Source organism: Corynebacterium sp. HMSC036E10 (genome assembly GCF_001836265.1).
Classification (GTDB): domain Bacteria; phylum Actinomycetota; class Actinomycetes; order Mycobacteriales; family Mycobacteriaceae; genus Corynebacterium; species Corynebacterium coyleae.
On the sequence record NZ_KV827938.1, the window covers coordinates 1 to 57,386 of the forward strand.

The following is a 57,386-nucleotide window of genomic DNA, read 5'->3' on the forward strand; positions in this document are numbered from 1 at the left end:
CTTCGCCGTTTTCAGGACGCATAAACGCTTTCGTGCCTACGTCGAATCTGCTGGCATCATCGATGACCTGATAGATCGTGACCTGGGTGTGGTCAACATCGAACAAGCGGTAGACCAAAGCGTCGATCTGCCACAACTCGCAGACAAAATCGCGGGCGAAACGCTTATACGAACTGCGCGGACGCTTACGCGCGTTGACATCGACCAAACCAGCGTTGTGCAGCCAGGTCGCAATCGTTGTGCGCGATGGAGTGCGCTCTGGACCAACCGTGTCGTACAAGCGGTAGTAGATCGACAACGGTCCGCAGTCCAATCCCTGCTCTTGCAGATCGAACCGTGCGTTAATGACAGCCTGGTAGTCAGCGTCTGTGAATTTGCGGGCAGGGTTTTTCGGAGCAGTGCTATCCGGCAGAATGCCGGACCGTCCACGTTCGGTGATGCGGTTTTTCACGTTGTGAAACGTCTGGCGTGAGATCTGTTCTTCTTTACAAAACTGCGTGATGGTCTTGCCGTCGCGGACCGGATCAAAATCCGCGATCTTTCTGCGCTTGTGCGATGAAATAGCCATCCGCCCATTCCACCCGCACGCTGTCTAAAAAGTCTGTGGACATCGTGTCCAAAAAGTGACTGGACTCCTTGTCCAATAAGTCACGAGACATGACAGCACTAGACGATCACGAGTCCCCGGATGCATTTCCCCAGGTGATATTGAAAACAGATATCAATAAAATGCGGATCGTCTAGCAGCTCCGAAATGCAACTAGACGATTCGCATTCCCGGTCGGCGAAAACCGGGTCACGACAGACAAGAAGCCCCGGCACGGGATTTTCGGGCCGGGGCGTTGGTGTCGTCGAAAAGTCAGCGCTTACGCGTGCTTCGCCTCGACGCGCTTGATGGCCTCCTCGGCCACCATCTCCTGGATGCCCATGTCGAGCTCCGAGGTGAAGCCGACGCAGGAGCAGTTGATCTCGCCGAGGACGTAGGTGTCCTCCCCGGTCTCGTCGTCATCGGCAAGCATGAAGTCCGCGGTCCAGATCAGCGGAATGTTGTCGCCACCGAGGTTCTCGGCGATGACCGGGCGGGCCTCGGCGAACATGTCGACGAGCTCCTGCCACTCCTCCGGCTTCTGGTAGGTGTACTTCGCGCCGGAGAACAAGGTTGCGGAGAACGCGTCGCCGCCCTCAGCCGGCTTCTTGTGCACAACGAACACCGGGTGCGGGCCGACCAGCAGAATGCGGATCTCACCCTCGACGATGCGCGGCATGAAGCGCATGTCCACGAGCATGCCGTTGTCGCCTTCGATGTACTGGTCACAGAAGTCCATGAACTCGCCGAGCTCGCGCTCCTCAGTGTGGTTGTCCACGGCCTCGGTGCACTTGAGCTTGGTGTCCAGCGGCAGGGCGGTGCCCGGTTCGACGGAGTCGGCCAGGGCTTCGTCGGCAAGGCGCACGCGCCAGATGCCGGAGCCGGTGGAGCCGCGGTTCTGCTTGAGCACGCGCTCGCCGTAGGACAGGGAGGTCGGGAAGGTGTTGTGGAAGTCCTCAACCTCGTAGTACGCGGCGGTATCTTCCGGCACAAGGTCGGTCTTGTTCAGCTTCACCAGGGCATCCTTCGCACCGTAGGAGATCATCTCCTGCGGGGTGGACATGCCGACCAGGCCGGCCTCGGACAGGCGGGTAAGCAGGTCAAAGTAGCCCTTTTCGCCGCCCGGGATGTTGCCCGGGTTCACACGCGAGATGTAGCCGTCGAAGTTCTCGGAGACGTACGTGAACAGGTCGTCGGCCCACTCCGGACGGAAGTAGACAACCTCTGCGTGCCAGCCCTTTTCCTTGATGGCGTTGACAATGGGCATGGTGTCCTTGCGGTGGCCGTCAATGTACTTGTCGGAGCCGCCCTCAACCTCGAAGACAACAATCGCCTTGTGCACGGTGATCCCTTTCATGATGTTGTCCCGCAGCGTGTGAATGCGGTCAGCGCATGCATCGGCGGGGTAGGTAAAAACTCGCGAAACATCTCAGCCGTAGCCGTCGTGTTCCGTCTCTGACTCTATCGGCTTAAAGCGACCCACACAGGGCGGCAGAATTGATAGTGTGCAAGTTCACACCTGTTGTGGCGAGGCGAGGTTTCTCGCCGATTCCGGCCGGGATTTGCTGGTACTACCTGTATCCTTGTCGGTGATTGTTCACTCGCCTATTCCGGCGGGGGCCGCAGAGACGAAAGGCAGCTGACGTGGGTATCGAACTCGACGACAATCCCCAGTTCAAGGACTACGCACATCCTGAGAAGTTTGTCACCGCCGCGTGGCTTTCGGCGCGGCTCGGCGTGGATGGTCTGAAGGTTGTCGAAAGTGATGAGGATGCGTTCCTCTACGACATCGGCCACATTCCGGGCGCGGTGCGCATTGACTGGAAGAGCGATCTTAACGACGAGCTCAACCGCGACTTCATCGACGGCGAAGCCTTTGCCAAACTCATGCGGTCCCGCGGCATCAGCCGCGACGACACGGTGGTGGTCTACGGCGACCACGCCAACTGGTGGGCTGCCTACACCGCCTGGGTGTTCGAGCTGTTCGGCCACCCCGACGTGCGCTTGCTCGATGGCGGACGCGACGCGTGGATGGGTGAGGAGCGCGACACGTCCTTCGTCGTTCCCTCCTACCCCGAGTCTGACTACCCCGTGGTGGAGCGCAAGGACACCGCAGTTCGCACCTTCGCCTCCGAGCTGCTGGATAATCCGCCGGAGCAGCTTATCGACGCCCGCCCAGCCCCCGCTTACCGCGGCGACGGCACCGCCCCTGTGCAACCCCAAGTACCGACGCTGCGCCAGGGCCACATTCCGGGCGCGTTTAGCGTCCCGTGGGGCCGTTCCGTGCACCCGAACGCGCGCTTCCGCCCGTTGGAGGACATCCGCGAGATCTACAAGGATTTCGATCCGAAGAAGCGCACAGTGGTGTACTGCCAGTTGGGCGAAAGCGCGTCGCACACCTGGTACGTCCTGAACAATATTCTCGGTTTCGAGGACGTTGCGCTGTACGACGGTTCCTGGGCCGAGTGGGGCAACATGGTCCGCGTCCCCGTGGCTAAAGGGGATTCCCGTGGTGGGGCTGTAACATAGAACGACATTTGTCCGATTTTCTGACGGTTCGTATTTCCGATTGAAGGACGGGATTGCTTCGTGTCCACCACCGCACCGAATACTGATCTGCCCCGCAGCCTGAGCAAGGTGCTCGTCGCTAATCGCGGCGAGATTGCCGTGCGCGTCATCCGCGCGTGCCAGGACGAAGGTGTTGCGTCGGTCGCGGTGTATGCAGACCCTGATGTCGATGCGCCGTTCGTCGCTCTTGCCGACGAAGCCTTCGCCCTCGGCGGCACCACCGCCGCCGAGTCTTACCTGGACATGGACAAGGTCATCGACGCCGCGCAGAAGTCCGGCGCCGACGCTATCCACCCGGGCTACGGCTTCCTCTCGGAGAACGCCGAGTTCGCGCAGAAGGTCATCGACGCTGGCCTGACCTGGATCGGCCCGTCGCCGGAGGCCATCGCGGCACTCGGTGACAAGGTCACCGCCCGCCACATCGCTGAAGCCGCCGACGCCCCCATGGCGCCCGGCACTAAGGACCCCGTGGCCAACGCTGACGAGGTCGTTGCGTTTGCCGACGAGCACGGCCTGCCCGTTGCCATCAAGGCAGCTTTCGGCGGTGGCGGTCGCGGCATGAAGGTCGCCTACACCCGCGAAGAGATTCCGGAACTGTTTGAGTCCGCCACCCGCGAAGCCACCGCAGCCTTCGGCCGTGGCGAATGCTTCGTGGAGCGCTACCTGGACAAGGCCCGCCACGTTGAGGCGCAGGTGCTGGCTGATCAGCACGGCAACGTTGTGGTCGTCGGTACGCGCGATTGCTCCTTGCAGCGTCGCTTCCAAAAACTTGTCGAAGAAGCCCCAGCGCCCTTCCTCACCGACGAGCAGCGCGAGCGCATCCATTCCTCTGCCAAGGCCATCTGCCGCGAAGCAGGTTACTACGGCGCCGGCACCGTGGAGTACCTCGTGGGCTCTGACGGGCTGATCTCGTTTTTGGAGGTCAACACCCGTCTACAGGTCGAACACCCCGTCACCGAGGTCACCACAGGCGTCGACCTTGTGCGCGAGCAGTTCCGCATCGCCCGCGGTGAAAAACTGCTGCTGACCGAAGACCCGACCCCGCGTGGCCACGCCATTGAGTTCCGCATCAACGGTGAAGACGCCGCAGCAAACTTCATGCCGGCACCAGGCACCGTCGTCGCCTACGCTGAGCCCACCGGCCCCGGAGTGCGTGTCGATTCCGGCGTGCGCGCAGGCTCCGTCATCGGCGGCCAGTTCGACTCCATGCTGGCGAAACTGATCGTCTACGGCGCCACCCGCCAAGAGGCCATCCAGCGTGCCCGCCGCGCACTCGGCGAATACGTGGTCACCGGCTTCCCCACCGTCATCCCCTTCCACCAGGCCATCCTGGATAACCCGGCATTCGTCGGCACCGAAGAGGGCTTCGACGTGTACACCCGCTGGATCGAGGAAGAGTGGGACGGCGAACTGCCCGCGTCCAGCGCCGATGCATCTGGTGACGACGCCGACACCGACCTGCCGACCCGTCGCACCTTTGCCGTTGAAATCGACGGCCGCCGCGTCGAAGTCGCCCTGCCCGAGGAACTCGTCGCCGCAGGCCCCGCCAAACGCAAGCCGAAGAAGCGCCGCGCAGGCAAGGCTGCTGTCTCCGGTGACGCCGTCGCCTCCCCCATGCAGGGTTCCGTGATCAAGGTCAACGTCTCCGAAGGCGACGAGGTTGCTGAAGGCGACGTCCTGCTGGTCCTCGAGGCCATGAAGATGGAGAACCCGGTCAAGGCACACAAGGCCGGCACCGTCACGGGCCTGGCTGCTGAGGAGGGCGGCCAGGTGTCCAAGGGCGCCGTGCTTATGGAGCTGAAGTAGCTGGTTCCTTCGAGCGCCCTCTCCCCTGACAGATTTTGCAGAATCTGTCAGGGCTTTTCTTTGCGACGCTACGACCAGGCGTTTTATATACCTCCAAAGGCCGCCTGACACATTCCGCCACAATCTGTCAGCGCAGACCTACGGAAACGGCAAACTGCTCCAACACAGGCCCAAAAAACGGCATGAGCAGGCCCACAACAACGGCGACAGCCACAACAATCGCAGCGATGGCTTCTGGGGAAGTGCTCGAACCTGTAGGAGCCACATCGGTCGCGGGTGCCTCGGGGATGCCGGTGCCGTGGACAACTGGGGCGCTGATCGGCTTGGTGGCGCTGATGAGCTCGATCTCCTGCGCCTCCGATACGCCAGGCCCGTTCACTGGTTTCGAAGCTCTGTTGAGCGAGGACGATTCGCCCTTCCCGTTCGACACCGTGCTCACGCCTGAGTAGACCGCCACCAGTCCCCTGCCGGGTGCCCACACGGGTGCGCCGGAGTCACCTTTCACGCCAAGTTCGCTGTCGAAGTAGACGTTGTTGCCCAGCCGGTCAACGAAGGTGCCGCACCGCTTCTCCCCTGCGTTGAGCAGGCAGACCTCGTCGTTGGGGTGCAGGTCCTCGAGGTCCACCACGGCGTCGGTGGTGATGGTGTTCGCACCCAGTTGGACACCGTCGTCCCAACGGATGATCCCCCAGTCGTTGCCGGTCGCAGACCTACCGAATGCAGTGGAGGGGTAGAACGTTCCGCTTGCCTGGCCCACAGCAGCGCGGCTGCCGTGTTCGCCACAGTGCCCGGCGGTGTAACTGATCCGTTGGTCGGGGTCGTTGAACCCGATGGTGCACATGCCCTTATCGACGACGACCACACGAGCTCCCTGCTCCACCACCGGAACCGCGGCGTTTGCGATTGGGGTGAGGGCAAGGGCGGTTGCGGTGGTCGTCGAGAGGCATATGCGGCGGAGCATGGAAAAAGATTAACGTGGTGGGCATGGATTACACACCTGAGTTCGAACTACGTGAAGCAACTGAATCCGACCGCACGTACCTGCGCCGCCTGAACTTTCTCACCGACGTGTTCGGGGATGAGCACGGCGAGATCGGACCAGATGAACGTGCGGGCTCCGACAATTACGTCGGCCAATGGGACCCAGAAACCGAAGGCGGCATCCTTGCATTCGACCAGTTCCGTGTGCCAGCGGGCGGTGTCTGGCTGCGCTACTGGCCCACGCCCGAACTGGGTTGGGCCAACCTCGGGAAGGATATTCCGGAGATCGCAATTGCGGTGGAGCGACGCTACGCCGGCCACCGACTCGCCGTCCGACTCCTTGCAGCTGCAGTTGAGTTGGCAGCAAAGCAAGGCGCGTCGAAGGTAGCGCTGTGGGTGGACCCGAACAACGACCGCGCACGCCACCGCTACGAGTCTTTCGGATTCAAAAACGTCGACGGCCACGACAATGTCATGGCCGTCGACGTCGATGACTTCACCGCTTAGGCCACGTTTCGCCTAGGCGGCGCGCCTGCTGGGGGACCACCTCCACCGATAGAGCTCAAAATTTGAGCCCCATTCCTAAGCCTCCAGCAGCCTTTCCCCACGATCAAGCCAGTTAAGCGCAAAGGACTTAATGGCGTCGTGCCACTCAACCTCGTACTGCCGCGACGGCAAGAACGTGCCCACCTCGCGGTATCCGCCAACGGTTTTCACCTCCACGCGGCTGCCAGGCCGGCCACAGTGGGCGGCGGTGTAGCCCGCCCAGAATCCCTTACGAGGCGTCCACGTAGCCCAGCGTGCACTCGGAGACCCCGCCAAAGCGCACCACGTCGCCTTGGGTGACCGTAATGGTTGGGCGGCGGCACTCAGGCGGCGCGGCGGCCAGACAGACGGCACCAGCGGCGGCTGTGGCGGCTCTGGCGCTGTGGGCGCATGCGGGAAAGGTTACCGTGCGTGACTTAAGTGCATGAGTACGGTGGCACCCATGGAGTTCACCTTCCACCGCGCCACAGAATCGGACCGCACCTACTTGCGCCGTCTGAACTTCCTCGCGGACATCTACGGTGACGAATCCAAGGAGGTGCGCCCGGAGCAGTTACCGGACGTGGAACGCTACGTCGACGAGTGGGACCCGCAACGCGACGGCGGGGTCATCGCCTTCGACCAATTCCGCATTCCCGCAGGCGGAGTGTGGTTGCGGTATTGGACGTCGCCTGACCAGGGCTATGCGAACCTCTCGCCCGGCACTCCAGAAATCGCCATCGCCATTGAGAACCGATATGCGGGCCACCGCTTGGGCGAAGCCTTGCTCCGTGAGGTCGTAGACCTCGCCCGGGAGCAGGGTGCTACACAAGTGGCGCTCTTTGTCGCAGAAGACAACCCCCGCGCCCGCCACCGCTATGAAGCGTTCGGCTTCAGCGATGTCGCGGTACCCGGGGGTGTGATGGTCTACCAGCTCTAATCTGCCCTCTCTGCGACGCGCCCTTCCCACCGCGGGATCATGAGGGGGCTGCCGGATTCCGGATCTTGGATGATACTGGCCTCGACGCCGAAAACGTCACGAACCAACTCCTCGGTGATCACGTCGGCGGGCGCGCCGGTGGCCACGACTTCCCCGTCTTTCATCGCGATGATGTTATCCGCGTAGCGCGCCGCTTGGTTGAGATCGTGCAGCACCGCCACCAGGGTGAGGTGGTCGCGCTTGTTCAGCTCGCGGCACAGTTCAAGAAGTTCGATCTGGTAGCGCACATCCAGAAACGTGGTCGGCTCGTCGAGGAGCAGGATCGGAGTCTCCTGCGCAAGAGCGACAGCCATCCAAACACGTTGGCGCTGCCCGCCGGAAAGCTCGTCGACGAAGCGACCGCTGAGCTCGCGCACGTTGGTCGCGTCCATTGCCCCTCCCACGGCACGCTCGTCTTCTGGCGACCAAGGTTTGAAAAGACCCTGGTGGGGATACCGTCCGCGTGAGACGAGATCGATGACACGGATGCCCTCCGGTGCGACCGGCCCCTGGGGAAGCAGGCCGACTTGCTTAGCAACGTGTTTGGTGGGCTGTTCGTGCAGAGACTTGCCGTCGAGAAGCGTCGCCCCTGAAACCGGCGTAATGAGCCGCGTAAGGGACTTCAGCAGCGTCGATTTGCCGCACCCGTTCGGCCCCACAATGACTGTGAACATGCGATCCGGAATCTCGACTGTGACATCGTCGCAGATGATCGCTTCGTCGGAGTACGCCAACTTCGCGTGTTCGGTGCGCAGACGTGCCATTTACTTCCGTCCTTCCTGAATCAGCAGCCAGAGGAAATAGATACCGCCGATGGAGACGGTGACAATGCCTACTGGCAGTGGCGAAGTGGGGTGAATGCGCTGTGCGACAGTGTCTGCGAGCACGAGCAGCAACGCGCCGGTCGCGGCAGTAGGCATCAGCGCCAGCCCGTCGGCGCGCACAAGTCGGCGCGCGATCTGCGGGGCGGCGAGCGCGATGAATGAGATCGGTCCAACGGTGGCGGTGGCTAGTGCGGTCAAGCCAATCCCGGTGATGATCGCGGCGACTTGCACTGCACGCACGTTTTGCCCAAGAGCGGTGGCGAACGGGATGCCGATCTGTGTAAGGCGCATCGGGCGAGCCAACAACGCCGTCACCGCAATGAACACCACCGTGCCCGATGCTGCGAACCCGAGGGTTTTCCAGCTGGTGCCAGCAAGGTTGCCCGCACCCCACAAGCTCGCCATGATCGCGTCCTCGACCGTCGCCGTGAGCAGCAGCCATGTGTTCACCGCGGCCAGCATCGCACTGACACCGATCCCGACGATGATGAGCCGCACTCCCCGAGCATGGCCGTCTTTCGACGCTAGGAAAAACACCGTTACAGCCGTGAGCAAGCCGCCCGCGAGCGCACCGAGCAGGGTGGCCGTGGAACCGCCGCGGAGCACCAGCATAGCGATGAGAGCCCCGGTATAGGAGCCGGTTTGAAAACCGATCACATCCGGCGAACCGAGCGGATTATTGGTGAGGTTTTGAAACAACGCGCCCGACAGAGCGAGCGCAGCACCGAGCACCAGCGCCATCAGCACGCGCGGAGCACGCCACTCCACCACGACCATGTGGGTGAAGTCGTCCCCGCGGCCCAGCACAGCATCGAATACTTGGCCCGCGGTCATCGATGCAGAACCGGTGAAAAGCGCGAAGACGCCGCAAGCAGCCGCCAGCGCGACGAGAACGGCGGTGACTACCACTGCACGCACATCGGTGACGAAGATCGGGCGCTCGCGCGGGCCGATCCCTACCATCGGTCGGCCGAAATCCAGGCGTTGCGTCGTCACAGTTCTGTCACCCGGAACTGGCGCACCATGTAGATAAGGAGGGGCGCGCCGATGAAGGGCGTGACCACCCCTACAGGCATCTCGCCCTGCACAATCACGCGGCCGACCACGTCAGCGAAACCCATGATGGCGGGTGCCAAAATGATCGAGTACGCCATGATCCATCCCTGGTGCGGGCCCACGATCATCCGGCTTAGGTGCGGGGCCAACAACCCGAGGAAAGAAATTGGTCCTGCCACCGCAGTGCCGCCGCCAGCGAGGAGCGCAATAGCGATCAGTGCGACGAGACGAACGCGGTTCGGGTTCGCTCCCATCGCCACGGCAGCGGCCTCGCCCAGCGCGAGCACATCAAGCGACTTCGATAGTGCGAGCGCGAGCACGAGCCCGATCAGAATGAAGGGCACGATCGCGAGCGTATTGTCCAGAGCCTGGTTGGCCGTGGTGCCAGCGGACCAGCCGCGCATCTTCTTCAGAACGTCGGAGTTGGTGAGCAGAACCGCTGAAGTGAACCCGCCGAGGACGGCACCGAGTGCGACGCCGGACAGTGTCATCCGGATCGGGTTGCCTCGCATCGGCCCAGCATTTCCGATGAGGAATACAGCGAACGATGTAACGGTCGCACCTGTGAATGCCAACCACATGTATTGGTTGATGTCGGTGAGACCGAAGTAGGCGATGCCTACCACCACCGCCAGAGAAGCGCCGGCATTGACGCCGAGGATTCCGGGGTCTGTCAGGGGGTTTCTGGTCACTGCCTGCATCAAGCCGCCCGCGACACCGAACGCGGCCCCTGCCACCAAAATCAGCACGGTGCGCGGCACCCGCGACTGCCACACCACCTGCGACACCGGGTCGGCCGGATCGGGCGAACGGAGGAAATGCCACAGCTCGCTGAGCGTAATCTCGCGCGCACCGACGGTAAGGCTGAGCACGAGCGAGACCGCGAGCAACGCGATGAGCACCCATGCGCCGACAACTCGGTACGCGAGCGGGTGGGGCTGTGGCGGTGCTAGCTGGGCTTCCGTTTCGGTGGGCGCAGGCGCTGTGGTGATCGTCATGGTTCGCGGTGGGCGGGTCGAGGGCTTAGGAGACCTTGTTGAAGCCCTGGACCTTTGTGGCGAGTCCGTCCAACCAGTCGGCGTAGTGGCGCGAGGTCAGCGCACCCTTTGAGTTCCAGGCGTAGAGCTGACCAGCCTGGACCGACGGCAGCGAGTCCCACATTTCGGCGGTGAAGGGGTCAGCTTCGTCGTAGTCCTCGACGAGCATGACATCGGTGGGGTATTTCGAGGCTTCCTCCCAGGCGATCCACGCCCACGGGCTGCCCTCGTGACCCTCGGTCGGGCCAGCGAGGGTCGCGCCGAGCGACTTCAGCAGATCCGCCTGGGGGCCGTTCGCGCTGGTGTAGAGCATCTCCTTGGTGGGGCTCGACAGCATGAAGCTCAAGTCTTCGCCAGCAATGGCATCGGAGAAGTTCTGCTTCGCAGCCGCGTAGTCTTGGTCTGCCTTAGTGATGTGCGAGGCGGTGACATCGGCGCCGAGGAACTCGGCGAGCTCGCGGACGTTGGCGATGCCCTCGTCCACGGTGTCGCCGCCGGGCAGCGGCACGAACTGGGCGACGCGAGTGAGTTGGGAGTTCACATCCTCTTTGAACCATTGCCAACCGTCTGCTGTGCCGAAGCCAATGATCGCGTCCGGTTTGAGCTGTGCGAGTTTCTCCAAGTCAATCTCGCCGTCGGTGCCGATCTGCTCAATCCCGGTGGTGTCCGCCCCACCCATCACGGTCGGGTCGTCGCACTGGTAACCGAAGATGGCGTTCGGCTTGATGCCGTACTCATCGAGGGTGGAGTAGGCGTAGCAGTCCATGACGATGTTCTTGGGCTGCTCGGCGAACTCGATTTTCAGGCCGTCAATGCTCGGGTGGTTAAACACCAGCGCACCGGATGCCTGGGCATTGCTCGAAGCGGACGCGGAGGAGGATGTCGCGGCGTCCGAGGCAGACACGGTGGAAGTTGCAGTGGAAGTTGAGGCGGAGTTGGAAGGAGATGAGCTGCAGCCTGTGAGAGCGAGGCCAACAGCAAAGGTGAGCACTGCACCGAGTTTCGCGCGCATGCGGGATCCCTTTCAGTCGAAATGTGGCCTGAGCAGAAAGCCAGGCGAGCACTTAGCAAAGGCAAACCTAACAGATGGTCTGGGTTAGGTAAAGCAGCCCTTACCATCTCGCGAGGAAGTTACCCCCGCGCCTGTCCTCGAATCCAGAACGCGCTGAATGTGACATTTTTGGGATCAATCCCCCACTCTTGCACGGCGAATCGTCGCACCCCCGCTGCGAGGTCTCGTTCGCCGCAACACCAGACACTCTCCGGGCGCTCGTGAGAGCGAAGCTCGGAGACAACTGCCTCCAGCAACCTGTCCTGCTGGGCGGTGACCAGGGCCAGTGACCTCACGCGGGATTGCCAGCGCTCAACCAGCCCAGGCTCGAATTCGTCGTTCGTGGTGGCGGCGAACACGACATCTGCCGCAGCCAGCTCAGCAGGGTGGAATTGCTCGAGGAATTCAAGAATTGCTGCGACTGAAGGCGCTGCAGTGGGGTCGGCGACCAGCAGCTGCGATGTGCCTGGCTTTGGCTCGCGCCGGAACCACAGCCCGTTCGCGGGGTAGATTCCGCAGGTGTCCCCAGGCGCGACGCGCAGCGCCCAACGCAACGCGGGCCCGATGTCGGTGTCCGAGGCATCCGAAACACCGTGTGTGACCAATAGGAAGCTCAGGGTGCCAGCAGCTCGGTCGAGACTTCGAACTGTGTACCACCGAAGGTCGGGTCGCACGGCATCCGGAAGCGCGGCAAGTTGGGCTCGTAGATTGCTTACCCGAGTTGTCGTTAATGGGACATAGTCCTTGCCAGGCCCCGGCATGAGGAGGCCGAAGAACTCGTCTGGGCCTACCAATTGGTGGTCGCGCAATTCAGGCGCAACCACGGAGATCTCAAGGAGGTCGGGGGCAACCCGTTCAACATTGGCGACGGTGACTGTGAGTGCATCGCTTTTCTCGCGCTGAGGCCAGTCCGTGAGCTGAATGTCCGAAAAGTTGTTAGAACCGAAAACCATGAAAGGTAGTTTAGGCTTACCTACATCATTGTGCCGAGACGCCCAGCCGCCAAAACGCCGAAAGCGCCGGCACTCCGGGTGGAGGTCGGCGCTTTGGACGTCGTCAGGCGAAAAGCTCTTAAGCGATAACCACCACGAGGTCGCCGCCTTCCACCTTGGTCGGCTTGGTCAGCGCAATGCGCTCGATCACGCCCGACTTCGGTGCGGAGATCGCGGCCTCCATCTTCATAGCCTCGATGGTTGCGACCGGGTCGCCTTCCTTGACCTCGTCGCCTTCCTTCACCGTGACGGTGACGGCACCAGCGAACGGTGCGGCAACGTGGCCCGGGTTGGACGCGTCGGCCTTCTCCACCTCGGCAACGGTGGACTCGACGTTCTCGTCGCGGACGGCAACCGGGCGGACCTGGCCATTGACGGTCAGGATGACCTGGCGCATGCCCTTCTCATCCGGCTCGCCGACAGCGTCGAGGCTGACCACCAGCGGCGGACGGTTTTCGTCGATCTCGCCGTAGTAGATCATGGTCTCCACGCCCTCCTCAAGGCCGTAGAAGAAGGTCTTGTCACCCAACTGGTCGGTGATGCCGTAGGTGCGCAGGTGCTCCTGGTACTCGGCGTACTGCTTCGGGAACAGCAGCTGATCCAGCGCCGCACGACGCACACTGTGGTCGTCGGACTGCAGATCCGGCTCGAGCTCCGCCGGCACCTGGACGGTGTGGTCGACCTCGGAGCGGTTCTCCAGTGCCTTGTCGCGCAGCAGCGGCCAGCCACCCGGAGGGGTACCCAGCTCGCCCTGCAGGAAGCCGATGACAGATTCCGGAATGTCGTACTTGCGCGGGTTCTCTGCGAACTCCTGCGGGCTGACACCCTGGCCGACGAGCTGCAGGGCCAGGTCGCCAACCACCTTGGAGGACGGGGTGACCTTCGTCGGGCGACCGAGGATCTCGTTCACGCCTGCGTAGTAGTCCTCGATGAGCTCGAAGCGATCCTCCAGACCAAGAGCCTTCGCCTGGGTGCGCAGGTTGGAGAGCTGACCGCCCGGGATTTCGTGCTTGTACACGCGGCCGGTCGGGCCCGGAATGCCGGACTCGAACGGTGCGTACACCTGGCGCACGGCCTCCCAGTACGGCTCCATGTCGAAGACGGCCTGCAGGTCGATGCCGGTATCGCGCTCGGTGTTCTCAAACGCCGCGACGAGGGCGGACATCGACGGCTGGGAGGTGGTGCCTGCCAGCGGAGCGGAAGCGACGTCGACAATGTCGGCACCCGCATTCGCTGCGGCGAGGTAGGTCGCCAGCTGGCCACCCGCAGTGTCATGGGTGTGGACGTGGACCGGCAGGTCGAAGCGCTCACGCAGCGCGGTGACCAGCTTGGCTGCTGCTGCCGGACGCATCAGGCCAGCCATGTCCTTGATCGCCAGGACGTGGGCGCCTGCCTCGACGATTTCCTCGGCGAGGTTGAGGTAGTAGTCCAGCGTGTACAGGTCCTCGTTCGGGTCCACCAGGTTGCCGGAGTACGCCATGGCCACCTCGGCGACGGTGGTGTTGGTCTCCAGCACGGCGTCGATAGCCGGGCGCATCTGGGACACGTCATTGAGCGCGTCGAAGATACGGAAGATATCGATGCCGGAGGAAGCGGCCTCGCGGACGAACGCCTTGGTCACCTTGTCCGGGTACGGGGTGTAACCGACGGTATTGCGGCCACGCAGCAGCATCTGGATGTTGACGTTCGGCATTGCCTCGCGCAGCTCGTCGAGACGCATCCACGGCGACTCGTGGAGGAAGCGCATGCCCACGTCGAAGGTGGCGCCGCCCCATGCCTCAACGGAGGCCAGCTCTGGGGTCAGGTGGCCCACATGCTTCGCTGCCGCGACCAGGGTGTTGGTGCGGATGCGGGTTGCCAGCAGGGACTGGTGGGCATCGCGGAACGTGGTCTCGGTGACGCCAAGTGCGGTCTGCTTGCGGATCTTCTCAGCCCACTTTGTCGGGCCGAGCTCAAGCAGGTCGTCGCGGGAACCACGCGGCAGATCGCCGTACTTGGATTCCGGCAGCTTCTTCGACGGCTGAATGTTCGTCGGGCGAGCACCGTTTGGCTGGTTCACCGTAACGGATGCCAGGTAATCGAGGATCTTGCCGGCATCGTCAGCCGCGGCCGGAGCCTCGAGCAGGTGCGGGTGGTCCGCGATGAAGCCGGTGTTGATGCGCTCGTTGCGGAACTCGTCCTCGCTGAGCAGGGCGCGCAGGAAGCCGATGTTCGTGGACAGGCCCGTAATGGAGAACTCGTTCAGGGCGCGCAGGGCACGGTCGACGGCGACCTGGAAGTTGCGGCCACGGCAGGTCATCTTGACCAGCAGGGAGTCGAAGTTCGGGGTGATGGTGGTACCGACGGCCACGGAGCCGTCGAGACGCACGCCTGCACCACCCGGGGAGCGGTAGCCGGTGACTACGCCGGAGTCCGGTCGGAAGCCGTTGGCCGGGTCCTCGGTGGTGATGCGGCACTGCAGGGCTGCGCCGTTGACCTCGATGAGGTCCTGGGTGAGGTGGATGTCCTCCAGCTTCGCGCCGGCGGCGATGTACATCTGGTTCTTTACGATGTCGATGCCGGTGACTTCCTCGGTCACCGTGTGCTCGACCTGCACGCGCGGGTTCATCTCGATGAAGACGTGGTTGCCGGACTCGTCGACAAGGAACTCGACCGTACCTGCGCCCTCGTAGTTGATTTCCTTACAGAACGCCACAGCGTCGGCACAGATCTTCTGGCGCTGCTCTTCCGTGATGTGCTGCGCCGGAGCGATCTCAACAACCTTCTGGTGGCGGCGCTGCACGGAGCAGTCACGCTCAAACAGGTGCACCACGTTGCCGTAAGAGTCAGCCATGATCTGCACCTCAATGTGCTGCGGGCGGATCACGGCGCGCTCGATGTAGACGTTCGGGTCACCGAAGGCTGCCTCAGCCTCGCGGGATGCCTCGGCTGCGAGACGCTCAACGTCCTCGATCTTCTCAATGAAACGCATGCCGCGTCCGCCGCCACCGGCGACAGCCTTCACAAACACCGGGAACTCGAAGTCCTTGGCAAACTCTGCCAGCTGCTTCGGGTCGGACGACGGCTCAGAGTCCTTCAGCACCGGCAGGCCGGCACGCTCAGCGGCCTGGACAGCGGCGGACTTGTCGCCCGTCAGGTCCAGCGTCTCCGGGGTCGGGCCGATGAACTTAATGCCGTTGTCGCGGCAGGCACGAGCCAGGTCAGCACGCTCGGAGAGGAAGCCGTAGCCCGGGTAGACGGCATCTGCGCCAGTTTGCTTCGCGGCACGGATGATTTCGTCGATGTTCAGGTACGCCTTGACCGGCTGGCCGGCCTCGCCGATCTGGACTGCCTCGTCCGCGAACGGACGGTGGAACGAGTTACGGTCCTCGCGGGGGTAGACCGCGACGGTCTTCGCGCCAGTTTCAAAGGCTGCACGGAAGGCACGAACGGCGATCTCACCGCGGTTAGCTACCAGGATTTTCTTGAATGCTGGCAGGTCATTAAGCGGGAGGTTATCCGGGTTCATTTGGTTCCTTTCCTCAAGGAAAGATCGAAGTCATACTGCAACGGGTAGTTTAGTACAGGTCACACTTTTCTTGGGTCGTTTTCGCCAACGAATGTGACACGTTTGCACCCTAACGCGGGGGTGCAAAAACGCGGGCGCCGCGTTGCGACGACCCGCGTTTCGGGGGTGATCCGCTTACGCCTTGACGTGGCGCTCCTCCGGGCCGTTGTAGGCCGAGAGTGGACGGATCAGGGAGTTGTTCTCAAACTGCTCGATGATGTGAGCGGTCCAGCCGGTAATGCGGGACATCACGAACAGCGGGGTGAAGAACTCGATGTCGAAGCCCAGGATGTAGTAGGCCGGGCCGGACGGGAAGTCCAGGTTCGGACGGATCTTGATCGAGGTGTTGTCGTGCATGGTTTTGGCCATGATGTCGTACATCTCGACCCACTTCTGAGCGTCCTTCTCCGGATGCTCCGCAGCGAGCTTCTTAAAGGCGGCTTCCATCGTCGGCACGCGCGAGTCGCCCTTCTTGTACACGCGGTGGCCGAAGCCCATGACGAGCTCCTTGTTCTTGAGCTTGTCCAGGCACCACTGCTCTGCCTTGGCCGGGTCGCCGATTTCGGTCATGTGGTGCATGACGAACTCGTTGGCGCCACCGTGCAGCGGGCCCTTCAGGGCACCGATTGCGCCGGTGATTGCGGACCAGCCGTCGGACATCGTCGAGGCAATCGTGCGGGCCGTGAAGGTGGAGGCGTTGAAGGAGTGCTCGGCGTAGAGGATCATCGTCTTCTCAAACGCCTCGATGTCGGACGGGATGTTGGCCGGGGACTTCTCATCGTCACCGAAAACCATCCAGAGGAAGTTTTCGGAGAAGCCCTTCTCCTTGCTCGGGGCGATGTACTCCTTGCCCTGGCGGCGACGGATGTCGGTTGCGACAATCGTCGGCAGCTTGGCCAGCAGCTTGCGGCCGATGCCACGCAGGTGATCGGAATCCGGGGTGAACTTCTCCGGATCCTCTGCACCCAGGTAGGACACTGCGGTACGCAGCACGTCCATCGGGTGGCAGTCCTTCGGCATGAAGTTGATGATCTGGATCAGTTCTTCATCGATGTCGCGGTTTTCCATGCAGCCACCGCGGAACTCTGCAAACTGCTCCTCGGTCGGCAGTTCACCGTTCCACAGCAGGTATGCCACTTCCTCGAAGGTGCAATGCTCTGCCAGTTCCTGGACCGGGTAGCCGCGGTACAGCAGCGAGTTGGTCTCCGGGTTGACCTTGGACACTGCGGTGTAGTCAGCGACAACGCCGTTGAGGCCCTTACGAATTTCCTGCTCAGTCATGATGATTCACTCCTTCTTGGTGGTGGTGTTGGTGGTGGCGGTCTACTGCTCAAAGGTGGAGCTGTAGGTGTCTTTCGAGTAGGTGAAGACGGATTGGTCGAACTGGTTGTATTCGTCGTAACGCACCAGTTCGTAGAGGCGCGCGCGGTGCTGCATCTTGTCCAGCCACGGCACCTGGGTGCCGGTTTCTGCGATGTCGCGCAGCATTGCTTCGGTCTGGCCCATGGCGATGCGGAAGGTGGTCACCGGCCAGATCACGGCGTTGTAGCCGAGGTTTTCCAGCTGCTGGGCGCTGAGCAGGTCGGTCTTGCCAAACTCGGTCATGTTGGCCAGAAGCGGCGTGTCCACGGCGGCGCGGAACTTGGCAAAGTCTTCCTCCGAGTACAGCGCTTCGGTGAAGATGAGGTCCGCACCCGCGTCGGCGTATGCCTTCGCACGCTCGATGGCCTCGTCGATGCCTTCGATGCCGGCGGCGTCGGTGCGGGCACAGATGACGAAGTCGTCGTCCTGGCGCTCGCGCACCGCTGCGGTGATGCGGCGGATCATCAGGTCACGCGGCACAACTTCCTTGCCGTCGAGGTGGCCGCAGCGCTTCGGGTTGACCTGGTCTTCCAGGTGGAGGCCAGCCAGGCCTGCCGCTTCAAACTCGGCGACGGTGCGGGCTGCGGACATCGGCTCGCCGAAGCCGGTGTCGGCGTCGATGAGCACCGGCAGATTGGTGGCGCGGGCGATCTGGCCGCCGCGGTTTGCAACCTCGGAAAGCGTGGTCAGGCCGATGTCTGGCAGGCCCAGGTCGTTGGCTACCACGGCGCCGGAGACGTACACGCCGGAGAAGGATCCGATGTCCTCGATCAGGCGCGCGGTCAGCGGGTTGAAGGCGCCGGGCAGGGTGGTGATTTTTTCGTCGACAAGCGATGCTCGCAGTGCTTTGCGACGCTCGTTCGGGGTTGTGTCAGGCTTGAACATTAGAAGATGCCTCCCGGGATCTCCTCTGCAGCGGCGCGGGTTGCGTCGTTGACGCGGATGTTAAGTTCGGTCAGGTCAGTGAGGTTTTCCAGATCCTGCACGGCGGCGAGGAAGCGGTCCTGCTCGTCCTTATCGACGATGCCCTCAGCCAGGGTGCGGAACTTCTGGATGTAGTTCTCACGCTCGAACGGACGAGCACCGTACGGGTGGGCGTCGGCGACAGCCATCTCGTCCTCGATGACGGTGCCGTCGTTGAAGGTGATGACAGCCTTGGCGCCGAATGCCTTCTCGTCCGGATCCTGCGAGTGGTAGCGACGGGTCCACTCCGGGTCCTCCACCGTGGACACCTTGTGCCACAGCTCGACGGTCTCCGGACGGTTTGCGCGCTCCGGGGTGTAGGAGTCGACGTGGTGCCAGCCGCCGTCCTCAAGGGCGACAGCGAACATGTACATGATCGAGTGGTCCAGAGTCTCGCGGGATGCCTTCGGATCCATCTTCTGCGGGTCGTTCGCGCCGGTGCCGATGACGTAGTGGGTGTGGTGCGAGGTGTGCAGCACGATGGACTCGATCTCGGCGGTGGTCTTGCCAGCGTCTGCGATGGTCTGCTTCATGCGACGAGCCAGGTCAATCGGAGCCTGCGCCTGGTACTCGGCGGAGTGTTCCTTGGTGTAGGTGTCCAGGATCGCGCGCTTCGGCTCACCATCTGCCGGCAGCGGCACGGTGTAGGTGCGCTCCGGGGAGTGCAGCATCCATGCAATGAAGCCGTCTTCGCCTTCCCAGATCGGGGCCGGTGCGCCCTCGCCGCGCATGGCGCGGTCCACCGCTTCGATGGCCATCTTGCCGGCGAATGCCGGGGCGGATGCCTTCCAGGAGGAGATCAGGCCCTTGCGGGACTGGCGGGTTGCGGTGGTGGTGTGCAGTGCCTGGCCGATTGCCTGGTAGATGGTGTCCACGTCCAGGTTGAGCATGGTGCCGATGCCAGCTGCGGCCGAGGGGCCGAGGTGTGCAACGTGGTCGATCTTCCACTCGTGCAGGCAGATGCCCTTGACTAGGTTGACCTGGATTTCGTAGCCGGTGGCGATGCCGCGGATCAGCGCCTTGCCGTCGAGGCCCTTGTGCTGTGCAACAGCGAGGATCGGCGGGATGTTGTCGCCCGGGGGGGAGTATTCGGCTGCCAGGAAGGTGTCGTGGAAGTCGAGCTCGCGCACGGCGGTGCCGTTTGCGAAAGCGACCCATTCTGCGGAGTAGGTGCCGTCTTCGCCGAAGACGAGTGCGCCCTTGTTGTCTGCCGGGTGTGCCTTGGCCATTTCGCGGGCGACGGCGACCGGGCGGCGGTTGTAGGAGGCAACAGCGACAGAAGCGTTGTCGATGATGCGGTTGATAATCATTTCGCGGGTGTCTTCCGGTACCTCAACCGGGTCGGCCGCGACCTTGGCAATCTTGTAGGCCAGATGCTCTTCAATCGGGAAGTCTTCTGCGGACTTGTGGGTACGTACCTCGTGTTGGATCATTCTTCGGCTCCTTCTGGCAATCGAGATGATGATGCACCTCATATTAGGAGCGAAAGTGTGTTGCGCATCATAGTGGAAGTTGCGTATTCTTGCGTCCTGAAACTGGCAGACTTGCAAAGTGTTGCAAATCACCAGGCCAAGCGGCTGAGAAGGAGCAAAATCAACGATGGCAAAGCTGTACGCGGGGGGTCAGATCCGCACACTGCGCACCGCTCGCAACCTCACTCAAGCCGATGCGGCGGTCCTCGTCGGTATCTCGCCGAGCTATCTCAACCAGTTGGAAAACGATCAGCGCCCTCTCACGGCGACGGTGTTGTTGCAGTTAACGTCCGCCTTCGGGGTGGATGCTTCCTTCTTCTCCGGCGACGCCGAACGCGAAACCGCAGCCGCCCTTTCGGAACTGCTCCCCGGCATCGCGCAGCACGAGCTGGAGGAATTCGCCCGCCACTTCCCTACCCTTGCGGAGCGTGTCCGAACCATCCCCGAGCGCCTCAACGAGCAAGCCCCCAACCCCTACGAGTACGCACGCAGCTTTTTCCAGGAACACAGCAACTACTTCCACTCCCTGGATTCAGCGGCCGAAACGCTTGCGGAGCATCTTGGTGGCCGCCAGTTGCGCCTGACCCGTCTTGCGTCGGTCCTCGACCGCGACTTCGGCTACACCGTGCGCTTCAACCAGCCTGTGGAGTCGGGTCGCTCCGACATCGACACCACCACCCGCGAGATCCGCCTGCGCTCCGGCTTGAGCGAAGCGCAACAGTGCTTCGAGCTGTCCTACCGCTACAGCAATCTCGCCCACGGCGACGTGATGTCAGAGCTCATTGCGCGTATCGACGACACCCCGGCCCGCAACGTCACCACCCACGGCTTAGCCCAGTACTTCGCGGCTGCCGTCACCATGCCGTACACGGAGATCCTGCAGGCTGCCCACGAGACGCGCTACGACATCGACGTTATTTCGGCCCGCTTCGGCACCGGATTCGAATCCACCTGCCAACGCCTCGGCACACTGCAGCGCCCCGGCGCGCAGGCTGTGCCGTTTGTATTTATGCGCACCGACCGCGCAGGAAATGTGTCCAAGCGCCAGGCCACCACGTCGTTCCGCTTCGCCGTCTCCGGCGATACCTGCCCGCTATGGGTGGTGCACCGTGCGTTTGAAACCCCAAACCGTGTGACCAGGCAGGTCTCCACCACCCCGGACGGGCGCACACAGATGTGGGTTGCGCGCATGGTGCAGGGTCCCGCCGTGGGCTTTGGTCAGCCCCGGCGCGAGCACGCCGTAGCGCTTGGCTGCGACGCCGCATACGCACCCCAACTGGTGTACGCCGACGGCCTTGATCTGGCCCCGGCGTCAGCTACCCCGATTGGTCCGGGGTGCGCGACGTGTCCGCGCACCCGCTGCCCCCAACGTGCGTTTCCGGCTAGTCCAGATCCGACTTTGTAATCAGGCGGCGCGCCGCCTCGGTAATCGAACCTGACAGCGACGGGTACACCGCCATCGAGTTAGCCAGCTGGGTGACGGTGAGGCTGTTGGTTACCGCGATGGTCAGCGACAAGATCAGCTCGGATGCCGTCGGCGCCACGATTACGCCACCGATGACCTGGCCGGAGCCCTTGCGGGCGAAGATCTTCACAAATCCGTACTGCAGGGAACGCATCTTGGCGCGCGGGTTCGTCGACAAGGGCAGCTTGTAGATGTCTGCCTCAACCTTGCCGTCGCGGATCTCCTGCTCCGTGACACCCACGGCAGCGATCTCCGGGCGGGTGAACACGGCGTTGCCAACCGTCTTCAGGCGGATCGGGCTGACACCGTCGCCCATCGCGTGGTCAACGGCAGTGCGGCCCTGCTGCGCCGCGACCGACGCCAGCGGCATGAGGTCCGTGCAGTCGCCCGCAGCGTAAATGCCGGCGATGTTAGTGCGCGAGACGCGGTCCACATGAATGTGGCCGGACGGGGTGGTCTCCACCTTTGCGGCCTCGAGGTTCAAATCTGCCGTATTCGGAACAGAACCGATGGACATCATCACGTGCGAACCCTCAATGGCGCGGCCATCAGTGGTGTGCACGACCACAGCGTCACCCGTGTTTTCCACACGCTCCACACGCGCGTCCTTCTCCAACTGCACGCCGCGATCCGCCAGGACCTTCTCCAAGACATCGGCGGCGTCGGCGTCGTCGTGAGGCAAAATGCGATCGCGGGAAGCAACCATGGTCACCTTCACGCCCAGCTCCGCAAACGCAGAGACAAACTCCGCACCAGTCACGCCAGAACCAACCACAATGAGGTGGGTCGGCAGCTCCTGCAGGTCATACATCTGACGCCAGTTCAGGATGCGCTCGCCGTCCGGCTCCGCCCCCTTGAGCACACGCGGGCTCGCACCCGTGCACACAAGCACCATGTCGCAGCTGACGTGCTCAGTCTCACCAGACTCGGTGACAATCTCAATGTCATGCGTAGTGTGACCGACCTGCTTATCAGAGAAGCGCGCACGCCCCTTGACCAGGCGCACGCCCTTGCGCTCAAGCTGCTCGCGGATGTCACTGGACTGCTCCGCCGCCAACTGCTTCACACGCTCATTCAGCGCCAGCAGCGACAGCTTCGCGTCACCCAACGTGTGGTTGAGCCCCATATCGTCCGCGCGGCGCAAGTCCGTCTTAATGTTCGCGCCCGCAATGAAGCTTTTCGACGGCACAACGTCCTTACGGATCGCCGAGCCGCCAGCCCCAGAATCTTCCACCAACGTGATGTCTGCGCCGCGTTTCGACGCGAGCAGCGCGGCCTCGTATCCGCCGGGGCCTCCACCCATGATGACGATCTTCTTGGACAAAACGGCTCTCCTCAAAGTTTCAGACTTGACGTGACAGGTTAAACAACGTCACAGTCTACCCGGAGCCGAAGAAACCTCACCCACCCGGAAGTACTGCTCCACAATCGCACCGAACAAACGAACCCCAACCCCAATCGCCCGCTCATCAACATTCAGGTTCCCCTGGTGCAGATCCTGTGGCTCACCCTCACCGTTCCACGCACCCAAGCGCATCATCGCGCCGGGCACGTGCTCGAGGTACCACGAAAAGTCCTCCCCACCGCTGGATTGCGGGGCGGAGACAACGCTGTGCGGGTCCACGGACCGGGCGGCTTGGACGGCCAGGGCGGTGGCGGCGTCGTCGTTAAGCACGGGCGGCACACCGCGGATGTAATCCAGGTGGTACGTGCAACCGGTCGGCGCAACGACAAGGTCAATGAGGTCCGTAATCAAGTCCTCAATCTCACGCCACGTCGTAATATCCGCCGTGCGCAACGTGCCTTCCAAAACACCCACTTTCGGAATCGCATTCGCCGCATCACCCGCATTGACGTGGCCAAACACCAGCACAGTGCCTGTGCGCGGATCCACCCGGCGCGACAATAACGCCGGCAACTGAGTAATCAGCGCACCGATTGCGTACACCACATCGGCGGTCAACTGCGGGCGCGACGTATGTCCGCCGGGGCCCTGGACCTCGATACGAATCACGTCAGACGCCGAGGTGATCGCACCGGTGCGCACGCCGATCTCCCCAACACGGATATGCGGCTCGGCATGCACCGCATAAATCGCGGAAACATTTTCCAACCCGCCCCACTTGACCACGTCCAGCGCGCCGCCGCCCATAACTTCTTCCGCAGGCTGGAAGATCACGCGAACACCCTGCTCAAGCTCGATCGTGGACAACGCACACGCAAGGCCCAGAGCAACCGTCGTATGCACATCATGGCCACACGAGTGCGACACGCCCGGGTTCACCGACGCGAACGGCAAACCGGTTTGCTCCGGCACACGCAGCGCATCGATGTCTGCGCGAAATGCCAAACGCTTGCCTTCGGTAGGACCAAGGTCCACATACAACCCGGTGCCCGGGAAGCGCACCGGCTTCAGACCATGTTCCTCCAGTACGTTGACCAAAAACTCGGTAGTTTCCACTTCCTCGTTGGATAGCTCCGGGTGTGAGTGAATGTGCCGACGCCACCCCACGACCTTGTCCTGGTTTTGATCAAACCAAGCCGCCACGGCTGTAGCGATTCCGGCGTTACTCACGCGTCCTCCCTTAAGGTCGTCCTGTACAGCGGGTACAAGCAAGTGCATATGTTGCACAGAGTCTACGCCGGGGTCGTCGCCACGCTAGAAGCGCACTGCTTTTTCGGTACTGCGTTTTCAGTGCAGTGCTGAATCTGTTCAGCAACGCTAAACACTGGTGTTCCCCTCGGTGCGCCGGGTTGAAGATAGGCGGTGGAAAACCGGGCAGTGTCGTACGGACTGCGGGGCCACTGGAACATGATCGCCTCCACTTTGGCGTCAGGGCCTTGGAGCACGTAGGCATCGTCGACATCATCAAGACTGCCCGGCAACAGCATCGCAGGTGGCACGTGCAGCGCACGAGCGATGCGGTAGAGAGTGCTTAAGGTTGGGTCGGCAGCCCGCTCGTTGTAGTCGTTGCGCTCAATGTTGGACACAAGCGAGCGCGACACTCCAGCGAGTTCCGCAAGGCGCGTTTGGCTCAACCCCCGCATGATGCGCAGCGCGCGAATACGTTCTCCCAAGCCCAGCGCGTAGCTGGCCCAGTGCGAGTCCGGTAGCAATTCCCCCATGACAGCTCTCCCCCTGGCTGTGTCGTTGTGCTGTTGTGCTGTTGTGCCGTTGTGCTCACAATGTAGCGCAGCGCAAGTGTGCACGCCACGGTTATTTTCGGTTCCGTGGCGCGTAGACCTTGCGCTGCGCTTGTACTGTGCGCGCGTTATGCGCGTTAGAGGTCGATGTTGCGCGGACCGTAGAGACGATCACCGGCATCGCCCAAGCCAGGCACGATGTAGGCGTCCTCGTTCAGCGACGGATCGATCGTCGCGGTAACCAGGCGGACAGGCCCGCCGTGAGCCTTGAGCGCATCCACGCCCGGCTGTGCACTGACCATGCAGATGCAGGTGATGTCGTCCGCACCGCGGCCAACAAGCAGATCGATGGCGTGGATGAGCGAGCCGCCGGTTGCCAGCATCGGGTCCACCAGGAACACAGGCTGTCCAGACAGATCGTCGGGCAGTGCTTCGAGGTACGGCACCGGTTCGTGGGTCTTCTCGTCGCGAGCCAAGCCGATGAAGCCCACCTGGGCGTCCGGGATCATCGACAGTGCTGGGTCGATCATGCCCAGACCGGCTCGGATGATCGGGACGATGATCGGCGGGGTGGCCAGCCGCGTGCCTTGAGCGACCGCAACTGGGGTTTCGGTGTCGAACTGCTCGACTTTCAAATCACGCGCCGCCTCGTAGATCAGCATTGCGCCGAGGTCGGCCAACGCCGCACGAAAAGCTGCGTTGTCGCTGCGCTTGTCGCGCATGATGGTCAGCCGCGAAGCAGCCAGCGGGTGGTTAATAACCGTGATGTCCATGCCGCCCATGCTAATTCACCAAAGTTTTTTCGCCTACGAGGGAACCGAGGCGGGGTTTTCACCGTCCAATGTGCATGACCGTCTTTCAATTTGATTCCGCATCCGTGTTTTCCATGACCGATTCTCTACGCAACGACGCAGCATCCCTGCGGCCCCTCAACCAGGTACCCGTGCCCGATGTGTGGCCACTCGGCCAGTTCCGCCACGCGGTGTCCACCGCTATTGAGCAGGCGAATAGCGACGCCACGCTGCTTCGCGACGAAGCCCGGCGCATCGCCGCAACCATGGACCTCACCGTTGACGCTGCGTGCGCCGTCGATACCGCCACCTGCCACAAGTTTGGAGCGACACTATGAACCCCACCCTTAGCACCATGCTCGACGCGCTTTCCTCGCTCGGCGGGCCGCCATCAGTGACAAACAACCGCCACCTGAACTTCTCGTTAGATATCGGTACTGCTGCGGCACAGATTTTGTCCATGGCAGACATCATCGATTTTCCGACCCTTCCGGGCTATCGCATGCCGGACTTCAAGGACTTCGGTCCGCTCGCACAGGTTGCTAACGCGAGCGGGGAAACCAGGCTGCAGGCTGCATCTGACCTGGCGGCCTACCGTGCAGATATCAGTGACGCAGTCCTGCGCGGGTCAGTCCGCGCTTCGGCCGCGGTCGCCGAGCTTGTCTCTATTGCAATTGGTCTCATGCGCAACGCCGCGGCAGCGCCCGCGCTTGCGGCGACACCAATCGGCCCAATTGGTGCAGCGGCGTTTGTCGCGGCACAAGTCTGTCAGGCGCTCGATGCTGCGATGGCGGCTTTGCAGAGCTTGGAGAAGGACCTGGGCGCCCTTGCGACGAAACTGGGGGCGTCGACCGCTGCGGCGGCCGCCCGTGTCATGCCGGGTCCGGGCGCGCTCGGTGAGGCAGCGAACGCAGAGTTGCAGCGCCTATCGGCCTCGGTGCCATCATCCCCGCGCCAGCTTGTGGCCGCGGCGCTGCCGACTGCACCGAAACCCGCAGCCACGGTCCCCGCGCCTGCTCCGCCTGAGGTCACGCCGATGTCTGCTCCTCCACCGGAGCCCACGCCAGCACCGGCACAGGGTGGCTCCCCGGTGGGCGCAGCCGCAGTGGCTGCAGCAAAAAGCCAACTCGGCACGCCATACGTGTGGGGCGGATCAAGCCCAGGTGGCTTCGACTGCTCAGGCCTGACATCGTGGGCCTACAGCCAGGCAGGGATGGAGATTCCTCGCGTTGCGGCCGACCAGGCGGTTGGCAGGCAGGTGTCCTACGAGGAACTGCAGCCGGGCGACCTTGTGCTCTGGTCGGGCCACGCCGCAATGTACGCAGGCGACGGCATGATGATTGAGGCCGGCGACCCGGTACAGATGAACCCAGTGCGCACCGAGAACATCGGAATGCCGTTCTACGGGTTCTGGCGGCCAACCGGTTAATCTGCTGGCTGTGAGTTGAGTAGACTCTCACCCCATGAGTACCCGCGCGATCCTTCCCGTGAAACTGTCCCTGACCGAGGGCGACTTTTACACCCTGTGGGCCCCAACCTGGAAAGAGAAGGGCACGCAGTGGCAGGCCTTTCTTGGCGACGACCAATCGGTCCTCGCCTTCAACTCCCCCGAGGAGCTTCTGGCCTACCTCAAGACCAACCCGTCGCATGACCTGAGTGACCACCCAAAGTGGGAGGCGTTTCACACTCAGGGCGACGACCGCGTCGTGCCGGGTGACAAGCAGTACTACGACATCATTGGCGCCCCGAACTTCCTAGCGGGTCGTCCGAGCCACGAGAACGTCTCGTCGCTGGCACGCGTCTTCCAGGTGTCGCGTTCGCTGGCCGAGGTGGCCAGCGCTGAGCATGCGCAGATCTTCTTCGCCTCCCACTCCATTTTGGGCAACGTCAACCGTGGCGCGGACCACTACGCGGGCGAGAACGGCATGTCTGAATGGTCAGGTGTGGGCCGCGTTGTGCTGACCAATTGGAAGCAGGTTGTGGAGTCGCTGGATGAGGTGGTGCGTGTCGTCGATACGCAAGATCTCGATGCGAACGAGGTTGCCGCAGCAACCACCGCTATTGCTGAAGCACAGGAAGCACGCGCAGCGGCTGAGGAGCAGCGCCGCGCCGACGAGCAGGCACAGGCCGCCGCGCAAGACCCCTACGACTCCTCCGTCTGGGGCCTTGCTGGCATCGACCCTGTGAAGGTCTCCATCCAGGGCCAGAGCGTGTACACGCTGCGCACGTACCTGAACGGCGCGCCGGTGTTCTTGGGTAAGTACGGCGAGATCATCACCTTCCCGTCCACGAAGCACCTCGGCCGCTGGATTTTGGAAAACGACGACCACGACCTCGCAGGCGTGTCCACTTGGCAGGACATCCTCAACGCGGCAAACGCTGGTGATCTCAAGGTGGAGGTTCACCCGGACAACTCCTACTCGTTTAACGGCATCGCCGCCGACATTGCCAAGGGCACCGACGCGGTAGACACCAAGCAGATGGCCAAGGCCTACGAACTGCTCGCGGACGCCGCCGACTGGGCGAAGGACGATTCGCTGAACTCCCTGCTGCTGGCCAACCCGCGCATGCAGGATTACCTGGCGTACATGCTTGGCTCCACCCGCGCCGCCGGTTACGTTCCGTCCGCACCGTTCACCGATAAGGCAGAAGCGTGGACCGAGATGGAAAACCAGCTGATCAAGCGCTTCTCCAAGTTCTAAGACCTGAGGTTTAGAATGGTCGGCTATGGCAGTGGACCAGGTCGACCCCCTCATCAACGCCATCTATCACTGGATGGACATCTCCGGCGTGCTCCTCATGGGTGTCATTGGCGGCACCCTGGCACGCCAACTCGGCTACGACATCGTGGGGTTCTTCTTCATCGCGATGCTCTCCGCGCTCGGCGGCGGCATGCTGCGCGACGTGCTGATCAACGAGGGCACCGTCGCAGCGATGAGCCAGCCCGAATACCTGATCCTTGCGTTTACCGGCGCGTTGATCGCCAGGTTCACCTACTTCAAGGGCCGCGCATGGGAATTTTTGCAATCGCATGGCGACGCGTTGGTCTCCGCATTGTGGGCGTCCACGGGTGCGTCGAAAGCAATCCAGTACGGGCTTCCGGTTGTGCCCACCATCATGATGGGTGTCTTCACCGCGACCGGCGGCGGCATGATCCGCGACGTGGTCACCGGCCAAGAACCGTCAGTGTTTGGCGGTAACCAACCCACCGTGCTGCCGGCAGTGGCGTGTGCAGTGATCACGCTGATCGGCAACGCCACTGGCTACCTCGCCTGGGGCATGATTCTCGGACCTGTTGCCAGTTTCGCCCTGTTCCTGTTCGGCTACTACGGCAACTGGCGCATTTCCACCGACTCGGAGTTCGCTCCGGTAAATACCACTGTGAACGCGACGGCGACGCAGGTAGCCACGCTTGCGCGCAAGGCTGAGAACAAATCACGCGCGGTGGCCCGCGAGTTGGAGCCAACCCGTGTGCGCTCCTGGCGCCACCGCCAGATGGAGAAGGCGTTGCAGCGTCGCATCGATGCGGAGATCCGCAAGGGCAAGCGCCCGGCGCAGGCGATGAGCGATGCGGATGATTTCCTCACCGAGTTCACCACCCAGTTCCCCGCTATTGATGCGGAGATGCTCGCAGAAGCCACGGGAATTGACACCCCTGTTGAAGACGAGGGGCTCCTCGACGGCATCGGCATGGATCTCTCCGGCGATTCCTACGATGACCAGGTAGAACCAGATCCGGAGGAAACTGAGGCGATGCATGCTGACATGCTCGATATCATTCTTTCCGATGAGAGACTTACCGACGAGCTCATCGACCGCCTCGTCACCCGCTACAAACAGAAGGGGTCCTAAATGATCAAGCGCACGTTGGCAGCAGTTCCGGTGGTGTGTTTGAGCATGGGGCTGTGCTTGACAGCGAACGCGCAAGACGCCGAAACCCCCGCCCCAACCGATGCCATCGAGCCGGCCGCCCCCACCACCGGCTACTACGACGACACCGGCAACTGGGTCCCACCCAAGCGCGACAAAGCACCCGATACCGATAACTGCCCGCAGGCAACCTGGCCGCCGGAGCCTGTCTCCACCTCAGAACGGGCCACAAGCACGCCGGACGCGTTGCCGGTGACCTACGACGGGCCGTGTGGGGTCAGCGTCGCCGACGGTTACGAGGTTCCGCAGGACGTGCTCGCATCCGCGTGGCTGGTGGCTGACCTGGATTCCGGCGACGTGGTGGCGATGAAGGATCCGCACGGACGATACCGTCCGGCATCGATCATCAAAGTGCTGTTGGCATTGGCGGCGATCGACGAACTGCCGCTAGACCAGAAAGTGCCGGTATCCGCCGAGTCCGCGGGCCAGGAAGGCTCCGCCGCAGGCATCGGCGAGGGCGGCGACTACACCGTCAACGACCTGCTCCACGGTCTGCTGTTGGCCTCTGGCAACGATTGCGCCCACGCGCTCGCCCAGGCGCTCGGCGGCAACGAGATGACGCTTTTGAAGATCAACGAAATGGCCAAAACCCTCGGCATGACCGATACCCGTGCCACCTCGTATTCCGGCCTGGACAGCGCCGGCATGTCCACCTCCGCGTGGGATATGGGCCTGGCGTACAAAGCGGCGTTTGCGAACCCCACGTTCGCGGACATCGTCGCCACCGAGTCCTACAAGTTCCCCGGATTCGACGACTTACCAGCCTTTGAGCTGTGGAATGACAACAAGCTCTACCTCAACGACCCCGACGGCATCGGTGGAAAAACCGGCTACACCGACGACGCCAACCACACCTTCGTCGGTGCGGTCAACCACGATGGCCGCCGCCTCGTCGCCGTCGTCCTCGACACCACTGCCCACGAACACCGCGCCTGGGAACAGGCGCAGATGCTGCTGCATGCGGCGTATGGGGTGGACGGTGTCGTCGCAAAGCTAGCGCCCCCAGAGACCAACACCCCTGAAACGACGAAGGCCGCCCCCTCCCCCACGCCCGAAGAGAACTCCGGTGTGGAAGAGGAGACGGCCTGGAACCGTTGGTGGTCCTACCTTGTCGTTGCGGGCGTTGTGGCCCTTGCGTTGCTTGCCGCTGTGGTTAGTCTCGCGTCAGCACGGAAGCGAGGCCAACGCCGATAGCGCCAAGCGCGGCGCCGACGCCAAGCGCCTTGCCGGTAGACGCCGACTTATCGGTGTTACGCACCGCACCTGCACGGATGTTGATCACGGCCGGCTCCGGAACCTCCGCCGGGGCTGCGTCCAGGGACTCCTGCGTCGTCGCAGTCCATGCTGCAACGTAGAGCACCACGCGCCAGATCAGGTACAGCACGACCATGAGGGTGATGATCGGGCCGAAGATTGCACCCGCCGGGTTACCGGTAGCGGAAGAGATCACCAGGCCTGCGAACTGCTGCAAGATGGCGAAGATGACCGCGCCGAGCAGCGCACCCTTCAGACCTGATTTCACCGGCACCTTCGTGCGCGGCATGTACATGTTCACCCACAGCATGACCAGGAAGCTGGCCAGCACACTGACCAGGAATCCAACGACCCACACCACGAGGCGCGCGCCCGGGAAATCACCGATGCCAAGGCGCTCCATTGCGGTGCTGGTCCAGCCGGACACGCCAACCGCGGTCACGCCTGCAGCCACCACGAACAGGACAATGAGCACGATCAGGCCCAGTAGGTCGGCCAACTTCTTCGTCACAAAGTTGCCGCCCTCGTTCGCATCCACCTTCCACATCGCGGACACACCCACGCGCAGGTTGTTCATCCAGCCCAGGCCAGACCACAGGGTGGTCAGCAAACCAATACCAGCGACGGCACCGCGCTGATCAATAGCAGCATTGACCAGTTCATTGAGCATGTCGCCCAGATCGCCGTCCACGGAGGAGGTGATCTGGTTTTCAATCTCCTGGATCAAATCCGGCCGAGCGCTCAGGAAGAAACCGAGGCCGGCGAAGATCAGCATGAGCAGCGGAAACAGCGACAGCACCGAGAAGTACGTAATGCCACCGGCAAGCTGGTTACCGCCTTCTGAACCGAAGCGCTCGTTCATCCGCAGCACGTGAGCCGCAGCGGGCGCCTTCTCCTCTACTTTCGCCTCTAGGCCTTCTTGCTGTTGCTTCGAGGCGCGCTCGATTCCTTGTTCGTCGGTGTACGCCTTACGCGGCGATGTCGAGGTTGCCATCGACGGACGTCCCTTCTAAACGGATGTGCTTTACCGAACACATCGTAGAGGAGCCTGCGAAACGGCGTAGCGGGGGCGGAGGCAGTAGCAGACTCCTCACGCCTTGCGCCAGTTCAGTAGCCACTGTACAGTTCAGCGCATGCTGACCATTGCTTCACGCCTCGACGTCATGAACCGGCTCGGCCGGGCCATGGCGGATCCGACGCGTTCCAGAATCCTGATGACACTACTCGACGGCCCGAGCTACCCGGCCGTGCTTTCGCGCGACCTGGACCTGACCCGCTCGAACGTCTCGAACCACCTGACCTGCTTGCGCGACTGCGGCATCGTCGTCGCCGAGCCGGAGGGCCGCAAGACACGCTACGAAATCGCCGATCCGCACCTCGCGGCAGCGCTCGACGCGCTGGTAAACGCGACGCTGGCTGTCGATGAGAATGCCCCGTGCATCGACCCTGAGTGCTCGGTGCCCGGCTGCGGCGAGAAGGGAGCGGACGCATGAGCTCGGCGTGTGGATGCGAACACAAACCCGCCGCGGAGGTCGAAGAGCTCGATCGGCCATGGTGGAAGGACCCCGAGTTGCTACTGCCGATCTTCTCCGGCATAGCCCTCTTCATAGGTCTGGCGCTGGACTGGTCCGACTTGGAGACACCCGCGACAGTACTGTTCTGGGTCGGCCTGCTGTTGGGCGCTTACACGTTCGCACCTGGAGCGATCCGGAACCTTGTCACGAAGCGCAAGCTCGGCATTGGCTTGCTGATGACGATCAGTGCGGTCGGCGCGGTGATCCTCGGTTACATCGGAGAGGCCGCGGCGCTAGCGTTCCTGTACTCGATCGCCGAGGCACTGGAAGACAAGGCGATGGACCGGGCCCAGAGCGGACTGCGGGCACTGTTGAAGTTGGTGCCGCAGACCGCGACGGTGCTGCGCGACAGCACGGCGGTCGAGGTCGCAGCGAAGGACCTCGTGGTTGGCGAGCTAATGCTCGTGCGCCCCGGGGAACGAATCGCCACGGACGGCATCATTCGTTCCGGACGATCCAGCCTTGACACCTCAGCGATCACCGGAGAATCCATTCCGGAGGAGGTCGCACCCGGCGACGAGGTACCCGCGGGAGCAATCAACTCCGCCGGTGTGCTGGAGATCGAGACGACCGCAGCTGGAACGGACAACTCGCTGACCACCCTCGTCGACCTGGTCGAGCAGGCACAGGCGGAAAAGGGCGACCGCGCCCGGATCGCCGACCGGATCGCCCAACCCCTAGTGCCCGGGGTGATGATCCTGGCGGTGCTGGTCGGCGTGATCGGCTCGCTGCTGGGCGACCCCGAGACGTGGATCACCCGTGCGTTGGTGGTTCTGGTCGCAGCCTCGCCGTGCGCGCTGGCAATCTCCGTGCCGCTGACGGTCGTGGCCGCGATCGGCGCGGCCAGTCAGTTCGGAGTGGTCATCAAGTCCGGCGCGGCGTTCGAGCGGCTCGGCGGCATCCGTCACCTGGCGGTGGACAAGACCGGAACCCTTACCCGCAACCAGCCCGAGGTTACCGGCGTGGTCCCGGCGGACGGATTCGATCGGGCGCAGGTGCTTGCTTTCGCGGCGGCAGTTGAACAGCAATCGACGCACCCCCTCGCCGCGGCGATCGCGGCAGCGGCGCCCGAAGCGCCCACCGCCTCGGACATCAGCGAGGAAGCCGGGCATGGCATCGGCGGCACCGTCGAAGGCCGACGAGTGCTGGTGGGCAGCCCCCGGTGGATCGACGCCGGGCCATTGAAGGCAGACGTTGAGCGCATGGAGTCCGAGGGCCAGACCTGCGTCCTGGTCACCGTCGATGACACCCTCGCCGGGGCGATCGGTGTCCGCGACGAGCTGCGTCCCGAGGTTCCCGAAGCCGTGCAGACCCTGCACGCCAACGACGTGGAAGTGAGCATGCTCACCGGCGACAACACTCGCACCGCCCGGGCGCTGGCTGAAATCGCCGGAATCGACGACGTGCGCGCCGAGCTGCGACCGGAGGACAAGGCAAACATCGTCGCCGAACTCTCCTCCAAGACGCCGACGGCGATGATCGGCGACGGCATCAACGACGCGCCGGCACTGGCAGGCGCGACGGTGGGCATTGCGATGGGAGCGACCGGCTCTGACGCCGCGATCGAGTCCGCTGACGTCGCCTTCACCGGCCACGACCTCCGGCTGATCCCGCAGGCTCTGCAGCACGCCCGCCGAGGCAGCAGGATCATCAACCAAAACATCGTGCTGTCTCTGGCCATCATCATCGTGTTGATGCCGCTGGCGATCACCGGCGTGCTGGGCCTAGCCGCCGTGGTGTTGGTTCACGAGGTCGCCGAAGTCATCGTGATCTTGAACGGCCTGCGGGCCGCACGAGCGAAGCGCTGAGGCTACGCCGGAAACGGACCTGGCTCCGCCGCTAGCCCTTAGCGCTTCGGCGCTAAGAACCCAACCTTCTCGTACACGTCCTTCAGCAGCGGCGATGCCACCTCGCGGGCGCGCTCGGCACCGCGGGCGAGGATGGCTTCGAGTTCGGCACGATCCGACATGAGTTCGTCGTAACGCGCGCGCAGCGGCGTGGTGAACGCCTCGAGCGCATCCGCCGTATCCACCTTCAGCGCGCCGTAGCCTTGGCCTTCGTAGCCGGCGACGATGTCGTCGATCGACTTGCCTGTCAGCGCCGACTGAATCACCAGCAGATTGGACACGCCCGGCTTGTTTTCCTTGTCGTAGGCAATCACGCCATCGTTGTCAGTCACGGCGGAGCGGATGCGCTTGGCGGAGGTCTTCGGCTCGTCCAGAAGATTCACAATGCCCTTCGGGTTCGCACCCGACTTGGACATCTTCGACGTCGGATCCTGCAGGTCGTAGATCTTCGCCGCACCCTCCACGATCATGCCCTCCGGCACCGTGAACGTCTTGCCGTAGCGGGAGTTAAACCGCTCCGCCAGCGTACGCGTGAGCTCCAAGTGCTGACGCTGATCCTCACCCACCGGCACCAACTGCGGCGAGTACAGCAAAATATCCGCAGCCATCAGCACTGGGTAGGTAAACAGACCAACCGACGTGCGGTCCTGGCCCTGCTTGGCCGACTTGTCCTTGAACTGTGTCATGCGGCTGGCCTCACCAAAACCAGTCAGGCACTGCAGTACCCAAGTCAGCTCGGCGTGCTCCGGCACGTGGGACTGCACAAACAGGGTGGAACGCTCCGGGTCAATACCCAGCGCAATCAACTGCGCACAGCCAGCAAGCGTGCGGTGGCGCAGCTCTTCCGGGTCCTGGTCCACCGTGATCGCGTGCAGATCGGGGATAAAGTAGAACGCTTCGTAGCCGTCCTGCAGGTCAATCCACTGTTTCAGGGCACCCAGGTAGTTTCCCAGGTGGTAGGAGTCGGCGGTGGGCTGGATTCCGGAAAGCACGCGTTGCATGCACCACATATTAACCCGATGCGCATTCGAGGGAACCGGGGGTTGTTTACTCGCTACGATGAAGCCCACGAAAGGAGCAGCGATGACTGTGAGTAACCGCCCTGAGACAGTTCAGGATGTTAAGGGAGAACGTCCGCCCCGTGGCCAGATTGCTTTTGCAAAGCTGATCCTCAAGAGAGAGCGCGAGGGCAAAGGCAAGATCCGTGTCACTGATGAAATGCGTCGCGTCGCTTCTTTTGACCTCTGACCATGCGCATCACTGTTCTCCAGCCCGACCCGATCAGCCCGCTCCAGCGCCTCGATCCATGGCTCGAACGCGCCGGCGCTGAGCTCGATGTCGTCGATCTCAACCAAACGCCACCGCGTATCGACGACACCACCTCCGCCCTTATCCTCCTCGGCGGTCGCACCAACGCCCTGGACACCGAGGCCGCACCTTGGCTGCCCGCCGTCCACGATCTCCTTCGCGCAGCTCATTCGTCAGGCATGCCGGTGCTGGGTATCTGCCTTGGCCACCAGATCATCGCCGACTGCTTCGGGGGCGAAGTTTCCGTCGGCTTAGCCAGTCAGGACGAAGAGGGCGCCGCACGAGTGTCGCTGACCGAAGCTGGTCTTGCCGATCCTCTTTTCGGCGTCCTCGATCCCGAATTGGTTGTGGTCGAATCCCACCACGATGCAGTGGTGTCGCTCCCGCCCGGCGCGCAACTGCTCGCCTCGAGTGCCCGCTGCCCCATCCAGGCGATGCGTCTCGGTTCCATCGTCTCGGTGCAGTTCCACCCCGAATGCTCCCCCGATGTTGCAGGTCAGTGGGCCGCGCGCAGCGGTTACGATGCCGCTGCCGTCACCCAGGAGCTTTCGCTTCACGACGACCACCTCACCCACACCGGCCGCACCCTTGCAGCTGGCTTCGTCCGTGCCGCCCAGGCGTGGCGGTAAGCCTTCCGGCCAAGCGCCCCTAGTCCACGATCACGGTGGCAATCGCATAGTCGCCGTCGTGGCTCAGGGAGACGCTTTGGACGTGGGGGCCTAACCGTGCGACCTCACCGTGCAACTGGACCACAGGTCGCCCGAATGCGTCGTTGACTACTTCTATCTCGGCGAAGTTGAGCTCGTCCGGGGTGATAAGCGGGGGCTGGCCGATGATCGTTTGGGACCAGGCTTTGATGTAAGCCTCCTTTACCGCCCAGCGTCCGGCGAGCGATGCAGCACGATTCGGTTTCGTGTTGCACGTGCGTATCTCGCGGTCGGTGAACACAGAACCGAAGGTAGAACCTGGGAATTCCATTTGTTGGGCGAACGAGGAAACGTCCACGAGGTCGATGCCGATATGCATGGTCAAAGCCTAGTTTCTTGAATGTCCATCGGGGGTTTGCGTTCGTAACAGAACCTGCTGTGTTGCTGGGAGTTTACCTACCGACTAGTAACTTACGGATTCGTAGGTTTAGAATGCCAGCATGCCAAATACGTTTACAGGTGTACATCAGACTGAAAAGGCAGCGGTTCCGGCGCCAAGCCCGGCACCGGCGACCACAGCCCAAAAACACGATGACCTCGTGCAACGACGCACCGAAGCGGCCGAGCCGATGGGATCAAAACCACTGGAGAAGGTCCGCGCAGCAGGCAGACTGACCGCACGTGAGCGCTTGGACTACCTCCTGGACGAGGGCTCGTTTGTGGAGTTCGACCAGCACGCCCGCCACCGCACCCATGACTTCGGGATGCAGGCGAAACGGCCGGCAACGGATGGCATCGTCACCGGATTCGGCACGATCGACGGACGCGAGGTCTGCATCTTTTCCCAGGACGGCACCGTCTTCGGTGGCGCGTTGGGTGAGGTCTACGGCGAGAAGATGACCAAGATTCAGCGTCTTGCCGTCACCACCGGTCGTCCACTGATCGGCCTCTATGAAGGTGCAGGCGCCCGCATCCAGGACGGCGCGGTATCGCTGGACTGGATCGCGCGAACCTTCCTGCACAACATCGAAGCCTCCGGCGTGGTCCCGCAGATCTCCGTGATCATGGGCGCTTGCGCCGGCGGTAACGCCTACTCCCCCGCACTGACCGACTTTGTGGTCATGGTGGATGAGACCTCGAAGATGTTCGTCACCGGCCCGGATGTGATCAAGACGGTCACGGGTGAGGAGATCTCGCAGGAGGAGCTCGGCGGCGCCTGGATCCACATGCAGCAGGGCGGCAACTGCCACTACGTTGCGGAATCCGACGAGGATGCGCTCGACTGGGTGGCTGACTTGCTCGAGTACTTGCCGTCGAACAACCGCCAGAAGTCGGCGCCGCGCTCGGCAACCCCAACCGATGCAGAGGCAGATCTCCCCGACGCCAAAGCGCTGGATTCACTGATCCCAGACTCGCCGAACACCCCTTATGAGGTCCGCGACGTGATTGCGCATATCGCGGACGACGGCGAGTTCCTGGAGGTCATGGAGCAGCGCGCTGAAAACGTCGTCACTGCGTTTGGTCGGATTGAGGACCAGCCGGTGGGCTTCGTCGCTAATCAGCCCATGGTGCTCGCAGGCTGCTTGGACATCGACTCGGCGGAAAAGGCCGCGCGCTTCATCCGCACCTGCGACAGCTTCAACATCCCGATTGTCATGCTGGTGGACGTACCCGGCTTCTTGCCCGGCGCGAACCAGGAGCACAGCGGCATTCTGCGCCGCGGCGCGAAGCTGCTGTACGCCTATGGCGAGGCAACCGTGCCGAAGGTGACCGTGACCATGCGCAAGGCGTACGGCGGCGCATATTGCGTGATGGGTTCGAAGGGCCTCGGCGCCGATGTGAACTTGGCCTGGCCTACCGCGCAGATCGCGGTGATGGGTGCGTCCGGCGCGGTCGGCTTTATCAACCGCAAAGACATTGCTAACGCCCGCGACTCCGGTGTGAGCGACGAGGAGCTCCGCGAACTGATTGCGCAGTATGAGCGCGACTACGAGGACGAGATGCTCAACCCGTACAAGGCCGCTGAGCGCGGTCTGATCGATTCGGTCATCCTCCCAAGCGAAACCCCTGCGGTTCTCGCAGCGCAACTGCGTTTCTTCCGTGACAAGACCGTGGCGCGTCCGATGCGCAAGCACGGCAATATCCCGCTCTAATCCCGCTCCGATTCAAAGGACCATAAGGACACTGTTATGAATTCCCCCTCTTTTTCTTCCCTGAAGCGTCCCGCAATCCTGTTCCCGGGGCAGGGTTCTTCCTGGCAGCAGGCACTCGCCGATGCTGCCGCGACTCCTGTGGCACGTAGCCGCATGGAGCAGCTTCTTCACGACGCCCAGTCCCTCACCGCCGCCGTCGCCCGCCCGTTGGCCTCTGTGGTGCCGGGGGTTGTGCAGCGTATCCGCGACGCGATGGATGCAGATGCCGCGCACGAGGCGATCGACGCCCTGCCCGCAGTCAGCGCGCCGGCGATTTTGCTCGCCCAGATTGTTGCCGCGGAAGACCTCGAGCAGCTCGGCCTGGACACCACCGACGCACTGTTCGCCGGTCACTCGCAGGGAATCCTGGGCGCTGCCGCACTGGATCGCGCTAACGGCCCGCAGGCTGCGGAGAAGGCGCTTGCGTTCGCGTTCATCATGGGTGCCGCCGCGACCAACGTGTACGGTGCCGCCGACTCGCGCAGCCGGATGCTTTCGGTTCGAGGTCTGACGCCTGAGCAGGTCGGTGAGTTTGTCGTCGATACGCAAGCTGCTCCGATCAGCGTGATCAATGGGCACCGCCACGTGGTGCTGTCCGGCAGCCCGGAGGCGCTCGCGCAGGCACGCAAGGACATCGAAGCGGCTGCGAGCAGATACAACGCCAAGTTGGAAGTGGAGTACGGCGGCTCCGAAATCACGCCGGTGTTCGATTCGCTTGATGTTGCGTACCCCTTCCATGTGGAGACCAACGCCCCTGGTGTGGATCTGGCGCAGCAGTGGGCGGACGCGTGCGGGATCACGTTTGAAACCACCACCCCGCGTGAACTGGCGCAGTCAATTTTGGTGGACCGATTCGACTTCACCGAAGTCGTGCGCGACCTGATTGCCCAGGGTGCGAGCCACATTTTCACGTTTGATTCGGCGACGGCAACCATTGTGACCAACCTGGCCAACGGTTCCGGCGTCGCAGTGCTCGATGCATCCACTGCCGCGAAACGCGACGACCTCGCACGCCCGGGTGCTGAGCTGCCGCAGGGCGTGGACTATTCGGACTACGCGCCGCGAGTGATTGCGCTGCCGGACGGCAAGACGTACACGCAGACGAAGTTCTCGTCGCTGACTGGCCTGTCCCCGATCATCCTGGGTGGCATGACGCCGACGTCTGCGGACGGCGAGATCGTCGCCGCTGCCGCCAACGCCGGCTACTGGGCAGAACTTGCCGGTGGCGGCATGTACTCCGAGGAGGAGTTTGGCAAGCACACCGCCAACCTCAAGGCGTTTTTGCAGCCCGGTCGCACCGCACAGTTCAACACCATGTTCTTCGACCGCTTCCTGTGGAACCTGCAGTTCGGCCAAACGCGCATGGTGCCAAAGGCCCGCGCGGCCGGTGCCCCGTTTAACGGCGTGTGCATCTCCGCAGGCATCCCGGAAGTTGAAGAAGCTACGGAACTGTTCGCGCAGCTGCACCAGGATGGCTTCCCCTACATTGCGCTCAAGCCTGGTACGACGCAGCAGATCCGCAACGCGCTTGCCATCGCGGCAGCGAACCCGGACGACCAGGTCATCTTGATGGTGGAAGACGGCCACGCTGGCGGCCACCACTCCTGGGTTGACCTGGAAGACATGCTGCTGGAGACCTACCCGGAGATTCGTGCGCACGACAACGCGGTGCTCACCGTCGGCGGTGGCGTGTACTCGCCGGAGCGTGCCGCGGAACTGATCACGGGCCGTTGGTCCGAGAAGTTCGGGCTGCCTGCGATGCCGGTGGATGGTGTGTTCGTCGGCACCGTGGCTATGGCCACGAAGGAGGCGAAGGCCACGGATTCGGTCAAGCAGCTGCTCGTGGATACGCCGGGCCTGCCCCCGGAGAACAACGGCGGTTGGGTCGGCCGCGGTCGTGGCGTGGCCGGTGTGGCGTCGTCGCAATCGCACCTGCTGGCAGACTTGCACGACCTGGACAACTCCTTTGCCAAGGCGGCGCGGTTTATCGCCTCGTTGGATATTGAGGAGTACCCGGCGCACCGCGAAGAGATCATCGAGGCACTGTCGAAGACGGCGAAGCCCTACTTCGGCGACGTGGAGACGATGACGTACGCCGAGTGGGTCGAGCGCTTCGTCGAGCTCGCCGATCCGTTCATCGACCAGACCTGGAACGCGCGCTTTGTCGCGTTGCTGCAGCGCATCGAGGCACGCCTGAACGAAGCCGACCACGGTGAGATCCCGACCCTCTTCCCCGACGATGTCGAGATCTCCCCGCGCGATGGTCTTCAGACCTTGCTGCAGCACTACCCGCAGGCACGCGAGGTTGTGGTTTCCCCGCGCGATGCGGCGTGGTGGATCGGCCTGCACTACGCCTACCCGAAGCCGATGCCGTGGGTCCCGGCACTTGATGCGGATCTGAAGTCCTGGTTTGGCAAGGACACCTTGTGGCAGGCGCAGGATGAGCGCTACACCGCTGACCAGGTGCGCATCATCCCGGGCCCGGTTGCGGTTGCTGGCATTACGCGTAAGAACGAGCCGGTTGCGCAGTTGCTGGCACGCTTCGAGGATGCCGCGACGCAGATGCTTATCGACGACGGCGTCACCGCCGAATCCCGCTTCGCTCGACGCAGCGACGCCGCCGACGAGGCCGCGTACCTGCGCTCCTGCCCAACCTTGGTGTGGCACGGCCACCTGATGGCAAACCCGGCATACGCGCTGGACGAGGACGCCTTCGACGTGGAGGCAACCACCAACGCGGCTGGTGAGTGTGAGTGGACGATCCGGATCCACGCTGATTCCGCATGGGATCACCTGCCGGAAGATAAGCGCCCGTTCTACGTGCGTGAGGTGAACATCCCGGTCGAGATCCCTGCCGGCGCAGGCACGGGTGCCTCCCCGGTTGTGGACGGCGATCGTCTTTCCGACAGCGTCTTCGAGCTGCTGTCTGGCCTGGCGGGTGTCGGTTCGGTCAGCGAGGCCGGCGACACGATTACTGAGATTCCGCAGATCGAGGAACCGACCGAGGACGCACCGTTTGGTGTGGCGCGCTCGTCGTTTACGCTGCCTGCTTCCCTGCTGGCGTCGCACTCCGCAGTTACGGGTGGCGCTGTGGCCGACAACGCTGTGGTTGGTACGCCGGACGTGCTGGTTGGCCCCTGCTGGCCGGCGATCTACGCCGCGCTGGGCTCCGGCAGGCTGGCTGATGGCACGCCGGTCATCGAGGGTCTGCTCAACGCGGTCCACCTGGATCACGTCATTGACCTGCGTGTCCCGCTGTCCGAGCTTGCCGATGGCAGGCGCATCGACGTGACCTCCAAGTGCACTTCTATTGCCGAGTCCACCTCTGGCCGCATTGTCACCGTCGAGTTGGAGCTGCGCTCTGGCGACGAGGTTGTGGCAACCCAGATGCAGCGCTTTGCCATCCGTGGTCGCGCCACCGGCACCGCGACGCCAGTCCCGGCGCCGGCGTACGGCGGCGGCGCGGCAAGCGATCAGGTGGAGCCGACCCCACGTTCGTTCGTGGACCGCACCGTGGTTCGCGCACCGTCGGACATGACCCCGTTCGCGCTGGTCTCCGGCGACTACAACCCGATCCACACCTCCGCCAACGCTGCCGCCCTGGTCAACCTAGATGCACCGCTGGTGCACGGCATGTGGCTGTCCGCCACCGCGCAGCACCTCGCTGCTGGCCACGGCCAGGTCATCGGCTGGACCTACTCCATGTACGGCATGGTGCAGCTTGATGACGAGGTAGAGATCACCGTCGAGCGTGTCGGCCGCGTCGGCATCCAGCAGGCCCTTGAGGTGACCTGCCGCATCGCGGGTGACGTTGTCTCCCGTGGTCAGGCGCTTCTGGCCCAGCCACGCACCGCCTACGTCTACCCTGGCCAGGGCATTCAGACCCAGGGCATGGGCAACGGCGACCGTGCGGCTTCCGCTGCGGCGCGCGAGGTGTGGCGCCGCGCAGACCGCCACACGCGCGAGACCCACGGGTTTTCCATCCAGCGCATTGTGGAAGACAACCCGTCGCGGTTGGTGATCCGCGGTGTGGAGTTCAAGCACCCGGACGGCGTGCTACACCTGACCCAGTTCACCCAGGTGGCCATGGCGGTTGTCGCCTACGCCCAGACCCAGCGCCTGAACGAGGCCAACGCGTTGGCCTCCGGCGCGTACTTTGCGGGCCACTCGCTTGGTGAATACACCGCGCTTGCCGCGCTGGGCAACATCTTTGATCTGGAAGCGGTCATCGACATCGTGTACTCGCGCGGCTCCGCCATGGGCTCCCTGGTGCCGCGCGATGCGGAGGGTAACTCCGACTACGGCATGGGTGCGCTGCGCCCGAACATGATCGGTGTCGGCCCGGAAGAGGTCGAGGCCTACGTCGCTGGTGTTGCGCAGGATTCCGGCGAGTTCTTGGAGATTGTCAACTACAACATCAAGGGCCAGCAGTACTCCGTCGCGGGCACGAAGCGCGGCCTTGCTGCTCTGGAGCGCAAGGCCAACTCGGTCACGCCGCGCGCCTACGTCACGGTTCCGGGCGTGGACGTTCCGTTCCACTCGCGCGTGCTGCGCGAGGGTGTGGCGGACTTCGCCGAGAAGCTCGACGAGCACATGCCGGCGATCATCGACGTGGACACGCTGGTGGATCGCTACATCCCGAACCTGGTGGCTAAGCCGTTCGCGCTGACGCAGCAGTTCATCGACGCCGTCACCGACGAGGTCCCCTCCGAGCGCCTCAAGGGCATGACGCCGGAGAACACCGAACGCAACACGCTCGCACGCACGTTGCTTATCGAGTTGCTGGCGTGGCAGTTCGCCTCGCCTGTGCGCTGGATTGAAACGCAGGACTACCTGCTTGGTCGCGTCGACCAGGTCATCGAGGTCGGCCTTGCGTCCTCGCCGACGCTGACCAACCTGGCTAAGCGCGAGATGGATGTCATTGGCATCCACGTGCCGGTCTTCAACGTTGAGGCAAGCCAGGACATTGTCATGCTCAACGACGTGGTGTCCGCGCCGGAGCCTGTGCTTGTCGACGACACCCCGGCAGAAACAGACGCCGAACCGGCCCCAGAATCCGCCCCGCAACCGGCCGCCGAGGCTGCACCCGCGGCCCCCGCCGCACCGGCAGAGCCAGTACCGGCTGCACCGGCTGCACCTGCTGCATCCGGCGCACCCGCGTCCGACCTTCCCTTCACCGCGGCCGATGCGATCACCGTCCTGTTCGCGCTGCAGAACAAGATCCGCCCCGAGCAGATCAACGATTCGGACACTATTGAGGAGCTCACCGGTGGGGTGTCGTCGCGACGCAACCAGCTGCTCATGGACATGTCCGCCGAACTCGGCGTGCCCGCCATCGACGGCGCAGCGGAAGCCGACGTGGCCACGCTAAACACGCGCGTGAACACCGCCGCGCCTGGCTACACCCCGTTCGGCGCTGTCTTGAGCGAGGCCGTGGGCACCCGCCTGCGCCAACTCTTCGGTGGCGCGGGCCTGAAGCCGGCGTTTGTCGGCGAGCACCTCGCAGCCGCGTGGGGCCTGCCCGCATCCTGGACCGCACACGTCGAAGCCGAGATCCTGCTGGGCAGCCGCACCGAGGAATCGGTGCGCGGCGGCTCGCTGAACAGCCTGCCGTCGGCCACAACCAAGGCGGAGATCACCGCACTGATCGACCAGGCGGTACAAAATGTCGCCGCACGCTACGGCGTTGCAGTCTCCCAGGCCACCAGCGGCGGCGCATCCGGCGGCGGCGTGGTGGATTCGGCTGCGCTCGACGCCTACAAGGACGAAGTCACCGACACCCTGGTGGCTACCGCCCGCACGCTGCTGAACAAGCTCGGCATCGAAAACGAGGTCGCCGAGATCCCCGCACCGGACACCACGATCGTGGAAACGATCGAGGCAGAACTCGGCTCCGGCTGGGTCAAGCAGGTCACCCCGGTCTTCGACGAGCGCAAGGCAGTGCTTTTCGACGACCGCTGGGCCCAAGCCCGCGAAGACCTCGCCCGCGTCGCCCTCGGCGAGCTCGACCTCGCACCACAGCGCTTCGCTGGCACCGGTTCCACCGTGGCCAAGCAGGCCGAGTGGTACGCCAAGCGCGTGGAGGGTGATCGTCGCAACGTACTCGGCGAGATCGCCGCTGCCGCCAACGCCGCAGCGAACGAGCCGTACGCAAACGACGTCGCCCTGGTCACCGGCGCCGCGCCGGGTTCCATCGCCACCGCTGTGGTGGAGGGCCTGCTCGCAGGCGGTGCGACGGTGATCATGACGGCATCCAACGTCAGCCAGGCGCGCAAGGAATTCGCCCGCACGCTTTTCGCCGAGCACGCCTCCGTGGGTGCGCGCCTGTGGCTGGTGCCGACGAACCTGTCGTCCTACCGCGACATCGATGCGCTCATCGAGTGGATCGGCTCGGAGCAGAAGGAAACCGTTGGCAAGGACGTCAAGATCATCAAACCGGCACTCACGCCGACGCTTGCTTTCCCGTTCGCAGCGCCGCCGGTGTCCGGCTCGCTTGCAGAGGTCGGCGGCAACGCCGAAACGCAGGCCCGCCTGCTGCTGTGGTCGGTCGAGCGCACCATCGCCGGCCTGTCTGACCTGGCGCAGCGCGGCGATCACTTCCCTGCCGAGCGCGCACACATCGTCCTGCCGGGCTCGCCGAACCGCGGCACCTTCGGTGGCGACGGCGCCTACGGCGAAGTCAAGGCCGCCTTCGACGCGATCGTAAACAAGTGGTCCGCGGAAACCGGCTGGCCAGAGGGCGTGACTCTGGCGCAGGCCCGCATCGGTTGGGTTGCCGGCACGCACCTGATGGGCGGCAACGACGGGCTCGTTCCGGCAGCACAGGCTGCGGGTATCCACGTGTGGAGCCCGGAGCAGATCTCCACGCAGCTGCTTAGTCTGGTCACCGAGGAATCCCGCGAGCAGGCGAAGCAGTCCCCGCTGGATCTCGACCTCACTGGCGGGCTCGAGGACGCAGGCGTGTCCATCGCCGATCTGGCGCGTAATGCACGTGTTGATGTGGCGGGCACGGAGTCGTCGACAAGCAATGGCGCCACGGTGCGCGCACTGCCGAACGTCACCACCCCGCGCCAGCCTGCACCTGCAGCTGTGGGCGATGTGACCTGCGCACTTGATGACATGGTGGTTGTCGTCGGCATCGGCGAAGTATCCAGCTGGGGCTCCAGCCGCACCCGCCGCGAAGCCGAATACGGCATCACCCGCACCGGCGAGGTCGACCTCACCGCAGCCGGTGTTCTCGAACTGGCGTGGATGATGGGCCTGATCACCTGGTCCGAGGACCCGAACCCGGCCTGGTACGACGAGGACGGCGCAGAGGTCGCCGAGGAGGACATCTACGAGCGCTTCCGCGACGATGTCATCGCACGCAGCGGTATCCGCACCCTGACGGACAAGTACTTCCTCACCGACCAAGGCTCCATCGACCTCGAGCAGGTCTACCTCGACCGCGACATCACGTTCACCGTGGCCACGGAAGAGGAAGCTCTCGCATACGTGGAGGCCGACGGTGAGAAGACCACCATCCGCCAGATCGACGGCGAATGGAGCGTGACCCGCCACGCCGGTGCCCTGGCACACGTGCCGAAGAAGGCCACCCTGACGCGCACCGTCGCTGGCCAGATGCCGGACGGCTTCGACCCGACCAAGTGGGGCATCCCCGCACAGATGGCCGACGGCATGGACCGCATGGCCGCCTGGAACCTGGTCACCGCCGTCGACGCGTTCATCAACGCCGGCTTCACCCCGGCGGAGCTCATGCAGAAGGTCCACCCGTCCTTCATCGCCACCACCCAAGGCACCGGTATCGGCGGCATGGAATCGCTGCACAAGGTGTTCGTCTCCCGCTTCATCGGCGAGGAACGCCAGACCGACATCCTGCAGGAAGCACTGCCCAACGTGGTGGCCGCCCACACCATGCAGGCACTGGTCGGCGGCTATGGTTCCATGATCCACCCGGTCGGCGCCTGCGCCACCGCCGCCGTCAGTATCGAAGAAGCGGTGGACAAGATCGCGCTGGGCAAGGCCGACTTTGTAGTCGCCGGCGGTATCGACGACGTCCAGGTCGAATCCCTCCAGGGCTTCGGCGACATGAACGCCACCGCCGAAACCGCCAAGATGACGGCACAAGGGATCGACGGCCGCTTTATCTCGCGCGCCAACGACCGCCGACGCGGTGGCTTCCTCGAAGCCGAAGGCGGCGGCACGGTCCTGCTCGCCCGCGGCACCCTCGCTGCCGAACTCGGCCTGCCGGTGCTGGCAGTGGTCGCGTACGCCTCCAGCTTCGGCGACGGCGCGCACACCTCCATCCCGGCACCAGGCCTCGGCGTGCTCGCTGCGGCCTGCGGCGGAACCGACTCGCGCCTGGCCCGCTCCCTGTCCTCGCTGGGGCTGACCCCTGACGACGTCACCGTCCTGTCCAAGCACGACACCTCCACCAACGCCAACGACCCGAACGAGTCCGAACTGCACTCGGTGCTGTGGCCGGCCGTTGGCCGCGACCCGGACGCGCCGATGTACGTCATCTCGCAAAAGACCCTCACCGGCCACTCCAAGGCAGGTGCGGCACTGCTGCAGACCGGCGGACTCCTCGACGTGCTGGCCACCGGCGACCTCCCGCCGAACGCCTCCCTGGACTGCGTCGACCCGCTCATCGAGCCGAAGGCAACCAACCTGGTGTGGCTGCGCTCCCCGCTCGCCCTCGGTGCCGGCAACGTGAAGGCCGCGGCGCTGACCTCGCTCGGTTTCGGCCACGTCGGCGCGCTCGTCGTGCTGGGCCACCCGGGTGTGTTCGAAGCCGCACTGACACGCGACGGCCGCGACGCCGACGCCTGGCGTGAGCGCGCAACCGAACGCCTCGCCCAGGGCGCAAGCCGACTCGAAGCCGGAATGATCGGCCGCGCCGACCTCTTCACCCAGGTGGAGAACCGCCGCTTCGCCGGTATCGACGACCACGCCGACGAGATCACACTCCTGCTCAACCCCGATGCCCGTCTCAACGCCGACGGCACGTACCCGACCGCGACCCCGACCGTTTAAGGAGAGACACCATGACACCACTGTTTCGTACCGACGACACGTCGCTGTCCCACGACGAACTGGCAGCACTGACCACCGTCCTCGCCGAGGCCCATTCCTGGCAGGCCGTTGCCACTGATGCTGCGGCTGCCGGCACCGGCGCTGCCTACGAAGACAACGTGTTCGGCGATGCATTCGGCCAGCCATTCGGTGCCCAGCAAACCATCGGCAACGTCACCTACTTCTAGAAAGGACCGCACACATGCATGACTTTCCGTTCCGCAAGGTCCTCGTCGCCAACCGCGGCGAGATCGCGGTCCGCATCATCCGCGCAGCCCGCGACGCCGGCCTTGCCTCCGTGGCGATCTACGCCGACCCCGACAAAGACGCGCCGTACACCGAAATGGCGGACGAGGCGATTGGGATCGGTGGCGAGACGTCGTCGCAAAGCTATCTGGATATCGACAAAGTGCTCAAGGCCTGCCGCGACAGCGGCGCAGACGCCGTCCACCCCGGCTACGGCTTCTTGGCAGAGAACGCCGAATTTGCCCGGCGCGTCATCGACGAGGGCCTGACCTGGATCGGCCCGCCGCCAAGGGCGATCGACGCGCTTGGCGACAAGGTCACCGCCCGGCGCATCGCTGAGGAGGTCGACGCACCGCTCGTGCCGGGCACGAAAGACCCGGTGGACAGCGCCGACGATGTGGTCGCTTTCGCCGACACCCACGGTCTGCCCGTGGCTATCAAGGCGGCGTACGGCGGTGGCGGCCGTGGCATGAAGGTCGCCCGCACCCGCGGCGAGATCCGCGAACTGTTCGAGTCCGCCACCCGCGAAGCCAAGGCAGCGTTCGGCCGCGGTGAGTGCTTCGTGGAGCGTTACCTCGACCGCGCCCGCCACGTGGAGGCGCAGGTGCTGGCGGATACTCACGGCAACGTCATCGTCGCCGGTACCCGTGACTGCTCCGTGCAGCGCAGGTTCCAAAAGCTCATTGAGGAAGCCCCCGCCCCGTACCTCACCGATGAGCAGCGCGAACGCATCCACTCTTCCGCCAAAGCGATTGCAAAGCGGGCAGGTTACGTCGGTGTTGGCACCGTCGAATACCTGGTTGGCTCCGACGGGCTGATCTCCTTCCTCGAGGTCAACACCCGCCTCCAGGTTGAGCACCCCGTCACCGAAGAAACCACCGGCGTGGACCTCGTCATCGAGCAGTTCCGCATCGCCGCCGGCGAGCCACTGCGTTTCGACGCCGACCTGGAACCCACCGGCCACGCCATCGAATTCCGCATCACCGCAGAAGACGCCGGCACCAACTTCATGCCCATGCCCGGCACCGCCACCACCTACATCGAACCGGCAGGCCCCGGCGTTCGCGTCGACTCCGGCATCCGCGCCGGCTCCACCATCGGCGGCCAGTTCGACTCGATGTTGGCCAAACTCATCGTCCGCGGCGAAACACGCGACCAGGCCATCGCCCGCGCCAAGCGCGCCCTCGCCGAATTCCGGGTCGAAGGCATGCCGACCATCATCCCCTTCCACCAGCGCATGCTTGACGACGACGCCTTCACCGGCGACGCCACCCAATTCGCCGTTTACACCCGCTGGATCGAAGAGGAATGGGACCCGGACGTCGCACCCTACGAGTCCGACGGCGCTGGCGAAGACGGTGAGCAGGACGAAGCGCGCCGCCGCACCGTCTCCGTCGGGGTCAACGGCCGATCGATCGAGATCACGCTGCCGGAGCCGTTGCTTCTCGGCGCAGTGGCGCAGCGCCGCCGCGACCGCAAGCGCCGCTCCCGTAATGGCGGATCCGGCGGCAAGGGGTCCGGCAAGGGCGCTGCCAGTGCAGACACCCTGACCGCTCCGATGCAGGGCACCGTGGTCAAGTCCGAGGTCGCCGAGGGCGCCCGGGTGGAAGCCGGCGACATCGTGGTCATCCTCGAGGCCATGAAGATGGAAAATCCGGTCAAGGCCCACAAGAGCGGTGTGGTGAAAAACCTCGCCGTGGAGGCCGGCAGCCACGTGGATAAGGGCGCGGCACTGCTCGACATCACCGACGCCGAGTAGCCGCTAGCCTGCGGTTTCCGCGACATACCCGAATCTCACCCGGCGCGTCAAAATTGGGGGTTGACGCGCCGGGCTTTCCGGTTCTATGGTTACCCACATGAGTGGTAAACCCATATACCTACAGATAGCAGATGAGTTACGTGACCTCATCGGGGCAGGCACCCTCGCTCCCGGCGCCCGGGTGCCGTCTACCAACGAGCTCTCCGCCTACCACTCTGTCAATCCCACCACCTCCGCCAAAGCACTCACCGAACTGTTCAACGAGGGTCTGCTGGAGAAACGCCGCGGGCTCGGCATGTTCGTCCTGGAGAGTGCACGCGAGCAGGTGTTACGTACGCGTCGCGAAGCATTTGCCCGCGATTTTGTCCAACCGTTTGTCCACGAGGCCAACCAACTCGGCATCACCACCGAGGAGCTGACCGCAATGATCGAAAAGGAGCGTGCTCAATGAACCCCGGCTTCTACGCGCTGGTCGGCCCGAACGCCGCCGGCAAAACCCACTACCTCCACACGCTCATGAGCCCTCACACCGCGTTCGTTCCGGCTGGTGCGGATGCCAAGTTTGCAGGCACGACCGTGGACGATCACTTACGTGCAGTCGCAGCGATCTACCCGCACGTGAGGCTCGACTTTCCCAACGCCCGCATCAAAGATCTCTCCGTTGGGCAGCGCCGCCTACTCACCATTGAGGTGGCCCTAGCCATTGGCAAAGACCTGTTACTTCTCGACGAACCGTTTGATGGCATCGACACCACCACCCGCAAACAGGTCCGCCAGAGACTGATCGACTACATCGCGGAGAACCCGCAGCGCAGCGTGGTGATGGCATCGCATCGCCCAGAGGACTTCGTGGGTCTCGCCACCCATGTCATCCAGGTGTTTGATCGGGTGGTTTCGCGCCCAGTCCCACTCGACGACGCCCGCCTGTGCTTTCCAACGGTCACCGGCCCCACCGCCGAGATCAAAGACCTTACCGCCCGCTTCCCCGTCGCTGAGACAGCGAGCCTCGGGCCCACGACACGCGCGACGTTCGCCGAACCTATCGGCGTGGCCGATGTCCACTTGCCCATCGAGTACCCGGACGATGCCGAACTCATTGACCTCCTCGCGACGGAAAGGCCCGAACGATGAAACTCTTCCTCAGCCCCTTCAAACCACTGTCCTACCTGGCAACACTGGCCGTTTTGCTGGTCCTAGTCCCGCTGGGCCGTTTCTATCGTGGCGATGGCTCTCTCTGGACCATCTTCGGAGGCTTCGCACTGACCACCCTATTCATCCTGGCAGGTGCACAGTGGAGCGCCTTGAACCAGCTCGGCGCAAGCTTTTCCGCGTGGATAAACTCAGCCACAATCACATCCGTCGTGGTGGCCGTGATACTTGGAGGGGCCACCGCGGCATCGTCGATCTACAACCAGTTCAAGAGCCCGTACTACCAGGCCTATGACCTGTTCCTCTTCACCAACGGCGCAGACGTGCCCTGGGTGGACACTAATGGTGACCCCTACATCGTGGCGAACGTCGGACAAGACACCACGTCGATGGCGTGGACGGTGCTGCTCCACATCGCGTTCTTCTTCGTTGCTGCCATCGTGGGGGTTGCGCTCGGTTTGGTCTACGCCTCCTTCGGCGCGGGGCGCGGTATCATCACCGCATTTGCCACGTTCCTCATCGCGGTCGCACTGTACTGGGCTATTGAGTCCCCTGTAGGCGATTGGGACACCGCCGCCGTCGGTGGCGTAAGCGCCGCATGCCTGGCCACACTCGCCGTCAGCGCGGTGGCGATTCGCAACACGAAGCGCTTAGTGCGCTAGCAGACACTCCCGCCCCCTACCGCTCCACCCACTCGGAGCGCAGCAGCCCGTGGCGGGAGCACGCCGCCTCCCACGACAACGGGGAAATTTTCACCCCCAGGCGCCGGCCACACAGCGGGCAGGTGCGCACACTGCCCACCAAATAGCCCTTCCTAATCAGCACCACGACAAGTACTATTCAGAGTATGAAAAATGGTATGAGAATCAGTGTGAGTTTAGGTCGGAACGAGCTCCAAACTCTGGATAACCTCGTTTCCGAGTTGGATTTGCGTTCTCGATCTGAAGGGATGCGCGAAGCGATCCTCGCCCTCCAGCGGGAATCACTCGCTAAAGCGTATGAAGAATGCTTCTCCGACCCGGAATGGAAAAAAGAAGCCGCCCTTTGGGATTCACTCGCTAATGAAGGGCTAGACAATGCTTCGCGGTGAAATTCGCCTCGTTGATTTCGAACCGGCGGTCGGACAGGAAGCCAACAAGACACGGCCCGCCGTGATCATCAGCAACGACACCGCGAATCAAGGCGCAGCGATACACGGCGGAATGATTACTGCCGTGCCGCTGACCTCAAATACTTCGAGAGTCTTCCCGTTTCAGACATACGTCGATTCCGAAGAGTCCGGCCTTCGAATTGATTCAAAAACTCAGCCGGAACTCATGCGTTCAGTGTCGGTCATGCGAGTCGGCAAGCGAGTGGGACGGCTTTCTCCCCGCCAAATGATGGAACTCGACGAAGCTATCCGCATCCATCTCGACCTTTAACGCCCCCTACTTCTCCAACCACTCGGAGCGCAGCAGCCCATGGCGGGAGCAGGCAGCCTCCCACGCCATCGGGCTGATTTTTACCACCATGCGCCGCTGGCATAGCGGGCAAATACGCGGCGCGTCGTAGGGCCTGGCCGGGTCGAGCGGCCAGGCGATCTCGCCGGACAGCACTGCGTCGGCGAGTTCCGTTGAATCCGGGATTTTCATCAGGGCCCGGCTAACTACAGCGACTTGATGGTGTCGTACAGAACACCGTGGCCGGAGTTCTGCTTCTCCCCCACCGGGGTGATGTTCAGGCTCAAGCCTGGCTTCGCCCCGCCTTCCAACACACGGTCAACGGCGTCGCGGTCCTTCTCCATCGGACGTCCAAACGTGGTCAGGTAATTACCGCCGATAATGGCATTCGCGCCGCCCATGAGTCCGGCTTCGGTGCCGTCGTCGCCAAGCGCGAGCTCTGTGCCACCGGCAAAACGGAGCTGGGTGGACGGCATGGCCAGGCGGAACGCGGCGACGGCGCGCAGCGCCTCACCTTGCGGCACCAGCGGGCGATCGGCGAACGGGGTGCCTGGGCGCGGGTCGAGGAAGTTCATCGGCACTTCATGCGGCTGGATTTCGGCCAGCTGGGTGGCGAACTCGGCGCGCTGCTCGATGGTCTCGCCGAGCCCGATGATGCCGCCGCAGCAGGTTTCCATGCCCTCTGCCAGGACGTTCTCCAGCGTATCCTTGCGCTCCTGCCAGGTGTGGGTGGTGACCACGTTGGGGAAGAACGACTCGGCGGTTTCGAAGTTGTGGTTGTAGCGCGACACGCCCATCTTGGCCAGTTGGCGGGCCTGGTCGCGGGTGAGGATGCCCAGCGATGCGGAGATGGAAATGTCCACCTCTTCCTGGATCGCAGTGACGGCCTCGGCGACCTGGTCCAGCAGCTGCTGGGTCGGGCCCTTGACGGCGGCGACGATGCAGAACTCGGAAGCGCCCATCTTCTCGGACTGCTTGGCAGCCTCGACGAGTTCGGCGATGTCCAAAGTCACGGCGCGCACGGGTGACTCGAACAGGCCGGACTGGGAACAGAAGTGGCAGTCTTCGGGGCAGCCGCCGGTCTTCAGGGAGATGATGCCTTCCAGCGAAACATCGACACCGCAATGTTTGATGCGCACCTGGTGGGCGAGGTCCAGCAGTTCAGGCAGGCGCTCGTCCTCAATGTTGAGGATCTGGACGAGTTCCTCCTTGTTTAGACCTTCGCCGTTTTCCAGGGCTTTTTCGCGGGCGATGTCAAGAATATCGGTCATGTGCGGGCTCCGTTCGCGTCGTTCACGTGATGGTTGCGCAACAGTTTAGCGCCCAATTGAACGGCGTTCAGGAAGACCCGGATTAACGATACTCAACCACAAGCGGCGAGTGGTCCGACCAGCGCTCTTCCACCGTCGGCGCCTTCTCCACCCAGGTGCGCTGCGCGCGTTCCAACATGTTCGCGGTGGCCGCCTGGACGTCGATGCGCCAACCCGCGTCGTTGTTAAACGCCTGGCCACGGAACGTCCACCAGGTGTACGGCGCGTCCTCCGGGTGCAGCCTGCGCGCGACGTCGAACCACTTCGGAGCACCATTTGCTTGACGACGACCCCCCGACCGGTACTCCACCGCCCCAGCCCATTCCACCGCAGCCTTGTCCTCTAGATCCTGCGCCTCCTCGTCCGGGAAGCAGCCGAACACCGCATCCATGAACGCGCGCTCGTGCGGCAAGAAACCGGACTTCTTCCGGTTCGTCTTCCAATTCTTCAGGTCCTCGCGGCGGTGGCAGATGTTCCAATCCCCACCGATCACCATGTCCGGGTACTCGCCCGCCCACTGTTCCAGCAGCGGCTCGAACTGGTCCAGGAAGCAGTACTTCTCGTCCTGCTTGGCCGTCTCGGCTGCCCCTGAGGGGAGGTAGAGGGAGGCGACACGGGTGTCGTCGTCAAGCGATGCTGCAATAAAGCGACCCGCATCCTCGAACTCAGGAATGCCGATCTCCACATCGCGCAGCGGGGTGCGCGACAGGATGCCCACGCCCGCGCGACCCTTTGCACCAGGTGTTTCAGCCGGCGCGACCTCCAAGTGCCACCCGTTTTCCAGCGCCGGGGCAAGCGCAGCACGCGCCTGATCTTCCGTGGCGCGCACCTCCTGCATCAGCACCACATCAGCCGGATTCTCGTTCAACCAGGCCAACATGCCCGGATTGTTCTCGTTGCGGACCTTCGTGGCGGCACGGATGCCGTTGACGTTGACGGATGCAATGGTAAGGCTCATGGGCCAAGACCTTACCTATCCCGTACCTCTCCCGGCCCTATCGCCAGACAGGGCCGTGGTGGGACGGTACTCTGGTGGGTTGAAGTCAGGAACCTTACAACAAAGGAGCATTATGGCGAAGATCATTTGGACTCGTACCGACGAAGCACCGCTGCTTGCGACGTACTCCCTCAAGCCGATCGTGGAGGCATTCGCTTCCCGCGCAGGCATCGAGGTCGACACCGCAGACATCTCGCTGGCAGGCCGCATCCTCGCACAGTTCCCGGATCGCCTCGGCGACAAGAAGGTCGACGACGCACTCGCACAGCTCGGTGAGCTGGCAAAGACCCCGGAAGCCAACATCATCAAGCTTCCGAACATTTCCGCTTCCCTCGTGCAGCTGAAGAAGGCCATCGCTGAACTGCAGGCCGCAGGCTTCGACATCCCGGACTACGAGGACGCACAGGACAAGTACGACGCAGTCAAGGGCTCCGCCGTGAACCCGGTCCTGCGTGAGGGCAACTCCGACCGCCGCGCCCCGGAGGCCGTGAAGAACTACACCAAGAAGCACCCGCACTCCATGGGCGCTTGGTCGAAGGACTCCAAGACCAACGTTGCCACCATGGGCGCTGGCGACTTCCGCCACAACGAGAAGTCCGTCATCATGCCGGCCGAGGACACCCTGACCATCAAGCTCGTCACCGCTGATGGCGAGCAGGTGCTCAAGGACGGCCTGAAGGTTGAAAAGGGCGAGGTCATCGACGGCACCTTCATGTCCGCGAAGGCTCTGGATGCGTTCCTGCTGGACGCCGTGAAGAAGGCCAAGGAAGAGGGCGTGCTCTTCTCCGCTCACCTCAAGGCCACCATGATGAAGGTCTCCGACCCGATCATCTTCGGCCACGTCGTGCGCGCATTCTTCAAGGATGTCTACGACAAGTACGGCGAGGAGCTTCTCGACGCCGGCCTCAACGGCGAAAACGGCCTCGGCGCAATCTACGAAGGCCTTGCTGATCTGCCGAACGGCGAAGAGATCCGCGCAGCCTTCGACCAGGCCCTGCAGGACGGCCCGGCACTGGCACAGGTGAACTCCGCAAAGGGCATCACCAACCTCCACGTCCCGTCCGACGTGATCATCGACGCCTCCATGCCGGCCATGATCCGCACCTCCGGCCACATGTGGAACGCCGACGACCAGGAGCAGGACACCCTGGCCGTCATCCCGGATTCCTCCTACGCCGGCGTGTACCAGACGGTTATCGACGACTGCCGCGAAAACGGCGCATACGACCCGACCACCATGGGCACCGTCCCGAACGTCGGCCTCATGGCAAAGAAGGCTGAGGAGTACGGCTCCCACGACAAGACCTTCAAGATCCCGGCCGACGGCAAGGTCCAGGTAGTCAACGCTGCTGGCGACGTGCTGATCGAGCACGACGTCGAGGCTGGCGATATCTGGCGCGCATGCCAGACCAAGGACGCCCCGATCCAGGACTGGGTCAAGCTGGCCGTCAACCGCGCACGCCTGTCCGGCATGAAGACCATCTTCTGGCTGGACGAAGAGCGCGCACACGACCGCAACCTCATCGAACTGGTGAAGAAGTACCTGCAGGACCACGACACCGACGGCCTGGACATCTCCATCGCCTCCCCGGTCGAGGCCACCAAGATCTCCGTCGAGCGCATCCGCCGCGGCGAGGACACCATCTCCGTGACCGGCAACGTGCTCCGTGACTACAACACCGACCTTTTCCCGATCCTCGAGCTGGGCACCTCCGCGAAGATGCTCTCCGTCGTCCCGCTGATGGCTGGCGGCGGCCTGTTCGAGACCGGTGCCGGCGGCTCCGCCCCGAAGCACGTCCAGCAGGTCCAGGAAGAAAACCACCTGCGTTGGGACTCCCTCGGTGAGTACCTCGCACTGGCCGAGTCCTTCCGCCACGAGAAGAACACCAACGGCAACGAGAAGGCTGGCGTCCTTGCCGCCGCTCTGGACAAGGCAACCGAGAAGCTGCTGGATGAGGGCAAGTCCCCGTCCCGCAAGGTCAACGAAATCGACGACCGCGGCTCCCACTTCTGGCTCTCCCTGTACTGGGCAGAGGCACTGGCAGCCCAGACCGACGACGCCGAACTGGCTGAGGTCTTCGGCCCGATTGCGAAGGACCTGCGCGACAACGCCGAAGCGATCGACTCTGAGCTGCTCGCTGCCCAGGGCAACGCTGCCGACCTCGGCGGCTACTACTGGCCGGACGACGCCAAGACCTCCGCGGTCATGCGTCCGTCCGCAACCTTTAACAAGATCATCGACGCACTGGAGAAGTAAGCGCTCGGTTTGATCGGCCCCGGTCACTGTTTCCACACAGTGGCCGGGGCTTTTGCTGTTCGTCGCGTCAGGCCTCCCTGGGTGCTGCCCCTGGCTACCCCTAGATGGTAACCACCAGATGGTAATCCGCCGAGTACCTGGACCGCAGTGCTCGCCCGTACTCGGCTGATTACCATCCTCCGGTTACCATCCTCGGCGAAGAGCGGGTGCAACTGCTCACGCGAGGGCTGCTCGACGGCCAGCGATGGTGGCGAGAACCTCTCGGACGAACTTCTCAGGATGCCGGCGTAGGAAATCCGGCGAGTAGCGGAGGAATACGTATCCTCGGTTGGCGATCATCTTCTGTCGCTCGAACTCTTCCTGTCGCGCGCGTTCGGCGTTGGGGCCCTGGTATTTCACGTTGCCGTCGATCTCAATGAGTAACCAGCCATCGATGCAAAGATCTGCGAAGCGTCCAGCCACTTCGTACTGCGTAAGCAAAGGACCGATCCCGGCACGGATCAGCAGGGCGCGCGCGAACGATTCGTAGGGCGACCCGGAGTCCGGAACACAGTGTCGGATGCACTCCCGGACCACGGCAACGCCTTTCAACCTGCCAAGTTGCGACGCCTCGCGTTCAAGGAGTTCAAGCGTAAACCCACTGCGCCGAAGGTAGTCCGCTGCGACGAGCCCCTCGACGAAGCCGTGGTGACGGGCGATGTCAGCGAACGTTCGGAAACCGTTGGTAACCCGGTGGCCGTCGCGCAACGAGATTTCGTTGCTACGCAGCACCATGCGCCGAAACAAAAGCCCCTCTAAGTTTCGACGAGTGGGCGAGCTCCCTCTGGAAGGCAGACACAGTTCGACGGGCTCCTCCGTCGTGCTGATCACCCACATGCCGTGCATGCGCGCGGCCGATCTGCCGACTAGCACTGCTTCCCTGCTCATCATCGCAGCAGCTTCGACGCGCAGCCATTGTCGTTCGTGGAACTTTAGCTCTTTCCAGCTCGTCTCCGGATACACAATGCTTGTGTCGAGCACCCGATATGGCCCTCGGAGTTTGTCGAGTGCTTTGTGGGAGAGCAGCCGTTTGTCCACAATCCCCCGCCGCAGTTCCTCCTTCCGTTCATCCCACCGTTGCAGTTGTGCCTTGTTTTCTTTGTCAATCCCCATACCAGTTCTGACGGTGAAAACCTGGCACCGGTTCCCTCCCGCAGCAGGAAATCTACCCTGCGTTGCGCAGTGCGGTGGCCAGCCCGTTCATGGTGACCTGG

General features: G+C 63.4%; 49 protein-coding genes and 1 pseudogene (1 of these 50 running past the window's edge). 24 read left to right on the top strand and 26 right to left on the bottom strand.

Going from position 1 to position 57,386, the window contains the following annotated elements; translation table 11 throughout:
• Positions 1-568, bottom strand: a pseudogene (locus HMPREF2736_RS01135) (helix-turn-helix domain-containing protein); the annotation flags it as partial.
• A gap of 298 nt (positions 569-866) precedes the next feature.
• Positions 867-1,928, bottom strand: a complete 1,062-nt coding sequence (locus tag HMPREF2736_RS01140; RefSeq protein WP_070422883.1) for a Cj0069 family protein — start codon at positions 1,926-1,928, stop codon at positions 867-869.
• Between the two features lie 302 nt (positions 1,929-2,230).
• Here HMPREF2736_RS01140 and HMPREF2736_RS01145 point away from each other — a divergent pair, with 302 nt between their 5' ends.
• Positions 2,231-3,115, top strand: coding sequence for a sulfurtransferase (locus tag HMPREF2736_RS01145; RefSeq protein WP_070422836.1), 885 nt, complete (start codon positions 2,231-2,233; stop codon positions 3,113-3,115).
• Positions 3,116-3,175: 60 nt separating this feature from the next.
• Complete coding sequence (locus tag HMPREF2736_RS01150) at positions 3,176-4,960, top strand: acetyl-CoA carboxylase biotin carboxylase subunit (RefSeq protein ID WP_246822025.1); 1,785 nt, start codon at positions 3,176-3,178, stop codon at positions 4,958-4,960.
• 127 nt (positions 4,961-5,087) lie between these two features.
• Here the strand turns inward: HMPREF2736_RS01150 and HMPREF2736_RS01155 are convergent, their stop codons facing one another.
• Positions 5,088-5,921, bottom strand: a complete 834-nt coding sequence (locus tag HMPREF2736_RS01155; RefSeq protein WP_070820675.1) for a chymotrypsin family serine protease — start codon at positions 5,919-5,921, stop codon at positions 5,088-5,090.
• Between the two features lie 23 nt (positions 5,922-5,944).
• Here HMPREF2736_RS01155 and HMPREF2736_RS01160 point away from each other — a divergent pair, with 23 nt between their 5' ends.
• On the top strand, positions 5,945-6,448 hold the full coding sequence (locus HMPREF2736_RS01160; protein WP_070482544.1) for a GNAT family N-acetyltransferase: 504 nt from the start codon (positions 5,945-5,947) through the stop codon (positions 6,446-6,448).
• A 75-nt stretch (positions 6,449-6,523) separates the two neighbouring features.
• Here HMPREF2736_RS01160 and HMPREF2736_RS12105 read toward each other — a convergent pair whose 3' ends face one another.
• Positions 6,524-6,763, bottom strand: a complete 240-nt coding sequence (locus HMPREF2736_RS12105; RefSeq protein WP_141743307.1) for a hypothetical protein — start codon at positions 6,761-6,763, stop codon at positions 6,524-6,526.
• A 148-nt stretch (positions 6,764-6,911) separates the two neighbouring features.
• Here HMPREF2736_RS12105 and HMPREF2736_RS01165 point away from each other — a divergent pair, with 148 nt between their 5' ends.
• Positions 6,912-7,406 (top strand): GNAT family N-acetyltransferase, encoded by a 495-nt coding sequence (locus HMPREF2736_RS01165; protein WP_070482380.1) that lies wholly within the window; start codon positions 6,912-6,914, stop codon positions 7,404-7,406.
• Here HMPREF2736_RS01165 and HMPREF2736_RS12110 read toward each other — a convergent pair.
• The 9 genes from HMPREF2736_RS12110 to prpD all read right to left on the bottom strand — a co-directional run bounded on the left by HMPREF2736_RS12110 (position 7,403) and on the right by prpD (position 19,710).
• Entirely contained in the window at positions 7,403-8,209 is an 807-nt protein-coding gene (locus HMPREF2736_RS12110; protein ID WP_070482382.1) for an ABC transporter ATP-binding protein, read from the bottom strand. The two genes, HMPREF2736_RS01165 and HMPREF2736_RS12110, sit on opposite strands and share 4 nt — an antisense overlap.
• Positions 8,210-9,265, bottom strand: a complete 1,056-nt coding sequence (locus tag HMPREF2736_RS12115) for a FecCD family ABC transporter permease (RefSeq protein WP_246815295.1) — start codon at positions 9,263-9,265, stop codon at positions 8,210-8,212. It lies immediately after the preceding gene.
• Positions 9,262-10,323 carry a FecCD family ABC transporter permease gene (locus HMPREF2736_RS01180; RefSeq protein WP_141743308.1) on the bottom strand — a complete coding sequence of 354 codons (1,062 nt, stop codon included), beginning with the start codon at positions 10,321-10,323 and terminating at the stop codon, positions 9,262-9,264. The genes HMPREF2736_RS12115 and HMPREF2736_RS01180 overlap by 4 nt, the downstream gene beginning before the upstream one ends.
• 25 nt (positions 10,324-10,348) lie before the next feature.
• Positions 10,349-11,374, bottom strand: coding sequence for an ABC transporter substrate-binding protein (locus HMPREF2736_RS01185; RefSeq protein WP_083319381.1), 1,026 nt, complete (start codon positions 11,372-11,374; stop codon positions 10,349-10,351).
• Positions 11,375-11,493: 119 nt separating this feature from the next.
• Positions 11,494-12,366: a siderophore-interacting protein gene (locus HMPREF2736_RS01190; protein ID WP_083291905.1), complete on the bottom strand. Its 873-nt coding sequence runs from the start codon at positions 12,364-12,366 to the stop codon at positions 11,494-11,496.
• A gap of 118 nt (positions 12,367-12,484) precedes the next feature.
• Positions 12,485-15,913: a pyruvate carboxylase gene (locus HMPREF2736_RS01195; RefSeq protein ID WP_070422834.1), complete on the bottom strand. Its 3,429-nt coding sequence runs from the start codon at positions 15,911-15,913 to the stop codon at positions 12,485-12,487.
• Between the two features lie 174 nt (positions 15,914-16,087).
• Positions 16,088-17,233 carry a bifunctional 2-methylcitrate synthase/citrate synthase gene (locus HMPREF2736_RS01200; RefSeq protein WP_070422833.1) on the bottom strand — a complete coding sequence of 382 codons (1,146 nt, stop codon included), beginning with the start codon at positions 17,231-17,233 and terminating at the stop codon, positions 16,088-16,090.
• 42 nt (positions 17,234-17,275) lie between these two features.
• Positions 17,276-18,199, bottom strand: coding sequence for a methylisocitrate lyase (gene prpB, locus HMPREF2736_RS01205; RefSeq protein WP_070422832.1), 924 nt, complete (start codon positions 18,197-18,199; stop codon positions 17,276-17,278).
• Positions 18,199-19,710, bottom strand: coding sequence for a 2-methylcitrate dehydratase PrpD (gene prpD, locus HMPREF2736_RS01210; protein ID WP_070828715.1), 1,512 nt, complete (start codon positions 19,708-19,710; stop codon positions 18,199-18,201). The genes prpB and prpD overlap by 1 nt, the downstream gene beginning before the upstream one ends.
• Positions 19,711-19,876: 166 nt before the next feature.
• On the opposite strand from prpD, the gene HMPREF2736_RS01215 reads away from it, so the two are divergent.
• Positions 19,877-21,154, top strand: coding sequence for a helix-turn-helix domain-containing protein (locus tag HMPREF2736_RS01215; protein ID WP_070422830.1), 1,278 nt, complete (start codon positions 19,877-19,879; stop codon positions 21,152-21,154).
• Here HMPREF2736_RS01215 and HMPREF2736_RS01220 read toward each other — a convergent pair.
• From HMPREF2736_RS01220 to upp, 4 genes are all read right to left on the bottom strand, one after another.
• Positions 21,132-22,538, bottom strand: coding sequence for an NAD(P)H-quinone dehydrogenase (locus tag HMPREF2736_RS01220; protein WP_070422829.1), 1,407 nt, complete (start codon positions 22,536-22,538; stop codon positions 21,132-21,134). The genes HMPREF2736_RS01215 and HMPREF2736_RS01220 overlap by 23 nt on opposite strands.
• A gap of 48 nt (positions 22,539-22,586) precedes the next feature.
• Positions 22,587-23,789 (bottom strand): amidohydrolase, encoded by a 1,203-nt coding sequence (locus HMPREF2736_RS01225; RefSeq protein WP_224213032.1) that lies wholly within the window; start codon positions 23,787-23,789, stop codon positions 22,587-22,589.
• A gap of 62 nt (positions 23,790-23,851) precedes the next feature.
• Entirely contained in the window at positions 23,852-24,340 is a 489-nt protein-coding gene (locus HMPREF2736_RS01230; RefSeq protein ID WP_070482389.1) for a helix-turn-helix domain-containing protein, read from the bottom strand.
• Between the two features lie 155 nt (positions 24,341-24,495).
• Positions 24,496-25,131, bottom strand: a complete 636-nt coding sequence (gene upp, locus HMPREF2736_RS01235) for a uracil phosphoribosyltransferase (RefSeq protein WP_070422880.1) — start codon at positions 25,129-25,131, stop codon at positions 24,496-24,498.
• 74 nt (positions 25,132-25,205) lie between these two features.
• Between upp and HMPREF2736_RS01240 the strand changes: the two genes are divergently transcribed.
• Genes HMPREF2736_RS01240 through HMPREF2736_RS01260 form a run of 5 tightly spaced genes read left to right on the top strand, consistent with a single transcriptional unit; the run spans position 25,206 to position 30,273 of the window.
• Positions 25,206-25,487, top strand: coding sequence for a hypothetical protein (locus tag HMPREF2736_RS01240; RefSeq protein WP_070828716.1), 282 nt, complete (start codon positions 25,206-25,208; stop codon positions 25,485-25,487).
• A complete protein-coding gene (locus HMPREF2736_RS11850) occupies positions 25,484-26,578 on the top strand; it encodes a C40 family peptidase (protein ID WP_246822026.1) in 1,095 nt (364 codons plus the stop codon). Before HMPREF2736_RS01240 ends, HMPREF2736_RS11850 begins: the two co-directional genes overlap by 4 nt.
• A gap of 34 nt (positions 26,579-26,612) precedes the next feature.
• Positions 26,613-27,851, top strand: a complete 1,239-nt coding sequence (locus HMPREF2736_RS01250; protein ID WP_070828717.1) for a hypothetical protein — start codon at positions 26,613-26,615, stop codon at positions 27,849-27,851.
• 25 nt (positions 27,852-27,876) lie between these two features.
• Positions 27,877-29,001 carry a trimeric intracellular cation channel family protein gene (locus HMPREF2736_RS01255; protein ID WP_083322938.1) on the top strand — a complete coding sequence of 375 codons (1,125 nt, stop codon included), beginning with the start codon at positions 27,877-27,879 and terminating at the stop codon, positions 28,999-29,001.
• A complete protein-coding gene (locus HMPREF2736_RS01260; protein WP_246815298.1) occupies positions 29,002-30,273 on the top strand; it encodes a D-alanyl-D-alanine carboxypeptidase family protein in 1,272 nt (423 codons plus the stop codon).
• Here the strand turns inward: HMPREF2736_RS01260 and HMPREF2736_RS01265 are convergent.
• A complete protein-coding gene (locus HMPREF2736_RS01265) occupies positions 30,233-31,327 on the bottom strand; it encodes a YhjD/YihY/BrkB family envelope integrity protein (protein WP_070450414.1) in 1,095 nt (364 codons plus the stop codon). The two genes, HMPREF2736_RS01260 and HMPREF2736_RS01265, sit on opposite strands and share 41 nt — an antisense overlap.
• 139 nt (positions 31,328-31,466) lie before the next feature.
• On the opposite strand from HMPREF2736_RS01265, the gene HMPREF2736_RS01270 reads away from it, so the two are divergent.
• Positions 31,467-31,826, top strand: a complete 360-nt coding sequence (locus HMPREF2736_RS01270) for a Cd(II)/Pb(II)-sensing metalloregulatory transcriptional regulator CmtR (RefSeq protein WP_070828718.1) — start codon at positions 31,467-31,469, stop codon at positions 31,824-31,826.
• Positions 31,823-33,715 (top strand): heavy metal translocating P-type ATPase, encoded by a 1,893-nt coding sequence (locus HMPREF2736_RS01275; protein WP_070828719.1) that lies wholly within the window; start codon positions 31,823-31,825, stop codon positions 33,713-33,715. The genes HMPREF2736_RS01270 and HMPREF2736_RS01275 overlap by 4 nt, the downstream gene beginning before the upstream one ends.
• 38 nt (positions 33,716-33,753) lie before the next feature.
• On the opposite strand, the gene trpS is transcribed toward HMPREF2736_RS01275, so the two are convergent.
• On the bottom strand, positions 33,754-34,764 hold the full coding sequence (gene trpS, locus HMPREF2736_RS01280; RefSeq protein WP_070570522.1) for a tryptophan--tRNA ligase: 1,011 nt from the start codon (positions 34,762-34,764) through the stop codon (positions 33,754-33,756).
• 73 nt (positions 34,765-34,837) lie between these two features.
• Here trpS and HMPREF2736_RS12120 point away from each other — a divergent pair, with 73 nt between their 5' ends.
• On the top strand, positions 34,838-35,002 hold the full coding sequence (locus tag HMPREF2736_RS12120; protein ID WP_099046257.1) for an RNA helicase: 165 nt from the start codon (positions 34,838-34,840) through the stop codon (positions 35,000-35,002).
• A 2-nt stretch (positions 35,003-35,004) separates the two neighbouring features.
• Positions 35,005-35,691 carry a type 1 glutamine amidotransferase gene (locus HMPREF2736_RS01285; protein WP_070828720.1) on the top strand — a complete coding sequence of 229 codons (687 nt, stop codon included), beginning with the start codon at positions 35,005-35,007 and terminating at the stop codon, positions 35,689-35,691.
• Positions 35,692-35,710: 19 nt separating this feature from the next.
• Here HMPREF2736_RS01285 and HMPREF2736_RS01290 read toward each other — a convergent pair whose 3' ends face one another.
• Positions 35,711-36,088: a holo-ACP synthase AcpS gene (locus HMPREF2736_RS01290; protein ID WP_070422877.1), complete on the bottom strand. Its 378-nt coding sequence runs from the start codon at positions 36,086-36,088 to the stop codon at positions 35,711-35,713.
• Positions 36,089-36,209: 121 nt separating this feature from the next.
• On the opposite strand from HMPREF2736_RS01290, the gene HMPREF2736_RS01295 reads away from it, so the two are divergent.
• The 7 genes from HMPREF2736_RS01295 (at position 36,210) to HMPREF2736_RS01325 (ending at position 50,792) form a co-directional block, all read left to right on the top strand.
• Positions 36,210-37,862 (top strand): acyl-CoA carboxylase subunit beta, encoded by a 1,653-nt coding sequence (locus HMPREF2736_RS01295; RefSeq protein ID WP_083322939.1) that lies wholly within the window; start codon positions 36,210-36,212, stop codon positions 37,860-37,862.
• A 36-nt stretch (positions 37,863-37,898) separates the two neighbouring features.
• On the top strand, positions 37,899-46,937 hold the full coding sequence (locus HMPREF2736_RS01300; protein ID WP_070828721.1) for a type I polyketide synthase: 9,039 nt from the start codon (positions 37,899-37,901) through the stop codon (positions 46,935-46,937).
• A gap of 11 nt (positions 46,938-46,948) precedes the next feature.
• Positions 46,949-47,164, top strand: coding sequence for a hypothetical protein (locus HMPREF2736_RS01305; protein ID WP_070828722.1), 216 nt, complete (start codon positions 46,949-46,951; stop codon positions 47,162-47,164).
• Between the two features lie 14 nt (positions 47,165-47,178).
• Complete coding sequence (locus HMPREF2736_RS01310) at positions 47,179-48,981, top strand: acetyl/propionyl/methylcrotonyl-CoA carboxylase subunit alpha (protein WP_070828723.1); 1,803 nt, start codon at positions 47,179-47,181, stop codon at positions 48,979-48,981.
• A 97-nt stretch (positions 48,982-49,078) separates the two neighbouring features.
• Positions 49,079-49,432: a GntR family transcriptional regulator gene (locus HMPREF2736_RS01315; RefSeq protein WP_070828724.1), complete on the top strand. Its 354-nt coding sequence runs from the start codon at positions 49,079-49,081 to the stop codon at positions 49,430-49,432.
• On the top strand, positions 49,429-50,112 hold the full coding sequence (locus HMPREF2736_RS01320; RefSeq protein WP_070828725.1) for an ATP-binding cassette domain-containing protein: 684 nt from the start codon (positions 49,429-49,431) through the stop codon (positions 50,110-50,112). The genes HMPREF2736_RS01315 and HMPREF2736_RS01320 overlap by 4 nt, the downstream gene beginning before the upstream one ends.
• Positions 50,109-50,792: a hypothetical protein gene (locus tag HMPREF2736_RS01325; protein ID WP_070828726.1), complete on the top strand. Its 684-nt coding sequence runs from the start codon at positions 50,109-50,111 to the stop codon at positions 50,790-50,792. Before HMPREF2736_RS01320 ends, HMPREF2736_RS01325 begins: the two co-directional genes overlap by 4 nt.
• 16 nt (positions 50,793-50,808) lie before the next feature.
• Here HMPREF2736_RS01325 and HMPREF2736_RS12315 read toward each other — a convergent pair whose 3' ends face one another.
• Complete coding sequence (locus HMPREF2736_RS12315) at positions 50,809-50,958, bottom strand: biotin synthase auxiliary protein BsaP (RefSeq protein WP_168167607.1); 150 nt, start codon at positions 50,956-50,958, stop codon at positions 50,809-50,811.
• Positions 50,959-50,977: 19 nt separating this feature from the next.
• Here HMPREF2736_RS12315 and HMPREF2736_RS11855 point away from each other — a divergent pair, with 19 nt between their 5' ends.
• Entirely contained in the window at positions 50,978-51,220 is a 243-nt protein-coding gene (locus tag HMPREF2736_RS11855; protein ID WP_070570534.1) for a CopG family ribbon-helix-helix protein, read from the top strand.
• Positions 51,207-51,551: a type II toxin-antitoxin system PemK/MazF family toxin gene (locus tag HMPREF2736_RS01330; protein WP_070570536.1), complete on the top strand. Its 345-nt coding sequence runs from the start codon at positions 51,207-51,209 to the stop codon at positions 51,549-51,551. Before HMPREF2736_RS11855 ends, HMPREF2736_RS01330 begins: the two co-directional genes overlap by 14 nt.
• Before the next feature lie 6 nt (positions 51,552-51,557).
• Here the strand turns inward: HMPREF2736_RS01330 and HMPREF2736_RS01335 are convergent, their stop codons facing one another.
• The 3 genes from HMPREF2736_RS01335 to HMPREF2736_RS01345 all read right to left on the bottom strand — a co-directional run bounded on the left by HMPREF2736_RS01335 (position 51,558) and on the right by HMPREF2736_RS01345 (position 53,837).
• Positions 51,558-51,761 (bottom strand): biotin synthase auxiliary protein BsaP, encoded by a 204-nt coding sequence (locus HMPREF2736_RS01335; RefSeq protein ID WP_070570538.1) that lies wholly within the window; start codon positions 51,759-51,761, stop codon positions 51,558-51,560.
• 14 nt (positions 51,762-51,775) lie between these two features.
• Positions 51,776-52,840, bottom strand: coding sequence for a biotin synthase BioB (gene bioB, locus HMPREF2736_RS01340; protein ID WP_070828727.1), 1,065 nt, complete (start codon positions 52,838-52,840; stop codon positions 51,776-51,778).
• An 82-nt stretch (positions 52,841-52,922) separates the two neighbouring features.
• On the bottom strand, positions 52,923-53,837 hold the full coding sequence (locus tag HMPREF2736_RS01345; protein ID WP_070828728.1) for an exodeoxyribonuclease III: 915 nt from the start codon (positions 53,835-53,837) through the stop codon (positions 52,923-52,925).
• A 112-nt stretch (positions 53,838-53,949) separates the two neighbouring features.
• Here HMPREF2736_RS01345 and HMPREF2736_RS01350 point away from each other — a divergent pair, with 112 nt between their 5' ends.
• The gene (locus HMPREF2736_RS01350; RefSeq protein ID WP_070828729.1) at positions 53,950-56,133 is read left to right on the top strand and encodes an NADP-dependent isocitrate dehydrogenase; all 2,184 of its coding nucleotides are present in this window, start codon (positions 53,950-53,952) and stop codon (positions 56,131-56,133) included.
• A 216-nt stretch (positions 56,134-56,349) separates the two neighbouring features.
• Here HMPREF2736_RS01350 and HMPREF2736_RS11860 read toward each other — a convergent pair whose 3' ends face one another.
• Entirely contained in the window at positions 56,350-57,285 is a 936-nt protein-coding gene (locus HMPREF2736_RS11860) for a hypothetical protein (RefSeq protein WP_083322940.1), read from the bottom strand.
• Between the two features lie 52 nt (positions 57,286-57,337).
• Positions 57,338-57,386 carry the 3' portion of a phosphoenolpyruvate carboxylase gene (ppc, locus tag HMPREF2736_RS01360; protein ID WP_070828730.1) on the bottom strand. Its footprint extends 2,600 nt past the window's final position, so the window shows 49 of its 2,649 coding nt (coding positions 2,601-2,649); the start codon falls outside the window, past its right edge; the stop codon is at positions 57,338-57,340.

What these genes read in the sequence shown, in the direction of transcription:
- HMPREF2736_RS01295 (WP_083322939.1), top strand. Translation starts at nt 36,210, where the DNA reads ATGCCAAATACGTTTACAGGTGTACATCAGACTGAAAAGGCAGCGGTT.
- HMPREF2736_RS01215 (WP_070422830.1), top strand. Translation starts at nt 19,877, where the DNA reads ATGGCAAAGCTGTACGCGGGGGGTCAGATCCGCACACTGCGCACCGCT.
- HMPREF2736_RS01325 (WP_070828726.1), top strand. Translation starts at nt 50,109, where the DNA reads ATGAAACTCTTCCTCAGCCCCTTCAAACCACTGTCCTACCTGGCAACA.
- HMPREF2736_RS01255 (WP_083322938.1), top strand. Translation starts at nt 27,877, where the DNA reads ATGGCAGTGGACCAGGTCGACCCCCTCATCAACGCCATCTATCACTGG.
- HMPREF2736_RS01270 (WP_070828718.1), top strand. Translation starts at nt 31,467, where the DNA reads ATGCTGACCATTGCTTCACGCCTCGACGTCATGAACCGGCTCGGCCGG.
- HMPREF2736_RS01275 (WP_070828719.1), top strand. Translation starts at nt 31,823, where the DNA reads ATGAGCTCGGCGTGTGGATGCGAACACAAACCCGCCGCGGAGGTCGAA.
- HMPREF2736_RS01330 (WP_070570536.1), top strand. Translation starts at nt 51,207, where the DNA reads ATGCTTCGCGGTGAAATTCGCCTCGTTGATTTCGAACCGGCGGTCGGA.
- prpB (WP_070422832.1), bottom strand. Translation starts at nt 18,199, where the DNA reads ATGTTCAAGCCTGACACAACCCCGAACGAGCGTCGCAAAGCACTGCGA.
- HMPREF2736_RS01345 (WP_070828728.1), bottom strand. Translation starts at nt 53,837, where the DNA reads ATGAGCCTTACCATTGCATCCGTCAACGTCAACGGCATCCGTGCCGCC.
- HMPREF2736_RS01290 (WP_070422877.1), bottom strand. Translation starts at nt 36,088, where the DNA reads ATGCATATCGGCATCGACCTCGTGGACGTTTCCTCGTTCGCCCAACAA.
- HMPREF2736_RS01300 (WP_070828721.1), top strand. Translation starts at nt 37,899, where the DNA reads ATGAATTCCCCCTCTTTTTCTTCCCTGAAGCGTCCCGCAATCCTGTTC.
- HMPREF2736_RS01310 (WP_070828723.1), top strand. Translation starts at nt 47,179, where the DNA reads ATGCATGACTTTCCGTTCCGCAAGGTCCTCGTCGCCAACCGCGGCGAG.
- HMPREF2736_RS01350 (WP_070828729.1), top strand. Translation starts at nt 53,950, where the DNA reads ATGGCGAAGATCATTTGGACTCGTACCGACGAAGCACCGCTGCTTGCG.
- HMPREF2736_RS01335 (WP_070570538.1), bottom strand. Translation starts at nt 51,761, where the DNA reads ATGAAAATCCCGGATTCAACGGAACTCGCCGACGCAGTGCTGTCCGGC.
- prpD (WP_070828715.1), bottom strand. Translation starts at nt 19,710, where the DNA reads ATGATCCAACACGAGGTACGTACCCACAAGTCCGCAGAAGACTTCCCG.
- HMPREF2736_RS11860 (WP_083322940.1), bottom strand. Translation starts at nt 57,285, where the DNA reads ATGGGGATTGACAAAGAAAACAAGGCACAACTGCAACGGTGGGATGAA.
- HMPREF2736_RS01285 (WP_070828720.1), top strand. Translation starts at nt 35,005, where the DNA reads ATGCGCATCACTGTTCTCCAGCCCGACCCGATCAGCCCGCTCCAGCGC.
- HMPREF2736_RS01190 (WP_083291905.1), bottom strand. Translation starts at nt 12,366, where the DNA reads ATGGTTTTCGGTTCTAACAACTTTTCGGACATTCAGCTCACGGACTGG.
- HMPREF2736_RS01265 (WP_070450414.1), bottom strand. Translation starts at nt 31,327, where the DNA reads ATGGCAACCTCGACATCGCCGCGTAAGGCGTACACCGACGAACAAGGA.
- HMPREF2736_RS01165 (WP_070482380.1), top strand. Translation starts at nt 6,912, where the DNA reads ATGAGTACGGTGGCACCCATGGAGTTCACCTTCCACCGCGCCACAGAA.
- HMPREF2736_RS01160 (WP_070482544.1), top strand. Translation starts at nt 5,945, where the DNA reads ATGGATTACACACCTGAGTTCGAACTACGTGAAGCAACTGAATCCGAC.
- HMPREF2736_RS01155 (WP_070820675.1), bottom strand. Translation starts at nt 5,921, where the DNA reads ATGCTCCGCCGCATATGCCTCTCGACGACCACCGCAACCGCCCTTGCC.
- HMPREF2736_RS11850 (WP_246822026.1), top strand. Translation starts at nt 25,484, where the DNA reads ATGAACCCCACCCTTAGCACCATGCTCGACGCGCTTTCCTCGCTCGGC.
- HMPREF2736_RS01230 (WP_070482389.1), bottom strand. Translation starts at nt 24,340, where the DNA reads ATGGGGGAATTGCTACCGGACTCGCACTGGGCCAGCTACGCGCTGGGC.
- HMPREF2736_RS01200 (WP_070422833.1), bottom strand. Translation starts at nt 17,233, where the DNA reads ATGACTGAGCAGGAAATTCGTAAGGGCCTCAACGGCGTTGTCGCTGAC.
- HMPREF2736_RS11855 (WP_070570534.1), top strand. Translation starts at nt 50,978, where the DNA reads ATGAAAAATGGTATGAGAATCAGTGTGAGTTTAGGTCGGAACGAGCTC.
- HMPREF2736_RS12110 (WP_070482382.1), bottom strand. Translation starts at nt 8,209, where the DNA reads ATGGCACGTCTGCGCACCGAACACGCGAAGTTGGCGTACTCCGACGAA.
- HMPREF2736_RS01315 (WP_070828724.1), top strand. Translation starts at nt 49,079, where the DNA reads ATGAGTGGTAAACCCATATACCTACAGATAGCAGATGAGTTACGTGAC.
- upp (WP_070422880.1), bottom strand. Translation starts at nt 25,131, where the DNA reads ATGGACATCACGGTTATTAACCACCCGCTGGCTGCTTCGCGGCTGACC.
- HMPREF2736_RS01305 (WP_070828722.1), top strand. Translation starts at nt 46,949, where the DNA reads ATGACACCACTGTTTCGTACCGACGACACGTCGCTGTCCCACGACGAA.
- HMPREF2736_RS01180 (WP_141743308.1), bottom strand. Translation starts at nt 10,323, where the DNA reads ATGACGATCACCACAGCGCCTGCGCCCACCGAAACGGAAGCCCAGCTA.
- bioB (WP_070828727.1), bottom strand. Translation starts at nt 52,840, where the DNA reads ATGACCGATATTCTTGACATCGCCCGCGAAAAAGCCCTGGAAAACGGC.
- HMPREF2736_RS01240 (WP_070828716.1), top strand. Translation starts at nt 25,206, where the DNA reads ATGACCGTCTTTCAATTTGATTCCGCATCCGTGTTTTCCATGACCGAT.
- HMPREF2736_RS01250 (WP_070828717.1), top strand. Translation starts at nt 26,613, where the DNA reads ATGAGTACCCGCGCGATCCTTCCCGTGAAACTGTCCCTGACCGAGGGC.
- HMPREF2736_RS01195 (WP_070422834.1), bottom strand. Translation starts at nt 15,913, where the DNA reads ATGAACCCGGATAACCTCCCGCTTAATGACCTGCCAGCATTCAAGAAA.
- HMPREF2736_RS01260 (WP_246815298.1), top strand. Translation starts at nt 29,002, where the DNA reads ATGATCAAGCGCACGTTGGCAGCAGTTCCGGTGGTGTGTTTGAGCATG.
- HMPREF2736_RS01320 (WP_070828725.1), top strand. Translation starts at nt 49,429, where the DNA reads ATGAACCCCGGCTTCTACGCGCTGGTCGGCCCGAACGCCGCCGGCAAA.
- trpS (WP_070570522.1), bottom strand. Translation starts at nt 34,764, where the DNA reads ATGTGGTGCATGCAACGCGTGCTTTCCGGAATCCAGCCCACCGCCGAC.
- HMPREF2736_RS01185 (WP_083319381.1), bottom strand. Translation starts at nt 11,374, where the DNA reads ATGCGCGCGAAACTCGGTGCAGTGCTCACCTTTGCTGTTGGCCTCGCT.
- HMPREF2736_RS12120 (WP_099046257.1), top strand. Translation starts at nt 34,838, where the DNA reads ATGACTGTGAGTAACCGCCCTGAGACAGTTCAGGATGTTAAGGGAGAA.